The following is a 54,073-nucleotide window of genomic DNA, read 5'->3' as shown; positions in this document are numbered from 1 at the left end:
TGCCGCGCCGATCATGCAGCAGTTCTACGCGCTGCCCGGGGTGGCCGCCTTGGTGCAGCGGTCCGGGGCGGAGCAGGACATCATGCTCGGCTACTCGGACAGCAACAAGGACGGCGGCTTCTTCACCAGCAACTGGGAGCTGTACGCAGCGGAACTCGCGCTGGTCGAGCTGTTCGACACGCTGGGCCACAGCCACGGCATCACGCTGCGCCTGTTCCACGGCCGCGGCGGCACGGTCGGCGGTGGCGGCGGCCCGAGCTACCAGGCCATCCTGGCGCAGCCCCCCGGCACCGTGAACGGCCAGATCCGCCTGACCGAGCAGGGCGAGGTCATCGCCTCCAAGTACGCACACCCGGAAATCGGCCTGCGCAACCTGGAAACGCTGGTCGCCGCCACGCTCGAAGCCACGCTGCTGCACCCGACAAAAAGCGCCCCGCGCAGCTTCCTCGACGCCGCCGCGGAACTCTCGCTGGCGAGCATGTCCGCCTACCGCGCGCTGGTCTACGAGACCCCCGGCTTCACCGACTACTTCTTCAGCGCCACGACGATCCGCGAGATCGCCGAACTGAACATCGGCTCGCGCCCCGCTTCACGCAAGGCAACACGGGCGATCGAAGACCTGCGGGCGATTCCGTGGGGCTTCTCGTGGGGCCAGTGCCGCGTCGCGCTGCCGGGCTGGTGCGGCTTTGGCTCGGCGGTGGAGGCCTACCTGGCCAACGGCAAGACCGACAAGCTGCGGGCCGAGCGGCTGGCGCTGCTGCAGCGGATGTGCAAGGACTGGCCATTCTTCCGCACCCTGCTGTCGAACCTGGACATGGTGCTGGCCAAGACCGACCTGCGCATCGCGGCGCGTTACCTCGATCTGGTCGAGGACAAGAAGCTCGGCAAGAAGATCTTCGCCGCGATCGAGGCCGAGTGGCAGCGCACCAACGACGCGCTGAACCAGATCACCGGCGACACCCAGCGCCTGGCGAACAACCCGACGCTGGCGCGCTCGATCGAACACCGCTTCCCCTACCTCGACCCGCTGAACCACCTGCAGGTCGAGCTGATGCGCCGCTACCGGCAGCGCCCGGCCGACGCGAAGACGGCGGGCGATCCGACGCTGGAGCGGCTGCAGCGCGGCATCCACATCTCGATCAACGGGGTGGCGGCGGGCCTGCGCAACACGGGCTGATCGCTGGCTCAGTCCACCAGCCGGACGGGGTAGCTGTAAGTGCGCAGCACCCCGTTCACCCGGACGTTCGCCACCGTCACGTCGTGGATCACCCCAGCAGTGATGCCCGCAGCCCGAAAGCGCAGGACATTCGGCACGCCGTAACCGGCGTAGTCGGGCGACACCGCGCTCACGGCCAGCGCCACACCGCCGCGGGGCACCACCGAGACAGTCGCCACGCCGAAATCAACCTTGCCAAGTCCATTGGCCGAGCGGCTGGTCTTGTCGGCGATGGCGGTGAAGGACAGGACGGGGTCACCCTGAAAGTAGGCTTTCCTGTAGTCGCCGACCGGGTAGGCGATGTAGTCAGGCGTGACCGGGCCGGCCTCGTCGGTGGCGTAGATGACCTTGATGGCCGCACCTGTGGTGCGCACGCCGCTGGCGGCCTGGACATCGACGCGGCCGAAGGCGATCTGCTTCAGGAAGGGGTCGAGCAGCCAGCGGCGGTGGCCGAGCGTGGACTCGCTGCCGACATCGGCGAGCCAGCCGGTCAGGATCGACGCCGAGGACACGAGCGTCAGGAAGGCGCTCGGGCCGCCGAGGTAGAGGTTGCTCGTCTTGGCGCCCGCCAGGCCCGCTGCGCTGTAACACCCCCAGCCGCTCGGTGGCTCGTGGCTGAGTGCGCCATTGACGGCCGACATCAGCGCGGTCTGCATCACCTCGTTGTCGCCCGTGACGGTGGTGTCATAGGCGACGGCGGCCAGCCCGTGCGCAGTGCGGATGGCGTTGACAGCGGCCAGGGTGCTGGCTTTTTCGGCAGCGGTCAGTGTGCCGGCGCGGCAGATGCTGGTGTCCGGCAGCGCGGCATAGAGGGTCTGGGCGGCCGTTGTGAACGAGGAGGATCCCGTCCCGCCGCCAGTGTCACCGGTCGCTCCGGCGCCGCCGCCGCAACCTGTCGTGGACAACACCAGCGCCGCCAGTGCGGTGGAAACACCCCATCGGGCCAGACAGTGGTCGGTGTGCATCTGAACTCCCTCGTCCATCGGTTGGCGTGAAAACCCCTGCAGCCTACCGCACCGCGCTGCGCACGCGCTGTTCGAACTGCTCGGGCGTGCAGGGCCGCCCGAACAGGTAACCCTGGTATTCGTCACAGCCCAGCGCCGCCAGAAACGCCACCTGCCCCTCGGTCTCGACCCCCTCTGCGACGGTGCGCAAGCCCAGTTTCTTGGCCAGCACAAGGATGGCATCGACGATGGCGGCGTCATTGGGATCGGTCTCGATGTCCTGCACGAAAGACCGGTCGATCTTGAGCTTGTGCACCGGAAAGCGCTTGAGGTGACTGAGTGATGAATAGCCGGTACCGAAGTCGTCAATCGAGAGCTGCACGCCCATGGCTTTCAGACGCTGCATGGTCACCAGTGCGTGATCGGGTTGGGCCATCACCATGCTTTCGGTGATTTCCAGCTGCAGCAACGCGGCGGGACACGCGGTGGCGGCCAGTGCCGCGGCAATCGAGGCGTCGAGCGCCGGGTGGCTGAACTGGCGCGCGGAGAGATTGACGGCCACGGGCACATCGCCCAACCCGGCGGCCTGCCAGGCCTGGGCGTGGGTGCAGGCCGTCCGCATCACCCAGTCGCCAAGCGGCACGATCAGGCCAGTCTCCTCGGCGATCGGGATGAAACGCGCCGGCGACACCAGCCCGAACTCGGGATCCTGCCAGCGCACCAGCGCCTCGGCCGAGACGATGCGGCCACTGACAGCATCGACGATGGGCTGGAAGTGCAAGCGCAGTTCGCCTTGCTCCAGCGCGCGGCGCAGTCCGGCTTCGACGCGCAGGCGCTCGACCGTTTCCTCATTCATCTCGGGCGTGAAGAAGGCCATCGCGTTGCCACCGCGGGCCTTGGCGCGGTACATGGCCGTATCGGCGTGCTGCAGCAGAACGTCGGCCGTGTCCGCGTCGCGCGGAAAGACGCTGATCCCCAGACTCGTGCTGACCGACAGATCCTGCCCGCCGACCCGCACCCGCTGGGCAAGCGTGCTCAGGATCTTCTGCGCCACCGGCACGATGTCGCTCACCTCCGCCATGTCGGACAACACCAGCACAAACTCGTCACCACCGAGCCGGGCCACGGTGTCACCCTGGCGCACACAGCCGCTCAGGCGCTCGGCCACGGTCTGCAACAGCAAGTCGCCATGGCTGTGGCCGAGGCTGTCGTTGACGGTCTTGAACCGGTCCAGGTCGAGCACCAGCACGCCCGTGACACGGTGGGACCGTCGGGCGTAGATGAGCGCCTGCGTCAGCCGGTCGGTGAGCAGGTGGCGGTTGGCCAAGCCCGTGAGTGCGTCGTGGCTGGCCTGGCGTTTCAGCGCCTCGGTGTTGTGGTGAATCACCTCGCGCTGCAGCGACAGCGAATCCGCCATGCGGTCGAGCGCGACCATCACTTCCCCCAGTTCGCCGCGGGGATAGGGCGCACCGATCGGCTCGTCGAAGCGACCGGCATCGAGCCGCGAGATACCAACCATCAGGCGTGCGGCCTGGCGCCGGACGGCGAACTCACCCAGCCCCGCCGCGCCCAGGAACACCAGCACCGACGTCAGCAGCACACCCGCCAGCGCCCGGCGGAAATGGACATCCACCTGGGCGTGGAGGTCGACTTCCGGGACGCTCAGCACCAGGCGCAGGCCCGCATCACGGGTACGGGGCAGCAGCGCGCTGGCCCAGATCCGAGCCTGCGCTGCCTCACCCAGTGTTTCGGCCAATGGCCCCATCGCTTCGGAGAGCACGAAACGTTTCGTCACGGCGTCCACCGCCAGCCTGGCCGCGCCAGACCCGGGGTAGTCCAGGACCAGGGAAGCGTCGTCGTTCCAGATCTGGAGGTTCATCTGCCGGTAGGGCAGCGAGGCGGCCACCGAGCGCCCGTAGTCGTCCAGGTTCAGCGAGGCCAGCATGACGAAGCGCAGTGCGCCCTGCGCATCCCGCACCGGGTAGGCGATCTGGAGCACCGCCTTGCCGGTCAGCCGGCCGATCACCGGTTCGACCACATGGCGCGTGGCGGTGAGTGCGCGCATGAAGTAGCTGCGGTCGTTGAGATCGAGCTGGCGGCCGCTGCGCAGCGAGTCGCAGTGCAGATGTCCATCGGGACGGATGGTGAGCAGGCCCGTGTACTGCGGGTGTTCGCGCAGCACCTCGGCCAGGAAGACCGAGCAGGCCTCGGTGTCCGGCAACCCCAGCAATGGCACCCGGGCCAGGCCGAACAGCAACTGCGCCGTGCCGCTGATCTTGTCGTCAAGGTCGCTGGCGATGACTCCGGTGCGGGCGGTGAGTTGTCCGCGGACCTGCTCCAGCGTGGCAGCCCGGTTTTCCAGCAGCACCCACACCATCGCCAGCACCGGCAGCAGCGACGCCACCAGCACCAGCCAGAGGATGCGGGCGCGCAGGCTCATGGCGCACGTTCCATGTAGCCCTGCAGCACGTTGACTACGTTGGTGCCGACTTCGGCGACGGCGTAGCCACCTTCCATGGTGAAGACCGTCGGCAGCCCGAGGCGGGCCAGGCGTTCGCCGAGCCGCAGGTAGTCCGCACTGCGCAGGTGGAAGCCGGAAATCGGATCGCCCTCGAAGGTATCCACCCCGAGCGCAACGACCAGCGCTTCCGGCCGGAAGCGCGCCACCCCCTGCGCCGCCTGGTCCAGCGTGTCGAACCAGGTCTCCGCCGAGGTGCCGCGGGGCAGCGGCAGGTTGAGGTTGAAGCCCAGGCCAGCACCCTGCCCGGTTTCGTCGGCGTGTCCGAGAAAAAACGGGTACTCGGTCATCGGGTCGCCATGGAGCGAGACGGTCAGCACGTCGTCGCGGGCGTCGAAGATGGTCTGCGTGCCGTTGCCGTGGTGGTAATCGACATCGAGCACTGCCACCCGCGCCGCACCACCGTCACGCAGCGCCTGCGCCGCCAATGCGGCGTTGTTGAGGAAGCAGTAGCCACCGAAAAAATCCGGCCCGGCATGGTGGCCCGGCGGTCGGGTCAGCGCCACCGCACTGCGCTCGCCTGCCAGCACCGCCCGCGCGGCGGTGACGGCACACGCCGCGCCAGCCCGTGCCGCCGACCAGGTGCCGGCCACCATGGGACTGCCGGCATCGAATGAATACAGGCCGAGCTGCGCCGCGAAGTTGCCCGGCACCACGTCATGCCGGAAACCGCGCACCGGCCAGACCGAGGGCAGGATATCGAGCGCCGCGTTGGCCGGATCGAGCGCCACCCAGGCATCCCAGGCACCCGCGAGGAAATCCAGATAGCGCGGCGAGTGGACGGCAGCCAGCACGGCATCGGACACTGGATCGGGCAGACACAGCAGCCCGACCGGCCGCTGCCGCAGTGCCTCCAGCACGAACGCCAGCCGGTCAGGCGTCTCGTGGCAGGGCACCAACCGGCCACGGAACATCTCGTGGCGGGCGTCGTGGCGGTGGTGCTCCGGGTTGTGGACGATGCGCATCGTGGGCCCCTCCAAGGTTCAGTAAGGCTCCGACACCGCGAAGCGGGTATTCCAGTTGTCGAGATACGCCTTGACGAGTGCCGCATCGTCGCGGATCAACACACCGTTCTCGGTGTTGCGGGTCTCGGCGGACTTGGTGAAGTTGTACGACCCGGTGAAGACCGCCCGGCCGTCGAAGATCATGACCTTGTTGTGCGCGATCGCCGGCTTGGTGTCAATGACCACCGGCACGCCCCCGTTCTTCAGGTAGGTGGCGCTGGTGTATTTGTCACCGACCTGGCTTTTGTCCACGATGACCTGCACGTCGATGCCGCGCTCCTTGGCCTGCTTGACGGCCTGGGCAATCGGCACACTGGTGAACACATAGGCCTGCACACGCAAGGAGCGGCGCGTGGCGTGGATGCTCTCGATGAGCAGCTTCTCGCAGGAGTCGCCATCGGGCGTGAAACACAGCCGGTACGACGCGCGTGGTGAAAATGTCTGGTAGCCGGCGACCGGGGCAGCGGCAGGCGGTTCGTCGGTGCGCGCCACCGTCGGCATGGCCACGGCCAGCAGCGCCCCGGTGACAGCCAGCAAGGATGGCCAAGCGTCAGCAAAACGGATCATGGGGCAGGGATCGGATGTCATTTCGGGCGTGGATCATCCCACGCCCACCCGGCCCCCTGGCCGGCAATGGGCCTTATTCGCCCAGATAGGCTGCCCGGACCTTCGGATCCGCCAGCAGCTGCCGCCCCTGACCCGTCATCGTGATCAGCCCGGACTCCATCACGTAGCCGCGGTCGGCCACGGCCAGCGCGCGGCTGGCGTTCTGCTCAACCAGGAGCATCGTCACGCCCTGCTTGTGGATGTCGGCGACGACCTCGAAGATCTTGTCCACCATGATCGGCGACAGGCCCATCGAGGGCTCGTCCAGCAGCAGCACCTTCGGCCGGGCCATCAGCGCGCGGCCCATCGCCAGCATCTGCTGCTCGCCGCCGGACATCGTGCCGGCAAGCTGGTCGCGGCGCTCCTTCAGGCGCGGGAAGATGCTGAACACCTTCTCGATGTCGACGTCGATTTCCTGGTCGTTGCGCGTGTAGGCGCCCATCTGCAGGTTCTCGGTGATCGTCATCCGGGTGAAGGTGCCGCGCCCCTCGGGAATCATCACCAGCCCCTGCTTGGCCAGATCCCAGGAGCCTTGGCCCTTCAGGCTCTTGCCAAGGTACTTCACGTCACCGTCGGCAATGGGCTGCATGCCGGTGACCGCCTTGAGCGAGGTGGTCTTGCCAGCGCCGTTGGCACCGATCAGGCTGACCAGCTCGCCTTCGCGGACTTCGAGCGTCACGCCCTTGACCGCCTGGATGCCGCCGTACGCGACCTTCAGGTTCTCGATGCTCAGCAGAACCTGGCCGCTGCCGCCGGTCTTGTGGTGAATTGCGGTTGCCATCGTGTGGGGTGTCCGTGCTGCGTTTGCGTTCAATGGGCCTTGTGACCGGTGCCCAGGTAGGCCTCGATCACCTTCTCGTTCTTCTGCACCTCGGTTGGCGTGCCCTCGGCAATCTGCTTGCCATAGTCGAGCACCGTCAGCCGGTCACACAGCCCCATCACCAGCTTCACGTCATGTTCGATGATCAGGATGGTGCGGCCATCCTTGCGGATCTGGTCGATCAGCTCGCGCAGCACCCCCTTCTCGGTGGCGTTCATGCCGGCAGCCGGCTCGTCGAGCGCGATCAGCTTGGGGTCGGTGGCGAGCGCGCGCGCGATCTCCAGGCGGCGCTGGTCGCCGTAGCTCAGCGTGCGCGCCTTGTACTCGGCGAACTTGCCGATGCCGACGTAGTCGAGCAGCTCCTGCGCACGCTGGGCGATGGCCCGCTCCTCGGCCTTGAACGCCGGGGTGCGGAAGACCGCGCCGATCAGCCCGGAGTGCGAACGCACGTGGCGCCCGACCATGACGTTCTCCAGCGCGGTCATTTCGGGAAAGAGCCGGATGTTCTGGAAGGTACGGGCAATGCCGGCGGCCGCCACCTCATGCACCGCAGTTGGCGTGTAGGGGGCGCCGCCGAGGTTGAACGTGCCACCGTCCGGCGTGTAGAGGCCGGTGATGACGTTGAAGAAGGTCGTCTTGCCGGCGCCGTTCGGACCGATCAGGCCGTAGACCTGCCCCTTGTGGATGGTGATGCCCACGTCCGAGAGGGCTTGCAGGCCGCCGAAGCGCTTGGAGACGCCCTTGACTTCCAGGACGATGTCCGCGGTGTTCTTGCTCATGGGGAGATGGCTCCTGTTCGCTTCAGCTTCACTTGGCCGCCGGAGCGGCCTTGCCGTGCTCGGGCGCGGGCCACAGGCCGCGCTGGCGCACCAGCATGATCGTGATCATCGCCAGCGCGATCAGCAACTGGCGCAGGATGGCCGCGTCCAGCCGCCCGCCCGTCATGGCCTGCACGTCACCGGCCACATAGCGCAGCACTTCCGGCAGCGCCGACAGCAGCAGCGCGCCCAGGATCACGCCGGGGATGTGCCCGATGCCGCCCAGCACCACCATCGCAACGATCATCACCGACTCGGCCAGCGTGAACGACTCGGGCGAGATGAAGCCCTGGAAAGCCGCGAACATGGCGCCCGACACCCCGCCGAAGGTGGCGCCCATGCCGAAGGCGAGCAGCTTGAGATTGCGGGTGTTCAGCCCCATCGCCTTGGCGGCGATCTCGTCCTCGCGGATGGCCATCCAGGCGCGGCCGATGCGCGAAACCTCCAGCCGGCGGCAGACAATCACCGTCAGCACCACCAGCCCCAGGAACAGGTAGTAGTACAGCACCACCGGCGGGAAGGTGTGTCCGAACAGATCCACCGGCTTGCCGAAGCTGAAGCCGAAGAAGTTCATCGGGTCGATCTGGCTGATGCCGCGCGGACCGTTGGTGATGTTGAGCGGGTGCTCCAGGTTGTTCATGAACACCCGGATGATCTCGCCGAAGCCCAGCGTCACGATGGCCAGGTAGTCACCGCGCAGCTTGAGCGTCGGTGCCCCCAGCGTCACGCCGAAAAACGCCGCCACCAGCGCAGCCACGGGCACCACGGCCCAGATGGGCATGTGCAACCCGTCCGGGAACATCGCCTTGATCCACTCGAAGTTGTCCGAGAGATGCGGGGAGGCCAGCAGCGCGTAGAGGTAGGCCCCCACCGCGTAGAAGGCGACGTAGCCCAGGTCGAGCAGGCCGGCGAAGCCGACGACGATGTTCAGGCCGAGGGCGAGCATCACGTACAGCAGCGCGAGCGCCATGATGCGCACCCAGCCATGTCCGAACTGCGCCGCGAACAGCGGCAACGCCAGCAGCGCGAGCGCCGCCAGTCCGAACACCACCCATTGCTTGGTCTTGTCCATGGAAGTCATGTGTGTGGTCTCCTCAGGCGCGGTCGGCCACGCGTTCGCCCATCAGGCCGGACGGTCGCATGGTGAGCACCAGGATCAGGACGAGGAAGGCGAAGATCTCGACGTACTGGCTGCCGAAGATGCCGCCGGTGAGGTCGCCGAGGTAGCCCGCGCCGATGGCTTCGATCAGGCCGAGCAGCACGCCGCCGACCATCGCCCCGGTCAGGTTGCCGATACCGCCGAACACCGCTGCGGTGAACGCCTTCAGGCCGGGCATGAAGCCCATGCTGTGCTGCAGGGTGCCGTAGTTGGCGGCCCACATGATGCCGGCGATGGCGGCCAGCGCCGCGCCGATCACGAACGTGGTGCTGATGATGTGGTCCGGGCGCACGCCCATGAGACCGGCGACACGCGGGTTCTCCGCCGTGGCCCGCATGGCGCGACCGAGCTTGGTCTTGTTGACCAGCCACAGCAGACCGGTGAGCACCGCCGCCGTGATGACGAGGATCAGGATCTGAGTCAGCGTGATGACGGGGCCGTCTTCCCAGAGGTTGTAGACCTCCACCGGCAACAGCTGCGGATAGGGCTTGGGATTCGGTTTCCAGATGATCATGGCCAGCGTCTGCAGCAGCAGGCTCATGCCCATGGCGGTGATCAGTGGCGCCAGGCGCGGCGCGTTGCGCAGCGGCCGGTAGGCGATCTTCTCGATGGCGTAGTTCAACACCGAGCAGACGATGATCGCGGCGATCGCCGAGATGAACATGATCAGCCAGCCCGGCAGGGTCGAGCCCGCTTCCTGGAATGCAATGGCGACGCTCCAGCTGACCATGGCGCCGACCATGAGCACCTCGCCGTGCGCGAAGTTGATCAGGCTGATGATGCCGTAGACCATCGTGTAGCCGAGTGCGACGAGGGCATACATGCTCCCGAGCACCAGACCGTTGATGATCTGCTGTACAAAGATATCCATTCCAAGCTCTCCTGTGACCGCTGTTGCGTCATGCTGCAAGGCCTGTGCCAGGATGGAATGTGACATCTTCCCGCTGCATTTCGCACACCAATTCTAGGCGGGCGAGGAGCCTCGCCAGATGCGCGTTTGCGCTAGGAACATCGCCGAACATCCGGGAATGACCAGCGATTCAGCGGTTTTTCTTCGCTTCTTCGTCGAGTTGGCGCAATTGGGCAAGTTTCTCGCCGATGCGGATCTCCAGCCCGCGGGCCACCGGTGCATAGAAGCGCGGTGCGGGGTCATGGGCGTCCGGGAAGTACTGCTCGCCGGACGGATATCCGTCCGCCTCGTCATGGGCGTACCGATAATTCCGACCGTAGTCGAGGTCCTTCATGAGCTTGGTGGGCGCATTGCGCAGGTGCAATGGCACCGGCCGCGAACCATCCTGCTGCACGAAGGCACGCGCCGCCTTCCACGCCGTGTAGACCGCGTTCGACTTGGGCGCCACCACCAGATAGACGACGGCCTGCGCCAGCGCCAGCTCTCCCTCGGGCGAACCGAGCCGCTCGTAGGTTTCGCTGGCATCGAGCGCCAGCCGCAGCGCCCGGGGGTCGGCCAGCCCGATGTCCTCGTTGGCCATGCGGATCAGCCGCCGCGCGATGTAGCGCGGATCGACCCCGCCATCGACCATGCGCGCGAACCAGTACAGCGCCGCATCCGGACTGCTGCCGCGCACCGATTTGTGCAGCGCCGAGATCGTGTCGTAGAACTGCTCGCCGCCCTTGTCGTAGCGCCGCAGTTGCGCGCCCAGGCTGCGCTCCAGTGCCGCTTCGTCGATCACGGTGGCCGTGCCCACCATGCGCACGACGTTTTCGTAGGTGTTGAGCAAGCGCCGCGCATCTCCATCGGCATAGGCGACCAGGCGCGCTGCGGCTTCGGGGGTTGGCTCGGCAGCCTGCAGTTCCGTTCGCGCAGTGACCAGCAGCGCCAGCAGGTCGTCTTCGGACAGCGGCTGCAGCACATGCACCGTCGCCCGCGACAGCAGCGCCGAGTTGACCTCGAACGAGGGGTTCTCGGTCGTGGCGCCGATGAAGGTGAACAGGCCCGACTCGACGTGCGGCAGGAAGGCGTCCTGCTGCGCCTTGTTGAAGCGGTGGACCTCGTCGACGAAGACGATGCAGCGCCGCCCCTGCGCCTGCGCCACCCGCGCCTGCTCGACCGCATCGCGGATGTCCTTCACGCCACCGAGCACGGCCGAAATCTGCACGAAGCGGCTGTCGAAGGCATCGGCCATCAGGCGGGCCAGCGTGGTCTTGCCCACGCCGGGCGGGCCCCACAGGATCATCGAATGCGGCCGGCCCGATTCGAATGCCACCCGCACCGGCTTGCCCGGCCCGAGCAGGTCGTGCTGGCCGATGACCTCGTCGAGGTGGCGCGGGCGCAGGCGCTCGGCGAGCGGCGCATCGGCGACCGGAACCGATGCCGCCGTGGGTGCCGAATCAGTGTCCGGCAGATCGCCGAACAGATCGCCGATCGGGGCGGTCACTGCTGCAGCACGTCAACGCCGGTGGGCGCGGTGAACTTGAAGCGGGTCGCCGCCAGCGTCACATTCGGCTCGAAGCGGCCGAAGTCCAGCCGCGAGCGCTGGCCGAGGGCATCGACCAGTTCGATCGCTGCCAGATCCTTGCCGCGAAAGCCGACCCGCAACTGGCGGATCTGGCCTTCCTTGGCCTTGGGCTGGGCCTGCACCCACTGCAGGCCGCCGGCGTCTGCCTCGGCCTGCAGCGTGAAATCCCGGTCGAGGTTGCCACCCGCCAGCAGTGCCGCCGGGGTCGAGCCGAGCACCTGGTCAAAGGCGCGCACCGTCACCTGGTTCAGATCGACGTCATAGAGCCAGACCTTCTGGCCGTCGGCGACGATCTGCTGCTCGTAGGGCTTGGTGTACTCGAAGCGGAAGCGGTTGGGCCGCTGGAACTCGAACTCGCCCGACGAGGTCTTTTTCTTCGCACCGTCCGGCGCCGTGACCACCTGCGTGAACGGCGAGCGGCCGGACTGCACCGTCTGCACGAAGCTGCGCAGCGCATCGGCCGCATCGGCACGGGCCAGCACGGGACTCAGGACGGCCAGCGCCAGCACGGCGCCACGCAGCACGGCCTTCGGGGACTTCAGGAGGTTCAGCATCATTCGTTGTTGCGGGCCGGGACGAGGAGGTCGCGGTTGCCGTTGGTGGACATGCTGGATACGAGTCCGGATTGCTCCATTTGTTCCAGCAGGCGGGCCGCGCGGTTGTAGCCGATGCGCAGGTGGCGCTGCACCAGCGAGATCGACGCCTTGCGGTTCTGCAGCACGACGGCCACGGCCTGGTCGTACATCGGGTCGGATTCGGCATCTCCGCCGCCGCCTTCGGCGTTGGTGTCGTTGCCCCCGTCGCCGTCGAGCACGCCGCCTTCGAGGATGCCTTCGATGTAGTTCGGCTCGCCCTGGGTCTTCAGGTATTCGACGACGCGGTGGACCTCGTCATCGCTGACGAAGGCACCGTGGACCCGGATCGGCACACCGGAACCGGGCGAGAGGTACAGCATGTCACCCTGCCCCAGCAAGGCCTCCGCGCCCATCTGGTCGAGGATGGTGCGGCTGTCGATCTTGCTGGAGACCTGGAAGCTCAGGCGCGTGGGGATGTTGGCCTTGATCAGGCCGGTGATGACATCGACCGACGGGCGCTGCGTCGCCAGGATCAGGTGGATGCCGGCGGCGCGGGCCTTCTGCGCCAGCCGGGCGATGAGTTCCTCGATCTTCTTGCCGACCACCATCATCAGGTCGGCCAGCTCGTCGATCACGACGACGATGTGCGGCAGGCGGTCGAGCGGCTCGGGCTCTTCCGGCGTCAGGCTGAACGGGTTGGGAATCAGCTCCTCGCGTGCGGTGGCATCGTCGATCTTCTTGTTGTAGCCGGCGAGGTTGCGCACACCCATCTTGCTGAGCAGCTTGTAGCGCCGCTCCATCTCGGCCACGCACCAGTTGAGCGCGTTCGAGGCCTGCTTCATGTCGGTGACGACGGGGGCGAGCAGGTGCGGGATGCCTTCGTAGACGCTCATTTCCAGCATCTTCGGGTCGATCAGGATCAGGCGCACATCGCGCGCATCGGCCTTGTAGAGCAACGACAGGATCATGCTGTTGATGCCCACCGACTTGCCGGAGCCGGTCGTGCCGGCCACCAGGCAGTGCGGCATCTTGCCCAGATCGGCCACGAACGGCTGGCCGACGATGTCCTTGCCGAGACCGAGCGTCAGCAGCGACGCGGCGTTGGTGTAGATCGGCGCGCCGAGCACCTCGGACAGCCGGATGATCTGGCGCTTGGCGTTGGGCAGCTCCAGTGCCATGCAGTTGCGACCGGGAATGGTCTCGACCACGCGGATCGACACGAGGCTGAGCGAGCGCGCCAGATCCTTCGCGAGGTTGACGATCTGCGAGCCTTTGACGCCGGTGGCCGGCTCGATCTCGAAGCGCGTGATCACCGGGCCCGGCGTGGCGGCGATGACCTGCACCTCGACGCCGAAATCCGCGAGCTTGCGCTCGATCTGCCGGCTGGTGGCTTCCAGGTGTTCAGGCGTAGCGGTTTCGGTGGCAGGCGTGGCGCGGTCGAGCAGGCCGACCTGCGGCAAATGGGCCGGACCGTCGATCGGGGCCGGCACGGGCACCGGCAGCGGCAAGGGCATCTGAATCGCGGCCGGGGGGCGGGCAGGCGCCGCGGCCATCGCCACCATGGCCGCCGGCCGCACGCTGGGCAGAGGCATCGGCAGGCCCTCGTCCCAGGGCGGCGCTACCAGCGGCGGCAGGCTATCGGGCACGGTATCCACAAAATCTGGCTCATGGCTCGCCGCGCGCGATCCACCGGCCGCAACCTGCAGTACACCGGGCATCGTTTCCGAGTCGAACACAGGCTCGACGCTCACCGCGACCACCGGTTTGTCCTTGTCCTTCTTCTTGCGGAGGCCGACGGGTGCAGGCGTGATCGCCACGGCGTCGATCGGGGCAAGCGGTGCTGGCTCGGTCATCGAGCCACGCTCACGCGCCATCTGCGCCTCCGCACCGATGCGCTTGTCCTCGGCCTCCTTGCGGCGCAGCTGGCGACGCTCGCGCCAGCCATCGAGCCAGCCGCCGATGCGCTCGGCCAGTCCCAGCCACGAAAACCGGAATGCCCAGGCCAGCGCCAGCAGCAACACGACGATCCAGAGCACCCCGCTGCCGACAAAACCAAGCAGCCGCATGCTCGACGGACCGAGCACCGCCCCCAGCACGCCGCCGGCATGGGCGCCAGCCACCAGACCCTCGAACTGGTACAGGCGGGTCCATTCCAGCGCGGTGCTGGCCATCAGCAGCAGCACCAGGCCCACCCAGGTCAGCCATTGCGGGCGCCAGTGCACAGGCCCCACCGGATCGACCGGCGCCAGATCCGTCCGCAGCAGGTGCGCCACCATCGACAGCCACCCCCGCACGCCAAACAGCAGCCCCCACCAGGCGGACAAACCGAGCAGCACGAATGACAGATCGGACGCCCAGGCGCCGATCACACCGACATGGTTGCGCAGGCGCTGGCCATCGCCGGAGGTGGAGAACGCCGCATCGCCAGGGTGGTGACTGAGCATGGCGATGACCCACAGCAACAGCAGGGTGCCGCCGAGCGTGATCCCCACCTGGAGGCGCCAGCGGGGGACGGGAGGAGAGGAGGTGGCCTGGGCCTGCGGGGCAGGCGTCTGGGCAGTAGCTGAACTGCGCAGCGAACCGAGCGGATAAGTCATGCCGGCATTGTCCGCGATCCGCAGAAACGGCAAAGCCGCCATGAACCAGGGCGGCTTTGCGTTCACTGAGGCACCCGGGGGATGCCTTGTCTGCAAGGATTACTGGGTAGCCAGACGCTCGGTCAGCACGACCCAGCCGTTTTCCTGCGTCTCGATCAGGCCGCGTTCTTCCAGGTCCTTCATCACGCGGCTGACCATCTCGCGGGAAGCGCCGACGACCTTGGCCAGATCCTGGCGCGAGACCTTGCTGCGGATGACGCGGCGACCTTCGTCGTCCTCGGCCATGTCCAGCAGTGCACGGGCCACGCGGCCGTAGACGTCCAGCAGCGCAAGCGATTCGATCTGGCGGTCGGCATTGCGCAGGCGCGCGACGAGGCCGCGCAGAATCGCGTAGGACAGGCTGGAGTTGTCCGGCAGGCAAGTCGCGAACTCGTTGCGGCCCAGCACCAGCACATCCGTCTGCACCTCGGCGCGCACGGTGGCCGAATGCGGCTCGTTGTCGATCAGGCTCATCTCGCCGAGGTAGTCACCGGCTTCCAGCACCGCCAGGATGACCTCGCGGCCCCGGGTGTCGGAGGTGATGACGCGGGCACGGCCGCTCAGCAGGATGAACAGGGCATCCGACTTGCGGCCTTGCTCGACGATGATCTCGCCGCGGCGGTAGCGGCGCTTGACCACGCCATCCGCGATGGTCTGCGCCTGCTCCACGGTCAGCATCGAAAAAAGAGGAACCCGTCGAATCAGATCCAGGTTTGAGAGCATGGCCATGGGGCTACTCCTGCTTGTTGGTGTCTATCGTTGTCATTGAAAGCGGGACATGGCGCGAGGCAGACAAGAACCGCTAAGCTTCGCACTGCAACATTTCACGACATGCCCATTGCGTCGCGACTCTAACCGAAGCGTCCCCCCGTTGAACAGCGCGGTGACCCGGAAATGAAACCGCGCGCTCCCACGGAAACCGACACCGAACCCATGAGCAGCACCTCCACGCACGCCCAAGTCCTCATCCTCGGCTCCGGCCCTGCCGGCTACACGGCCGCCATTTACGCGGCACGGGCCAACCTGCAGCCCATGCTGGTGACCGGCATGGCGCAGGGCGGCCAGCTGATGACCACCACCGAAGTCGACAACTGGCCGGCCGACGTCATGGGGGTGCAGGGGCCCGAGTTGATGCAGCGCTTCCAGGCGCATGCCGAACGCTTCAACACCACCATGGTGTACGACCACATCCACACGGTGGATTTCTCGCAGCGGCCCTTTCTGCTGACAGGCGATTCCGGCACCTACACCTGTGACGCACTGATCATTGCCACCGGCGCCAGCGCCAAGTACATCGGCCTGCCCTCGGAAGAGGCGTTCATGGGCCGCGGCGTCAGCGGCTGCGCCACCTGCGACGGATTCTTCTACCGCGGTCAGGAAGTCTGCGTGGTCGGCGGCGGCAACACAGCCGTCGAGGAGGCGCTGTACCTGTCGAACATCGCCAGCAAGGTCCACCTGATCCACCGCCGCGACAAGTTCCGCGCCGAGGCCATCCTGATCGCCAAGCTCCACGCAAAGGTCGTCGCCGGAAACATGGAGTTACACCTGTTTCAAACTTTGGATGAAGTTCTCGGTGACACCACGGGCGTCACCGGTGTGCGCCTGAAGAGCACGACCGACGACAGCACCCGCGACCTGGCCGTGCAAGGCTGCTTCATCGCCATCGGCCACCAGCCGAATACAGACATCTTCAAGGGGCAACTGGAGATGAAGGATGGCTACATCGTCACCCGCTCCGGGCTGAACGGGCTGGCCACGATGACCAGCGTGCCCGGTGTGTTCGCTGCTGGCGATGTGCAGGACCACGTCTACCGCCAGGCCATCACCAGCGCCGGCACGGGCTGCATGGCCGCGCTTGATGCCCAGCGCTACCTGGAACAGAACCCCCCGGTCAGTGCCTGACAGGCAGCGATTGGCGGCGGCGTCGTTTTCCGTTCTATAATCGACGTTTTGCCGCCAATAGACCCGTCAAGCCCTTCGGTTTGACGGAGGGGTGATCATCAGGCCGGGCACCACAAGTGCCGAAAGTTATCAGGCGGGCCTGCTCTGGTTGCTGTAACCATCGTTCGGAGTAGCGTCATGGCACGCGTCTGTCAAGTCACGGGTAAAGGCCCGATGGTGGGGAACAATGTCTCCCACGCCAACAACAAAACCAAGCGCCGCTGGCTGCCTAATCTGCAGTACCGCCGCTTCTGGGTAGAAACTGAAAACCGCTGGATTCGCCTGCGCATCTCCAACGCTGCGCTGCGACTGATCGACAAGAAGGGCATCGACGTGGTCCTCGCCGACCTGCGTGCCCGCGGCGAACTGTAATCGGAGACTGACACCATGGCAGCCAAAGGCGGACGCGAAAAGATCAAGCTGGAATCCACTGCGGGTACCGGCCACTTCTACACCACGGACAAGAACAAGAAGACGACGCCCGGAAAGCTCGAATTCATGAAGTTCGATCCGAAGGTGCGCAAGCACGTGCTCTACAAGGAAATCAAGCTCCGCTGATCAGCCCACGCTGAACGGGACTTGTTCCAGAAAACCCGCCCGGGCCCGACCCGCGGCGGGTTTTTTCATGCCTTTCGCGATCCCCAATCCCCCACCATCCCCCAAAAGGTGGCCCCCTACAGCGTGATGGACTGCACGCGCCAACCCGCCTAGATTGAACACCGAGAACACAACTGCGCGGGGAGCAGCATGAAGCAGCCGGGATGGCAGACAGGCGTCGGCGTTGCGGCCTTGCTCGCCTGGGCAAGCAGTGCCTGCAGCCAGTCGGTGGACACCTCAATGGCACGCGCAGTGGTCGACCAGCCATTGTCGATGTCGGTCCAGGTGCGCGGTTTCGACTGGCCGGCGAGCCGACTGACCCCAGACTGCCTGCAAATCCAGATCCAGCAGGGTGAGTCCGGTGAAACGATTGCGCCGGTGCACGTGCGCACCATCCCGAGCGGCGACGATGGGCGCGTGGTGGTGCAGATCAGCAGCCCGCAGACCGTCACCGATACCGTACTCACCGGCCGGCTGAGTCTGATGTGCGGGGCAGACTACACCCGCGAATTCATCGTGCTGGTCGATCCACCTGCCACCATCGCCACGCCGAAACGACCAGTACTGCCGGCCACTCTGCCGCTGGCAAAGCAGGTGGCGGTGGCAGTGGCGATGCTGCCGGTGCCACCGCCGGCCTATCCAGCGGAACCGGTCAATGCCACGCGCCACATCACGCGGTCCGACGATCCAGCGCTGCCCGCTGGGGCATCCGGCAATCGGACGCTGGAGGGCGCCGAGATGCAGCGACTGGTCGCTGCCGTCGTGTCAGCGCTGGCCCTGACGCCCATGTCCGGCAGCTCAATCACCCCCCTGCCCGCCCAGCCAGCCACCCCCACTGCGGAGTTGCCCTGGCAAGACCTGCGTGAGGAACAACGCCAGACACGGTCCGCCGTGGCGGCACTGCTGACACGCATCGAGCGCAACGAGCACGACACCTGGCGCGACGCATTGCTGGTGGTGGGCGGCATCCTGGGTCTGTCGGCCAGCCTGCTGGTGCTTCGTCTGGTGCGCGAGGGAATGATGCCGAGGATGGGCGCAACCGAGGCGATGGCCGCGCTGCACTTGCGTCGCAAACGTGCCAGATCCCGGCCAGACGCTGACTCGCGGGCGGTACCGGCCACGCCCGACACACCGCCAGGGCCGGCATCCACCAGCACAGACCCCGGAACGGTCAACTGGACGCATCCACCAGCACCAGCACCAGCACCAGCACCCGCCACGCGGTGGCCGGACGCGGATTTCGGCCACCCGAGCCTCGACACCACGGCCGCCAGCACCGAATTGCTGCAGGAACTGGACCCCCTGGTCGCCGAGTCCCCGATCGGGGTCGCGGTGGTTCTGGAGCGGCGCCTGCAGGAACTGCCGGGCAAGTGCCCCTGGATCCTGCTGCGCCTGCTGGAGCTGTACCGCCAGATGGCGCAGCCCTGGAACCACGAGCGGGTTGCTGCCCAGCTGGAGGCGCTCTACAACGTCCGCATCCCGGACATGGCGTCTCCCGAGGCGTCCGCCAGCGCCGATCTGGAGGCCTATCCCGACACGCTCGACAGGATCCTTCAGGCCTGGCCGCTGGACGACCCCGCTGCCGCACTGACCGACCTGCTGCTGCGGCCAACGGTCATCGAAGTCCTCGACCAGCCAGCGTTCGAGGATGCCCTGCTGCTGCACGGCATCGTGCGGCAACGACAGTCCGCATGGCTCGCCGCAGTTGACTCTGGCTCAGGCAAGCCCTCGACCAACTCGACCCAGTTGCCGTCGGGCAGCAGCCGGTTGATGGAATTGCTGGCGGCTTGAAACAACAAGGGCCACCCATTGCCTCGGGTGGCCCTTCTTCATCCAGTTTTCTGCTGCACGGCAGCCGTGCGGCGCACTCAGGCGTGGGCGGAGCGCAGGGTACGCGCAAAATCCTGCAGTGCGGCAATGCCGCTGCTCTCGGCGCGCTGGCACCAGCCCTGAAGATCCACCACCAGCTGCTCGCCCGACACATTGGTGCGGGTCCACAGCTGGCGCAATTCCTCGCGCATGGTGACCAGCTTCGTCAGCGACGGGCTCTGGTCACAGGCCTTGGCGACCAGTGCCTTCACGTCAGCGGGGATCTTCTGGTCGTCGCGGTGCAACCAGCGCTGCGCCAGGCGCATTTCGGTCCAGCGCTCGGTGTTCTGCGCGCCCTGCTGCTTCAGGCGCTCCAGTTCATCGGCACAGGCCTTGCGCAGGTTGGTGGCGTACTGGGCCATGACCTCGTAGCGGTTGGCGATCAGCGCTTCGAGCGTCTGGCTGTCGGCCACGGGACGCACGGCGCCGAGCTTGAGCTGCGGCGCGGTCTTGCGCACCTTGGCCAGACCCAGCATCTCCAGCACACGGATGTAGCCCCAGCCGATGTCGAACTCGAAGGGCTTGACCGACAGCTTGGCCGAAGTCGGGAACGTGTGGTGGTTGTTGTGGAGCTCCTCGCCGCCGATCCAGATGCCCCAGGGCACGATGTTGGTGGAGGCGTCTGGTGCCTCGAAGTTGCGGTAGCCCCACCAGTGACCCAGGCCATTGATGATGCCGGCCGCGTGCACCGGGCTCCACAGCATCTGCACCGCCCAGACCGTCAGGCCAAGCGCACCGAACAACAGCACGTTGATGACCAGCATCAGCGACACGCCCAGCTTCGAATGGCCGGTGTACACATTCCGCTCCAGCCAGTCGTCCGGGGTGTTGTGGCCGAACTTCTTCAGCGTTTCCTGAACCTTGGCCTCGGCGCGGTACAGCTCGCTGCCGCGCAGCAGCACGGTCTTGATGCCATGGGCGACCGGGCTGTGCGGGTCGTCCTTGGTCTCGCACTTGGCGTGGTGCTTGCGGTGGATCGCGACCCATTCCTTGGTGACCATGCCCGAGGACATCCACAGCCAGAAGCGGAAAAAGTGCGCCGGAATCGGGTGCAGATCGAGCGAGCGGTGGGCCTGGCTGCGGTGCAGGAAGACAGTGATGGCGACGATCGTGATGTGCGTCATCACCAGCGTGGTGACCAGCACCTGCCAGGAACTGGCGCGCAGCAGACCATGGGCCAGCCAGTCCACCAGGACCGACCAGATCGTCGAGAGTTCGGGCATCGAGATTCTTTCTAGAAGCGCAGGGGTCCTGCTGACCGGGTGGACGCCTGCGCTACGGAATCATGTCGTGTCCGAACCACGGGCGGGGTGAAGCATTCTAGACGTTCCGCTGTTTCTCACGAAACAGGGATATTGCCTGATATGCGCACCCAAACCGTCCGATCGCCGACGATTGCGCCCGATCAGGGGGAGAAAGCGTCAACGGATACCGTCTTCAGGCGACGCGACGGCGCCAGACTGCGGCAAAGAACCCGTCCGTACCGTGCCGGTGCGGCCACAGGCGCAGGTAGTTGTTGCGGCAGAGCGACTCGGCGTCCTCGATCTTCTGGCGCGCCAGCACCTCGGCTGCATTCAGCAACTCGAACTCGGGGTGTGCGTCGCTGAAGGCCTGGGCGATGGATTCGTTTTCCGCGCCCAGCAGGCTGCAGGTCGCATAGACCAGCTGTCCACCGGCCTTCACCAGCCGTGCGGCGCTGTCGAGGATGGCGCGCTGCTTGATGGTCAGCTCGGCCACACCCTCCGGCGTCTGGCGCCACTTCAGATCCGGATTGCGACGCAGGGTGCCCAGACCCGAGCACGGCGAGTCGACCAGCACACGGTCGATCTTGCCCGACAGGCGCTTGATGCGCTCGTCGCGCTCATGGGCGATACCAGCCGGGTAGACGTTGGACAGGCCACTGCGGGCCAGGCGCGGCTTGAGCGCGGCCAGGCGGTGGGCCGAAACATCAAACGCATAGAGGCGACCGGTGTTGCGCATCATCGCGCCCAGCGCCAGTGTCTTGCCACCGGCACCGGCGCAGAAGTCCACCACCATCTCGCCGCGCTTGGCCTCGGTGAGCAGCGCCAGCAGCTGGCTGCCTTCGTCCTGCACCTCGACCTCGCCGCGCTTGAAGCACTCGGTCAGGTTGAGCGTAGGCTTGCCTCGGGCGCGCAGGCCCGTCGGGGAATACGGCGTCGGCTCGGTCAGGATGCCTTCCTCGGCCAGCGTGGCCTGGGCGGCTTCCCGCTTGACGAGCAGGGTGTTGACGCGCAGATCCAGCCCTGCCGACTTGGACAGGCTCTCGATCAGAGGCCAGAAGTCGTTGCCCATTTCCTTCTTCAGCGCCTCGGCCAGCCAGTCAGGCAAGTTGTGGCGCAGGTTCTCGGACTGACTCTTCAGGCTCAGCAGCTTGGCGGTGGCGGCCCACTTCTGCTCGGCTTCGGTCGTCGCGGCGCGCAGATAGGCTTCGGTTCCCTGCCAGGCCAGGATGCTCAGACGGCGTTCCAGCGCACCGGTGCCGGACTTGGCCAGGTACTGCAGGCGCAGCCGCTCGCGCAGCACCGCGTAGACCGTCTCGGCCAGCGCATGGCGCTCGCGCATGCCCAGCATCCGGTTGCGGCGGAAGAAGGCCGACACCACGGCGTCGGTCGGGCTGGAGAAGCGCAGGACTTCATGCAACAGCTCGTCGCACAGCGTGAAGAGGGCTTTGGGGGTCATCGGGGAAGTCCTCGGAGGCTCAGAGAGTGTGGAACAGCCATTGCGGCGCGTTCGAAGTGTGGCGCACGACGCTGTCGTCGCCCAGCACCAGCTGGTCCTCGACGAACCAGCGCACCGCACGCGGATAGATCTGGTGCTCGCAGACCAGCACCCGGGCCGACAGGGCCTCGGGCGTGTCCCCCACCAGCACCGGCACAACCGCCTGGAGCACGATCGGACCGTGGTCGAGTTCGGCGGTCACGAAATGCACCGTCGCGCCGGCCACCTTGCAGCCGGCCTGCAGCGCACGTTCGTGCGTGTGCAATCCGCCGAACGAAGGCAGCAGCGACGGATGAATATTGAGCAGGCGGCCGGCGTAGCGTGCGACGAATCCCGGCGTCAGGATGCGCATGAAGCCCGCCAGCACCACCAGGTCCGGCTGGTGGGTGTCGATTTCCGCCGCCAGTGCAGCGTCAAAAGCGGCGCGGTCAGCGTGGGCACGGTGGTCGATCGACGCGGTGGCGATGCCACGTTCAGCCGCCCAGGCGAGCCCCCCCGCCGCTGGCCGGTTGCTGATGACGGCCACGACAGCGGCTGGCCAGCCTTCTTCGGCACAGGCGCGGTGGATGGCTTCCATGTTGGAGCCACGGCCGGAAATCAGGATCACGATGCGTTTCATGGGTGCGGGAGTGTAGCGGCTGGCCGCAGCGCATGACAGGTTGGCTAAAAACGGTCACAGTACGCCCGCCGGAGAATGCCGACCGTGATGGAACGCACGCTTGCCGGCACCTCGACTCACAGACATTTTCAGGAGAACACGATGGGATTGCTCGATTCAATGCTGGGTTCGGTCGTCAGCCAGGCACTTGGCGGCAGCCAGGGCGGTGGCGGTCAAGCGGCACTGATCCAGGCCGTCATCGGCATGCTGATGGGCGGCAACAACCAGGGCGGTGGCGCATCCGCTGGCGGCCTCGGCGGTCTGCTGGAACAGTTCCAGCGCGGCGGGCTCGGTGACGTGGCCTCTTCCTGGGTTTCGTCGGGCCAGAACATGCCGATCTCCGCGGACCAGCTCACGAATGTGCTGGGCTCCGACGTCATCGGCCAACTGGCCCGCAGTGCCGGCATGGACCACGGAGCCGCCGCAGGCCAGCTCTCGCAACTCCTGCCGCAACTGATCGACGGCCTCACGCCGCACGGCCAACTGCCGCAGCAGGGCACCGACCTGGGCGGCATGCTGCCGCAGATCCTGGGCGGCCTGCTCAACCGCTGAGCCCGCCGCAACCGACCACCGAGCTGCTCAAGCCCGGTGGCTGGCGGTCGATACACCGGTGAGCCGATCCTGGCTGTACGGATGTGTCGACCGCATGGAATTCGCTACTTTTGTGTACCAGCCGGACACCGGCTGGGAAACACCCATTGACCCGAACCTCGATAGCCCGAACACGCTGGTGCTGGTGTTCGGACCGTCCGAGCCACTGACCACCCTGGCCATCGGCAGCCCGTTGGCGGTTCTCGCCCAGACCCTGCCCCGCAGCGTTTTCGCCAGTGCCGTCTCCCACACCATCGCCCACGCGCGGCAGTCGATCGACGAGGCGCTGGTGGTCTGCGTGGCCCGCTTCGCCCACACCCGCCTGCGTCGTTTCCACGTTGCGCTCGGCCCGGCACTGAACGCCCAGACCGCCGGGCAGCAGCTCGCGCTGGCGCTGTGCGAAACGCCGGGCCTGTCGGGTGTGCTCGTGTTAGCCGACGGGCTGGAGGTCAACGGGCCGGCTCTCGTGCGCGGGCTGACCTCGGTGCTGCCAGACGGCCTGCCGATCGCTGGCGGCATGGGCGCGGACGGCACCGGTCAGGCCCGCACCTGGTCAATGGCTTCCGATGGTCCCGCCCAGGCCAGTGCCTGCGTCATCGGTCTGTACGGGCCCCGCTTGCGCATGGCGCGCAGCTGCCGCGGCGGCAGCATCGGTTTCGGCCAGCGCCGGTTGGTCACCCGCGCGCAGGGTCACACGGTCGAGGCGATCGACAACCAGCCCGCGCTCCAGCTCTACCGCCAGTACCTCGGCCGCTACGCCGACGGTCTGCCTGAAGCGGCCTCGCATTTCCCGCTGACCGTGTTCAGGCAGGCGGGCGATACGCACGGCGTGATCCGCTATGTGCTGGGCATCGACGCGCAGCGCCAGACGATCGACGTTGCGGGCGACATCCCTGCAGGCAGCCTCGTGCAGCTCTCGCGGGCTGGCCGCAGCGAGCTGCTGGAAGGCGCCTGCCAGGCGGCAGACGCTCTGCGCGAGGCCTTGCCTGGCGACCAGCCCGTGCTGGCGCTCATGGTCAGCTGTGTCGGCCGCCGGCATGTGCTGGGCGAGCAGACCGCCGAGGAGCTGGAGCCGGTGGCCGCCGCGCTGCCCGCAGGCTCGGCCCTGGCGGGCTTCTATTCCTTCGGTGAAATCTCGTCAAACCCGGGGCAGCGCTGCGACATGCACAACATGACCCTCACGCTGGCCGCATTCTGGGAAACCGAAACACCGGGCGAAACGCAGGCACCATGACCATGAAATGCAGCCCCGCCCCGCTCGTCCATGCGATGCTGGCCCGCCAGTTGGGTCGGCTGGGCATCAATCCACACTCCGGGCCGCCCAGCCCCGAGCGCTGGCAAGCGCTGCTGGCCCTGATCGGCAACACCTATGAGGAATACGAACAGCTCGTTTACCTCGTGACCCGCGCCGAGCGCATGTCCACCGACGAGCTGCAGCGCAGCCAGTCCGCACTCGCCGAGGCTGAACGCATCGCCGGACTGGGTAGCTGGACCTGGCGCCCCGGCGACGAGATGCTGCTGATCTCGCCGACACTGGCCAGCCTGATGCAGCTACCCGCCAGCACGCGGGAGCTGCCGCTGGTGCTGTGGCTGGCGGGCATGGATGGCGCTGACCGCGTCCTGCTGCACGACAGCCTGCGCCGCGCGACCCGGCAAGCGGTGAGCCTGTGCGGCGAGCTGCGCCTGCAGGTGTGCGAAGGCCAGCAGCGCTGGATGCAGTACCACATCGTCTCGCGCCCGGACCCGGAACAGCCGGGCGCCCTGGCGGTCAGCGGCACCCTGCTCGACATCACCGAGCGCATGCGAGCCGAGGAACAGGTGCGCACCCTGGCGTTCCAGGATCCACTGACGGGCCTGTGCAACCGCGCCCGCTTCTTCGATCTGCTCGGCTCTGCACGCAACCAGGTAAACGACTCCGGAGAGCAGTTCGCCCTGCTCTTCCTGGACCTCGACGGGTTCAAGGAAATCAATGATCGCCACGGCCACGATGCCGGTGACCAGCTGCTGCGCCAAGTGGCCGAACGCCTGCGTCACACCGTGCCGCCGCACGATCCGCTGTGCCGTTTCGGTGGCGACGAATTCCTGGTCTTGATCCATGCCAATAGCGCTCAGGACACGCTTGAAGCACTGGCGCAGCAGATCCTGGTCACGATTTCCGAGCCATTCGACGTGGATGGACGGCGCCTGAGTGTCGGCGTGAGCATCGGCATCGCGCTGTATCCGCGCGATGCGATGAGTACGCTGGACCTGGTCCGCGCCGCCGACACAGCGATGTACCAAGCCAAGCAGCAGGGCAAGGGCCGCGTCGAATTCCACCGCCCTGCTCGCACTATCTGACGGATGCAGCGCTATGCTCGCGCCTCCATGGCAGGCATCCACATCACCGACATCGAAGCGGCCATCAACTGGTGGCGCCACCGACAGCCCTCCCCCGACGGGGTGACGCTGAGCGCGCCGCTGCGTGCGCTGGCGGAGGTCTACGCGCTGCTGGTGTATTACCGCGAAACGCTCTGCGACGAACACGGCCTGCCCGAGACCGCCCGGCAAGCGTGGCTGAACTGGTACGACAGCATGCCTGACGCCCCCTGCATCGCCATCTGCTCGACCACCCAGGGCGACGCGGTCTGCAAGGGCTGTGGCCGCACCTTCGACGAAGTGCAGCACTGGCCGGTGATGGGCCCCGCGGCCAAGCGTCATGTCTGGCGCCGCATCACCCAGGAAGGCACCGCCTGGCGCTTCAACCGTTACGCCGACCGGGTCCGGCCGGGCACGCTCAGCCCCGCGCCTGCGCCACTCCACAGGGCAGCGTGACCACGAAGCTGCTGCCGCCGCCTTCGCGGGCGAGGCAGCGCACGCTGCCGCCGTGGCGCTGGGCGATCTGACGCACCAGCGACAGACCCAGCCCGACCCCACCGACCCGCTCGGCATGTCCGGGCAGGCGGAAGAAGGGCTCGAACACCTGCTCGCGGTAGGTCTCGGGCACACCAGGGCCACGGTCACAGACCTGTACCTCGACTTGCCCGGCCTGCACCACACGGACCGTGGCCTCCACTTCATCGCCACCGTAGCGGCGGGCGTTTTCCAGCAGGTTGCGCAAGGCTCGGCGCAGCAAGCGCTCCTCGGCCTCGACCATCACCGGTTCGCCCTCGGCAGAGGCCCCCACGCGGGCGGCTTCCTCGACCAGCAGGCCCAGCAGATCGACGGGTTCAATCCGCAACTCCACCTGTGCGTCCAACCGACTGGCCAGCAGCACCTCCTCGACCAGCCCGTCGAGTTCGCGGATGTCCTGGTCAATCTCGCTGCGCAGGGCCGCACGCTGGTCGGCGGAGGCATCCTCCATCATCGCCATCGCCATCTTCAGCCGTGCCAGCGGCGAGCGCAGTTCGTGGCTGGCATTGGCCAGCAGCGCGCGGTTGGCGCGCACCAGATCCTCGATGCGCTGCGCCGCCCGGTTGAAGCTCACGGCCACGGCCGCCACCTCGTCCCGACCATCCGTGTCAACGCGGTGCCCGAGGTCTCCGGAACCGAACTGCTCGACCCCACGCTCCAGCGCCTCCAGCCGGCGTGTGAGCCGCCGCACCACCGGGTACGCACCGACCGTCACCGCCACGAACAGGGTGCCCAGCAGCATGAAGAGCGCCGAGACATCGTCCACCCAACCGGACTTCAGCCGCGCGGACAGGAGACCCGACACCGGCCCCTTGGGCGGCAGACCGCGCGGCGGCCCTTGCTCCTTGCCTGGGTCTTCGCCCTCCCGCGGGCCGTGGCCGTGGTCCGGCCCACGGCGCCCGCCGCGGTCGAAGTCCCGGTCCATGCGCGCCCCATCCATGAACGTATGCATGCCGCCAGGACGCAGGACCCACAACACGCGGCCGTCCGCCAGCGGGATCCGGGACGCGGCGACGTCCTCGTCGGTCCGGTCCGGGCTCACCTTGCGTTCGTAGAAGGGGGCGACGCCGATGCGTTGCCCGCCCGGGGCGTCCAGCGCGATCGGGATGCGCAGGCGGCGCGACCAGTCGAGAACGGCCTGGCGCTGCACCTCGACGGGGGCCGCGCCCGGCGGCAGGCTGTTCTCCAGCAGCGACGCCAGCGCAAGCGTGCGCTCCGACACGGCGACATCGATCCGGCCACGTTCGGCCTCGGTGTGTCGGCTCACGAGCAGCACCACCAGCAACGCGAAGACCAGCAAGGCGGCCACCACGGTGAGGTAGATGCGCAGGTAGAGGCTGCGCATGCCGCCCAGCCCCCCCAGACCACGCCAGCGCATCACGGGGGTCAGGCCGCGTCTGCGTCCTGCTTGCGTGCAAAGACGTAGCCTGATCCGCGCACTGTCAGGATGCGGCGCGGGTTCTTCGGATCGTCCTCGATCGCAGCCCGGATGCGCGACATGTGAACATCGATGCTGCGGTCAAAGGCGTCGATCGGATGGCCGCGCAGCGCGTCCATGATCTGGTCGCGTGACAACACCCGGCCGGGACTCTGGGCCATGACATGCAGGATGTCGAACTGGTAGCTCGTCAGGTCGCAGGCACGGCCGTCGATGCGCACCTGACGGGCGTTGACATCGACCTCCAGCCGGCCGAAGCGCAGCACGGTGTCATCGCTCTGCGGCGCAGCGCGGCGCAGCAGCGCCTTGATGCGTGCCAGCAACTCGCGTGGCTCGAAAGGCTTGGGCAGATAGTCATCCGCACCGAGTTCAAGGCCGATGATGCGGTCCATCGGTTCGCCCCGCGCCGTGAGCATCAGCAGTGGCAGGCCGCGCAGACGCGGGTCGGCGCGCAACTCGCGCGTGAGATCAAGGCCGTCGCCATCAGGCAGCATCAGGTCGAGCACCAGCGCGTCGCAAGGTTCGCGCTGCAACTTGAGTCGCCCCTGAGCCAGGTCGCCTGCCACGCTGACGACCAGCCCCGCGGCCTGCAGGTAATCACGCACCATGCCGGTCAGGCGGGTGTCGTCGTCGATGAGCAGGATTCGGGCATTCATGGCGGCAGTGGAGACAGGCGGTCGGCGGGGGAGTCCCAGTATCTTCGACCACCCGCGTCAGGCCCGCATGGCGCGCCTGTAAAGAAGCTTGTCAGGGCAGGTCAGACCTCGTCGAGCATGGATTCGACCCGCTCGATCAGCTCGAACGGACTGAAGGGCTTGACCAGATAACCATCGGCGCCGGCCTGCTGGCCCGCGCCGATGTCGCCCGCCTGGCCACGGGCAGTGAGCATGACGACCAGCGTGCCGGCCAGGGCCGGATCACACTTGAGGCGCTCACACACTTGGTAGCCGTTCAGATCACCCGGCATCATCACATCCAGCAGCACCAGATCGGGGCGCAGTGCGGCCGCCTGCTGCAGCGCGCCAGCACCGTCCACCGCCTCGTGGACGTCAAACTCACCCAGCTCCAGCGTCATTCGGATCAGCTTGCGCAGGTCCGGTTGGTCGTCGACGATGAGAATACGGCGGGGCATGGACATGCCGTCAGACTACACCATCGACATGGATGCTGCGACCCAGGCGGGTCATCTCGGACTCGACCCACGCACGCACCGCAATGGCCGGCGCAGGCTGATGCACGACACGCACCCGCTCCGGCAGACCACCGCGCTCGGCGATCTGGTGCGGCGTCTGCGTGGTGATCGCCAGCACGCGAAGCTGGCTGTAGTCGCTCAGCGAAGACAGGGTCAGCAGCATCGCGTAACCGTCGATGTCGGGCATCGCAAGGTCGGTGACCAGCAGCTCCGGCACCTTGCGGCCCAGTTGCAGCAGGCCGGTGTAGCCGTTGTTGGCACCCCGGATGGCGATGGCCGATCCCAGCGGTTGCAGCACCTCCTGCCACAGGTGGAGCTGGTCCACGCTGGACGCGATCAGCAGCAGATCGAGCGGCGCATTGCCGGCTGCCGCCATCGACAGCGAGGTCGGCGCCGCCGGACGCAGTCCGCTGCGGTGCGCGAGTGCCTCGACAGCAGACAAGCGGATGCGCCGGTGGCCACCGGGTGTGCGCCCGGCGGGCAGGGTTCCCGCTTCGACCCAGAGCTGAACCGTGCGCAACGACACCCCCAATCGCTGGGCGGCCTCGCGGGTGGTCAACAATGGGTCCATCGGATCTTGAGCAAAATGGGGACGGGACATGGCAGGGGGTCCTCAAAAACACCTATCGGGCAAACCCACCAACGGTCAGTTGAGCAGATTCACAGGTCTCCAGCACTTATTTCTTCTGTGACGTGCCAAGGTCATCGGCACACCACTTCCCCTGCTGTAGGACCGGACGTTTCAAAGTGTGACGTATTTCGCTACCCAATTACGAATTCCGCACATCCAGTGTGATGGCGATCCACCACAAACCCCGCAACCGCGGGACCAAACAGTACCAATGATCCCGCAATTCTGATCATGCGCAAAGTATTTCCGCCTGAAGCGTCAGCAGACGACGACGATGCGCCCGCGAACGGCTTGCCGCCGCTGCCGGCCAGTACACGAAACTACATGACCCCGCAAGGCTGGCACACGCTGCGGGCCGAGTTCATGCAACTGCTGGACGAGGAGCGGCCGAGGGTGGTGGAGATCGTGTCCTGGGCAGCCAAAAATGGGGACCGTTCGGAGAACGGTGACTACCTCTACGGCAAGAAGCGCCTGCGCGAAATCGACCGACGCATCCGCTACCTGACCCACCGGCTCGATATCGCCGAGGTAGCCGATCCATCCGTACACCACGGCAAGGACCAGATCTTCTTCGGCGCCACGGTCACCTATGCCGAGGGTGACGGCGTGGAGCACACCATCACCATCAAGGGTGTCGATGAATCCGACAGCCTGAACGGCGAGGTCAGCTGGGTGGCGCCGATCGCCCGCGCGCTGCTGAAAGCCCGTGAAGGCGACGAGGTGCAGCTGAGGACACCGGGGGGCTTGCAGCAGCTGGAGGTGATTGCCGTGCGCTACCCGGCACCTGCGCGCCCCTGATCAGGGCTTGACACGCGACACGCGCACCACCGACGGACAGCGCCGCACCACGCGCAGCACGTCCGCCAGGTGCTGCCGGTCGCGCACGGCCAGCGTGAGCTTCAGCTCGGAGGTCTCGCCGTCGCGGGTCTGATCCATGTTGATGTGGGCGATGTCGGCCTCGGCCTGGCTGACCGCCTGCGCCACCTCGGCCAGCACGCCCTTGCCGTTGTGGACCAGCACGGCCACCGCGGTCCGGAAGGCCCGCGCCGGCTGTTCTGCCCACTCGACACCCAGCCAGCGCTCAGGATCGCGCTCGAAGTGGCGCTTGCCCACCGAGCAGTCGCTGGTATGCACGGTCAGCCCTTCCCCACGCCCGAGATAGCCGACGATCTCGTCACCCGGGATCGGCTGGCAGCAGGTGGCGAGCTGGATCGTGGCGTTTTCGCTGCCGTCGATGACGACGGTGCCCTGGGTGGGCGCTTCCTGGTCGGTGGCGTAGCGGCCCATGCTGAGCGTGAGCGCATCCGGTCGGCGACCCTGTTCGACCATCTTGCGCGCCATGCGCTTGGCCACGATGACGGCAATCTTGCGGCCGAGGCCGATGTCGGTGAGCAGCTCGCGCCGGTTGCGGTTGCCGCTCCAGCGCACCAGCGATTGCCACAGCGCCGCGTCCAGCTCGTCCAGGCTGCTGTCGTCGACACTGGGCAACTGCAGTCCTTCGGTGCGCAGCGCCTGTGCCAACAGCTTCAGGCCCAGGTCATACGACTCCTCGGCCTCCATGTTCTTCAGGTAGTGGCGGATCTTGGAACGCGCCTTGCCGGTGCGCACGAAGTTGAGCCAGGCCGGATTGGGGCGGGCCGACGGCGCCGTGATGATCTCGACCACGTCGCCCGAGTTCAGCTCGGTGCGCAGTGCCACCGGCTCGCCATTGACCCGTGCCGCGACGCAATGGTCGCCCACGCGCGAGTGGATCGCGTAGGCGAAGTCCACCGGCGTGGCGCCCCGCGGCAGCGCCAGGATCCGGCTCTTGGGCGTGAAGAGGTAGATCGATTCCGGGAACAGGTCGATCTTGACGTGTTCGAGGAACTCGGCCGAATCGCGGGTCTCGCTCTGGATGTCGACCAGCGACTGCAGCCACATCGTGCCGAGGTGCTTGGTGTCCGGGGGTTCGCTGCCGCCGCCGGTCTTGTACATCCAGTGCGCGGCGATACCGGCTTCCGCGACTGCGTGCATCGCGGCGGTGCGGATCTGGAACTCCACCGCCGTGCCGACCGGGCTCACCACCGTGGTATGGAGCGACTGGTAGCCGTTGGCCTTCGGGATGGCGATGTAGTCCTTGAAGCGACCTGGCACCGGCTTGTAGATCTGGTGCAGCACACCGAGCGCCAAATAGCACTCCGGCAGTGTGCCCACCACCAGCCGGAAACCAAACACGTCGCTCACCTGCGCAAAACTCAGGTGCTTGTCGCGCATCTTGGTGTAGATCGAGTGGACGGTCTTCTCGCGGCCATAGACCTGAGCCGGCACCTCGGCCTGCGTCAGCGAGATTTCGACCTCCTCGCGCACCCGCTCGACCATGTCGCGGCGGTGGCCGCGTGCCTTGTCCACCGCCCGCGACAGCGCGCCATGGCGCCACGGCTGCAGGTAGCTGAACGACAGCTCCTGCAGCTCGCGGTAACACTGGTTCAGGCCAAGCCGGTGCGCGATCGGCGCGTAGATCTCCAGCGTCTCGCGGGCGATGCGGGCGCGCTTGTTCTGCGCCATGGCCCCCATCGTGCGCATGTTGTGCATGCGGTCGGCGAGCTTGATCAGGATGACGCGCACATCGCGCGCCATCGCCAGCAGCATCTTGCGGAAGGACTCGGCCTGTGATTCCTCGCGGGTCGAGAACTGCAGCTTGTCGAGCTTGGTCAGGCCGTCGACGATGTCGGCGGTGGGCGTACCGAAGCGCTCGACCAGCTCGGCCTTGGTCACGCCGCAGTCTTCCATCGCGTCGTGCATCAGGGCGGCCATGATGGCCTGCGCATCCAGCTTCCAGTCGGCGCAGAGGCCAGCGACCGCGATCGGGTGCGTGATGTAGGGCTCGCCGCTGGCGCGGAATTGGCCGAGGTGGGCCTGGTCAGCAAAGCGGTACGCCTCGCGTACCCGGCGGATGTCGGCTTCGTCGAGGTAGTCGAGCTTGGCAGTGAGCACCGCGAAGGATGCCGCACTCGCGCCGTGCGCACCGGGCACCTGGTCAATCACTGGACGGGGTGGCTTGCCGGGTTTGGTGCGGGACTTATGTTTGACGACCGTTTCTGCGGCAGCGGACCTGCGGGTCAGGTCAACGGGATCGCTGGGTTGCGTGTCCGGAAACGGCTCGGACTCGGCGGACTCGGACTTGCTTTCTCGTCGCCAGGACGAAAAAAACATGCGACGCAAAACATCGGCTGTGCGGGACACCATGGATCGACTCTAGCGTGTCCCGCGGCGGTCCGGGCACCGTGTGGCCGATGCCCGACAGCCAGAGGGTCAGTTGCGGCTCAGGTCGGAACCTTGCGCAGCATCTCGATGCCAACCACGCCGGCAGCGATTTCGCGCAGCGCGGTCACGCCGGGCTTGTTCTTTGTCTCGACCTTGGGCGCGTGGCCCTGGCTCAGCATGCGGGCACGGTAGGTGGCGGCGAGCACCAGTTGGAAGCGGTTGGGGATCTTCAGCAGACAGTCTTCGACAGTGATACGGGCCATGGTGGGATCGTGCTTCCGCAGGTGAGGAGTCGGTCAAGACAGTTGAAGGGCGTCGAACACAGCCGGGCGGCTGAGACGCTGGGTCGAATATTTTAACCGCTGCGCGTGGACGATGGTTTTCAGGTCGAACAGCGCCGTCTCGAACAGGGCATTGACGACGATGTAGTCGAAATGCCGCGCCTGTGCGACCTCGTGGCGGGCGTTGACCATGCGCTGCGCGATGACCTCGGGCGTGTCCTCGCCGCGGCGGCACAGGCGGCGGTTCAGCTCTTCCCACGACGGCGGCAGGATGAAGATCAGCACGGCGCTAGGGAAGATGCGCTTGATCTGCAGCGCACCCTGGAAGTCGATCTCCAGCACGACATCGTGCCCGTCACGCAGGCGCTGCTCCATCGCGGCGCGCGAGGTGCCGTAGCGGTTGCCGTGGACCTCGGCCCACTCGAAGAAATCGCCGTGGTCGATCATGGCGCCGAAGGCATCGGGCGTCACGAACCAGTACTCGCGGCCGTGTTCCTCCTGGCCGCGGGGCGCACGGGTGGTGTGCGAGATCGACACCATCAGGCGGGTGTCGATCTCCAGCAGCGCCTTGACAAGGCTGGACTTGCCGGCGCCGGACGGAGCGGCAACGACGTAAAGATTGCCGGGGTAGTCGGCGGGCAAAGGTGTGACGGAATGGGGCACGGCGGACTCGCTGGGCTGGCGCGTTGAGAGCGTCTGGCGCTCAATTGTCCCCGAAGTCGCGTGGTCAAACGACAATAGCGGGTGCGACACCGCTCGAACGGCCAGTCAGCACCTGCACAGAATCGGGTGGCAAAGTGTTCCGTCTGGGCACAGCTGCCGCGCGGTACTCCGCAGCAGGAACAACACTTTCAAGCAGAACCCCATCAGAACTCCCGGAGATCCGTGAATGACGACCAAGCAGCCGACCATCATCTACACCCTCACCGATGAAGCGCCCTTGCTGGCGACTTGCGCTTTCCTGCCCATCGTGCGCACCTTCACGGCGCCGGTCGGCATCCACATCCAGAAGGCCGACATCTCCGTGTCCGCCCGGGTGCTGGCCGAGTTTCCGGAATACCTGACCGACCGCCAGAAGGTGCCCAACACGCTGGCCGAGCTGGGCAAGAAGACGCTGGAGCCGGATGCCAACATCATCAAGCTGCCGAACATCAGCGCGTCGGTCGCCCAGCTGGTGGCCTGCGTCAAGGAACTGCAGGCCAAGGGCTACGGCATCCCCGACGTCCCGGAGAACCCGACCACCGAAGAGGAAAAGGCCATCAAGGCCCGCTACGGCAAGTGCCTGGGCTCGGCCGTGAACCCGGTGCTGCGTGAAGGCAACTCCGACCGCCGCGCACCGCTGGCGGTCAAGAACTTCGTCCGCAAGCACCCGCATTCCATGGGCGAATGGAAGCAGTGGTCGCAGACCCACGTCTCCCACATGGAGCACGGCGACTTCTACCACGGCGAAAAGTCGATGACGCTCGACCGCGCCCGCAACGTCAAGATGGAGTTGCTCACCGCCAGCGGCCAGACCATCGTGCTGAAGCCAAAGCTGGCCCTGCTCGACGGCGAGATCATCGACTCGATGTTCATGAGCAAGCAGGCACTGTGCGACTTCTATGAAGCACAGCTGGAGGACTGCCGCAATTCGGGCATCCTGTTCTCGCTGCACGTCAAAGCCACGATGATGAAGGTCTCGCACCCCATCGTCTTCGGTCACTGCGTCCGGATCTACTACAAGGACGCCTTCGAGAAACACGGCGCGCTGTTCGACGAACTGGGCATCAATGTCAACAACGGCATGGTGAACCTGTACGACAAGATCAAGACGCTGCCGGAATCCAAGCGCGACGAGATCATCCGTGACCTGCACGCCTGCCAGGAGCACCGCCCGCGTCTGGCGATGGTCGATTCGGCCAAGGGCATCACCAACTTCCACTCGCCCAACGACATCATCGTCGACGCCTCGATGCCGGCGATGATGCGCCAGGGCGGCAAGATGTGGGGCGCCGATGGCAAGCCGTACGACAGCAAGTGCGTGATGCCGGAGTCGACCTTTGCCCGGATCTACCAGGAGATGATCAACTTCTGCAAGTGGCACGGCAACTTCGACCCGCGCACCATGGGCACGGTGCCGAACGTCGGCCTGATGGCGCAGCAGGCCGAGGAATACGGTTCGCACGACAAGACCTTCGAGATCGCCGAAGCCGGCGTGGCCAACATCACCGATCTGGACACGGGCGAAGTGCTGCTGAGCCAGAACGTGGAAGCCGGTGACATCTGGCGCATGTGCCAGGTCAAGGACGCGCCGATCCGCGACTGGGTGAAGCTGGCCGTCACGCGCGCCCGCAATTCCGGCATGCCTGCGGTGTTCTGGCTGGACCCGTACCGCCCGCACGAAAACGAGCTGATCAAGAAGGTCAACACTTACCTGCAGGACCATGACACCACGGGTCTGGAAATCCGCGTCATGAGCCAGGTCCGCGCGATGCGCTTCACGCTGGAGCGCGTGGCCCGCGGCCTGGACACGATCAGCGTCACCGGCAACATCCTGCGCGACTACCTGACCGACCTGTTCCCGATCATGGAGCTGGGCACCTCGGCCAAGATGCTGTCGATCGTGCCGCTGATGAACGGCGGCGGCATGTACGAAACCGGCGCGGGTGGCTCGGCCCCGAAGCACGTGCAGCAGCTGGTGCAGGAAAACCACCTGCGCTGGGACTCGCTCGGCGAGTTCCTGGCGCTGGCGGTTTCGCTGGAAGAGCTGGGCATCAAGGAGAACAACGCCCAGGCCAAGCTGCTGGCCAAGACGCTCGACGCCGCCACCGGCCAGCTGCTCGACAACAACAAGTCGCCCAGCCCGAAGACCGGCCAGCTCGACAACCGTGGCAGCCAGTTCTACCTGGCAATGTACTGGGCCCAGGAGCTGGCCAGCCAGACCGAGGACGCCGGACTCGCCGCCCACTTCGCGTCGCTGGCCAAGGTGCTGACCGACAACGAACAGCAGATCGTGGCCGAATTCAGCGCCGTCCAGGGCAAGCCGGCGGACATCGGCGGCTACTACCTGGCCGATGCCGAGAAGTGCAAGGCCGTGATGCGCCCGAGCGCGACGCTCAACGCCGCGCTCGCCGCTGCACAGGACTGAGGCCCGCCGCGAGCGGGTGCCGCATCACTCGATGTTCTGCACCTGCTCGCGCATCTGCTCGATCGCGACTTTCATCTCGACCGAAATCTGCGTCAGCTCCAGCGCAGCGGATTTCGAGCCGAGCGTGTTGGCCTCACGGTGCAGTTCCTGGATCAGGAAATCGAGCCGCTTGCCCAGCTCGCCGCCCTTGCGCAGCAGCCGGGTGATCTCGTCCAGGTGGGCACCCAGACGGCCCAGTTCTTCCGCCACGTCGATGCGGATCGCGAACGCTGCTGCTTCCGACATGGCGCGCTCGGCCAGCGACTGCGCGGACACGCTCTGGTTGGCGCCCGCCGTGGCGAGGGCTTCGTGCCAGCGTTCCAGAAACCGCTGCTGCTGACGCGCCACGACTTGCGGCAGCAGCGGCGCCGCCTGGGCCGCCAGCACACGCAGATGCTCGACCCGCTCCATCAGGATCGCCACCAGCCGCTCGCCTTCGCGGGCGCGGGCCTCCCCCAGCTGATCGACGCACACCCGCGCCGCGGCCAGCGCAGCCTCGTCGAGCGCCACCACCGGCGCCGTGCTGCGGCACCACTGCAGCACCTCATGCACCGACATCAGTTGCGCGTCCCGCAGTTGCGAGCGGATGGCCACCTGCAGCGTCGCCAACTGCGCCAGCTGCTCGGGATGGGGCAGCGCAGCGGCAGCGTCGGGTGCGCGGTCCGGGTTCAGGCGCAGCTCGATCTTGCCGCGCTTGAAGGCACGGGTGAGCAGCTCGCGCAGCGCCGGCTCCAGCGCCCGGAATTCGTCGGGCAGGCGCAGCGCCAGATCCAGGAATCGGCTGTTCACGGAGCGCAGTTCCACCGTGACCGATCCTGCGGATCCCGCTTGTGCGGCAGTGTTCTCGGTGTGTTCCCCGGCCTCGGGCAGCGCGCTGGAGGAGGCGCTGGCATAACCGGTCATGCTGTAAACTGACATCGCGGATTTCGCCCAATCAAAATACGATTATGTCAAAGCAAAAACCCGCCCCGTTGCCGCCTGGCACTGTGGTGGGGGGCTACCAGATCATCCGCAAGCTGGCAGCGGGCGGCTTCGGGGTCGTCTACCTCGCCGAAGACGCCGAGCGCAGGCTGGTGGCCCTCAAGGAATACCTCCCTTCCTCGCTGGCCGAACGCTCCGCGGGTGAGCTGATTCCGCGCGTCAAGCCCGAAAAGCAGCCGCTGTACCGCCTGGGTCTGAAGAGCTTCTTCGAGGAAGGCCGCTCGCTGGCGCAGATCAGTCACCAGAGCGTCGTCTCGGTGCTGAACTTCTTCCGCGAGAACGAAACCGTCTACATGGTGATGAACTACCTGCAGGGCGACACGCTGCAGGACTTCATCGTCACCGCCCGCGACCTGAAGCGCGACAAGGTGTTCCGCGAGAGCACGATCCGCAGCCTGTTCGACGAGATCCTGCGTGGCCTGCGCATCGTCCATCAGCACAAGATGCTCCACCTGGACATCAAGCCAGCCAACATCTTCGTCACCAACGAGAACAAGGCCGTGATGCTCGACTTCGGCGCCGCGCGCGAAGTGCTGTCCAAGGAAGGCAACTTCATCCGGCCGATGTACACGCCAGGGTTTGCCGCACCCGAGATGTACCGCCGCGACGGCTCGCTCGGGCCGTGGACCGACATCTACGCCATTGGCGCGTGCATCTACGCCTGCATGCAGGGCTATCCGCCCAACGACGCCCCCCAGCGCATCGAGAAAGACCGCCTGAGTCTGTCGCTGTCACGTCTGCGCAATGTGTACTCGGACAACCTCATTGAGGTGACCGAGTGGTGCATGTCGCTCGACCCGCTGGCCCGTCCGCAAAGCGTGTTCGCGCTGCAAAAAGAACTCTCCAGGGAAACCGAACGCCGCTACACCAAGCTCAGCTTCAGCGAGCGCCTCAAGCTCCAGCTTGAAAACATCAAGTCCGGCGCCAAGGCGTGAGCCACGCCGCGCCGGATCCTTCCTCGGAACCCCTGTCCATGCGTTTTTCCGTCTACCAGATCAGCCGCCGCGGCGGGCGCGAGAAAAACGAAGACCGCATGGGTTACTGCTACACCCGCGACTCGGGCCTCTTCGCACTCGCGGATGGCATGGGCGGCCACCCCGAGGGGGAGGTCGCCTCGCAAATGTCGCTGCAGACCCTGTCTGCCATGTTCCAGCGCGAGGCCAAGCCGACCATCCGCGAGCCGCGCCGCTTCCTGACCGAGTCGATCCTGGCCGGCCACCACGCGCTCATCCGCTACGCCACCGAGCGCGCCCTGCTCGACACCCCGCGCACGACCGTCGTCGCCTGCATCCTGCAAGGCCGCGACGCCTACTGGGCGCACTGCGGCGATTCGCGGCTCTACCTCGTGCGCGGCGGCCGGCTGCAGGCCCGCACCCGCGACCACTCGTATTCCGAGCTGCAGGAATCACTCAACGGCGTCGTGCCGCTGGGCGACAAGGTCAACCGCAACGTGCTGTTCACCTGCCTGGGCAGTCCGGGCAAACCGGTGATCGACCTGGTCGGCCCCGTGACGCTGCAGCCAGGCGACAAGCTGTTGCTGTGCTCGGACGGCCTGTGGGGTGCGCTGGATGACGACACGATCACCCGCATCCTGTCCGCAGGCGCGATCACCGATGCCGCACCCGATCTGGTGGAGCGCGCGCTGCGCATCGCCGGCGAGAAGAGCGACAACGTCACCGTGATCGCCGTCGAGTGGGAGTCCGCCGAGGACGAAGAGACCCTCACCGGCATCGAGACCGATGCGCTTGGCGACGACGTCTTCGCCTCCACCATCCAGGCCGGTGCCGGTGTCGGCAACCCCGACGACCTGCTCGACGAAGCCGAGATCGAACGCTCGATCCGCGAGATCAACGAAGCCATCAAGCGCAGCGCCCAGAAGCGCGGCTGAATCCCTTTCCTCCGATCCCCGACCTCTGCCCCATGACCACCACCCGCCCGAACGACCGTGCCCCCGACGCCCTGCGCCCCGTCCAACTCACCCGCGGCTACACCAAACACGCCGAAGGCTCGGTGCTGATCGCCTTCGGTGACACCAAGGTGCTGTGCACGGCGTCGGTCGAAGCGCGCGTGCCACCGCACAAGAAGGGCTCGGGCGAAGGCTGGGTCACCGCCGAATACGGCATGCTGCCCCGCGCCACCCACACCCGCAGCGCCCGCGAAGCCGCCAAGGGCAAGCAGACCGGCCGCACGCAGGAGATCCAGCGCCTGATCGGCCGCTCGCTGCGCAGCGTGTTCGACCTGAAGAAACTGGGCGAGCGCACGATCACGATCGACTGCGACGTGCTGCAGGCCGACGGCGGCACCCGCACCGCCGCCATCACCGGCGCGTTCGTCGCCGCCCAGGACGCCGTGGCCACGCTGCTGGCGCAAGGTCTGATCACCGAAACGCCGATCCGCGACCACGTCGCCGCCATTTCGGTCGGGCTGCTGGATGGCGCGGCGCTGCTGGACCTGGAGTACGTCGAGGACTCGGCGTGCGACACCGACATGAACGTCGTGATGACCGGCTCCGGCGGCTTTGTCGAAGTGCAGGGCACAGCCGAGGGCACGCCCTTCAGCCGCGCCGAGATGGACACGCTGATCGGTCTGGCGGACAAGGGCATCCGCGAACTGGTCGCCCTGCAGCGCCAGGCGCTGGCCGCGCCGATCGGGGGCTGAGGCGATGGCGAGCCTGCTGCGGCACCGTCTGGTGCTGGCGTCCAACAACGCCAAGAAGCTGAAGGAACTCGGTGCACTGCTGCAGCCGGTGTCGGTCGAGCTGGTCACGCAAGGCTCGCTCGGCATCCCGGAAGCCGAAGAGCCGCACCACACCTTCATCGAAAACGCGCTCGCCAAGGCACGCCACGCCGCGGCCGCCAGCGGCCTGCCGGCGATTTCGGACGACTCGGGGCTGTGTGTGGACGCACTGGGCGGCGCGCCGGGTGTGCAGTCGGCCCATTTCGCCACGGTCGATTTCCCCGCCGGCCTCGACCGCGAAGCGCGGCGTGCGCTGCAGGACGAATCGAACAACCGCAAGCTGCTGGCCGCGCTCGACGGCGCCGCCACCCGCCGCGCCCGCTTCGTCTGCGCGCTGGTGGCCGTGCGCTCGGCGGACGATCCCGAGCCGCTGATCGCCTTCGGGCGCTGGGAGGGCGAGATCCTGGCCGAGCGGCGCGGCGCGGGTGGCTTCGGCTACGACCCGCTGATGTTCATCGCGGCGCAGGGACTGACCGCCGCCGAGATGCCCGCCGAGGTCAAGAACGCGCAGAGCCACCGCGCGCTGGCCTGTGTGCAGATGCTGACGCTGCTGCGCGGGGTGTGGCAGCTTGGCTGAATTCATCCCGATCCAGCCGGCCCAGGCCGCCGCGGACACCTCGGTCGCCGCCAATGGCGCCGACGTGGTGGCGCGCTACCTGCGCCCCGGCATGCTGCAGCTCGGCGCACCGCCGCCGCTGGGGCTGTACATCCACCTGCCGTGGTGCCTGCGCAAGTGCCCGTACTGTGACTTCAACTCGCACGAGGCCGCCAGCGGCGGGCATCCGGAAGCGGCGTATCTGGACGCCCTGCGCGCCGACCTGGAGGCCGCACTGCCGCTGGTCTGGGGCCGCAGCGTGCAGTCGATCTTCATCGGCGGCGGCACGCCCAGCCTGTTCTCGCCCGAAGGCATCGAGCGGCTGCTGAGCGACGTGCGGGCGCTGATGCCGCTGGCACCGGGCTGCGAGGTGACGCTGGAGGCCAATCCCGGCACCTTCGAGCGCGAGCGCTTCCGCGCCTTCCGCCACGCCGGGGTGACGCGGCTGTCGATCGGCGTGCAGAGCTTCGACGACACGAAGCTGCAGGCACTCGGCCGCGTCCACAGCCGCGCGCAAGCGCTGGCCGCCGCCGAGGAAGCCGCGCAAGCCTTCGACACCTTCAACCTCGACCTGATGTACGCCCTGCCCGGCCAGACGCTCGCCGAGGCCGCCGAGGATCTGCGCACCGCACTGGCGCTGCAGCCGCCGCACCTGTCGGTCTACCACCTGACGATCGAGCCGAACACGCTGTTCGCCGTGCATCCGCCGGTCGTGCCGGACGACGATCTGGCCAGCGACATGCTCGACCAGATCGTGGACATGACGGGCGCGCAGGGGCTCTCGCGCTACGAGGTCTCGGCCTTCGCGCGGCCCGGCCACCGCTGCACGCACAACCTGAACTATTGGCAGTTCGGCGACTACCTGGGCATCGGTGCGGGTGCCCACACCAAGCTCAGCTTCCCGCACCGGGTCGTGCGGCAGGTGCGCTGGCGTGAGCCAGTGATGTACATGCAGAAGGCGCTGGCCGGGCAGGCCGTGTCGAACGACGAGGAGGTGGGCCGCAAGGCGCTGCCCTTCGAGTTCATGCTGAATGCGCTGCGGCTGAAGGACGGATTCGATCTGGGCCTGTTCCGGGACCGCACCGGGCTGCCGCTGTCGAGCATCGAGACGGCGCTGGCCCAGGCCGAGCAACGCGGCCTGCTGGCGCGCGACTGGGAACGCGCAGCCCCCACTCCGCGCGGCTTCGACTTCCTCAGCGATCTGCAGGGCTTGTTTCTGACCTGAGTCCCAGCAGCGCCATCACGCGCGGCCCGATCGCGTCGAGCGGCAGCACCTCCTGACACGCCCCGGCCCGGATCGCCTCGCGCGGCATGCCGAAGATGGCCGAGGTTGCCTCGTCCTGCGCCAGGTTGTAGGCGCCGGCCTCGCGCAGCAGGCGCATCGCGAGCGCGCCGTCGCCCCCCATGCCGGTGAGCATCACGCCGATCGCGCGCTCTCCGGCGACCTTGGCCACCGAACGGAACAGCACGTCCACACTGGGCCGGTGCCGCTGCACCAGTTCGCCGTCGGTCACCCGTGCGATGAACCCACCGCCTGCGGCCCGGTCGACCGCGAGGTGCTGCCCGCCCGGCGCGACATAAGCGTGGCCGGACTGCAACGGCTCGCCGTCGCGCGCTTCGCTGACCGCCAGCGGGCCGAGGCCATTCAGCCGCGCCGCATAGCGGGCCGAAAACCCGGCCGGCATGTGCTGCACGATCAGCACAGGCGGTGCCGCGGGCGACAGGCGAGCGAGCAGGCGCGGCGTGGCTTCCGTGCCGCCCGTCGACGCACCGATGGCGATGAGGCGCCCGCTGGTGGAGGCCAGGGACACGGGAGCTTCGGTCATCCAGCCCGTTCGGCGCCCCTGGCGGGTACGAGCGGCCTCGCGCAGACGCACCACCACGCGCTGCTCGAAGGCCTCGATGGCACCCGGTGTGCCTGGCAGCGGCTTGTCGATGAACGCCACCGCGCCCAGCGCCGCAGCGCGCAGCACGGTCGTCTGGTGCTGGCGGGTCGGCGCAGCGATCACCACCACCGGCGTCGGTCGCAACCGCATCAACCGTTCCAGAAAGTCCAGCCCGTCCATGCCTGGCATGACCATGTCGAGCGTGACCACATCCGGATCGAGCCCTCGGATCATCTCGCGCGCCTGCAGCGCATCCGCCGCCTCGCCGACGCAGACCATGTCGTGCTGTCGAGCCAGGATGGCGCAGAGCATCGCCCGCGCCGTCGCGGAATCGTCGACCACCAGCACCCGCAGCGGGGCGCCGCCGGTCGAGGCGAAGGAAGACCGCAGGCTCTGGTTTGGCATCACGGCAGATCCGCGAAGGTCGTTGCAGCAGCGCCACCGGCCTTGCGGCGTGCTTCGCGCTCCTGCGCGAGCACGAGGCCGTGCTGGGTCGGTGGCAACCGGCGCACCATCACGCGGCCAGTCTGGGGGAAGAAGCAGACCTTGCGCGGGCTGCTGCCGAGCACGTCCTTGGAGATCAGCGTGATCTCGTGCTTGCGCAGATAGTCGAGCACGAAGTGCGTGTTGCGCTCGCCCACATGCAGCGAGCCCGGCCCCTGGATCATCGCGGCGCCGCCGAAGACCTTGGCGTCCAGCGTCTTGCGGGTCGCACCGTGCTTGACCAGGGCGTTGACCAGCCGCTCCATGGCCTCGATGCCGTAGCGGCCGGCATCCGGAGCCGAGCCCGATCCACCGGGCAACATGAAGTGGTTCATGCCGCCGATCTGCGCCTGGCGGTCCCAGAGGCAGGCGGCGATGCACGAGCCCAGCGTGGTCGTGATGACGATGTCCTCGCCATGCACGAAGAATTCGCCCGGCATGATGCGGACCGCGTCAGCGTTGAACACCACCTCGCGGTAGAAGAAATTCGCCTGCCCGTCGGCTCTTGGCAACGCGCGCAGCCGCTCCAGACGACCGGGCACCACCCGGGCCAGGACGGGTTCGACACGCGGGTTGTCAGCGGATGGAGGAGGAGGACGCAGGTGGGGCAAGGACAGCTCGCAATGCAATTCAAGGCCACTGTGCGGTCCGCATCGACCACCCCTTACACGAAGAAGCCCGCCCAACACCGGTCATCTTCCACTCAAGTCCGGGGGGTCATGCCGTAGACTTCAAATAGCGTGCTTTGGAGCACCTTTTTCGGGTTTCGGCCACATCAACGCCGAAATGCCCCTGCTCCAGACCTTTGTTCCAGCCGTTGTCATCCACACCCTCCATGGCCCAGATGCCTCCTCCTGCCGGTGAAGCGACCATGGTCACGGTCGGCGGGCACACATTGCAAGTGGGCCTCGCGCTGCAATTGCTGGAGCGCGCCGGCCAGCACGACTGGATGGCCAGGCTCGATCCCGGTTCACCCGCGTGGATGCAAGCACTGATCGATGGCCTGTGCACGCTCTCCAGCCGCGATCCGCTGACAGGGCTGTTCAACCGCCGCCAGTTCGAGGCCAGCCTGGACAGCGAGATCGACCGTGTGGCCCGCATCGGGGAGTCCGCGCTGCTGCTGCTGCTCGACATCGACCACTACAAGCGCGTCAACGACACCTACGGTCACGCCGCGGGCGACCAGGTGATCCGCCACATCGGGCAGGCATTGCAAGACAGCGTGCGGCCGATGGACACCGTCGCGCGGCTGGGCGGCGAGGAATTTGGTGCCGTGCTGCCCAACTGCCCCGCCAGTTTCGGCCAGACGGTGGCTGACCGGGTACGCCAGGCGATCGAGGCAACGGTCGTCGTCACCGCGCCGGGCCAGCACATCACCGTCACCGTGAGCGTCGGCGGTGCGTTCGCCCCGCAGTGGGTGCGCTCGTCATCGCACCTGTGGATGGAGCGGGCCGACCAGCAGCTCTACCGCGCCAAGGCCGCCGGCCGCAACTGCATCTGCCTGGAGTCGCAGCCCCGCTCCGAGGTGGGCCATGCGGAGCGGGACATGCTCTTCAGCGCGGTGTCGGCCTTCGTGCCGGATGCGATGGATTCGGCGATGGACTCGCCCCCGTGAGCGGCGGCCACCGCGACGACTGGGCTACAGTCCGAACGATGAACCCCGAGACTCCCGACCAGCCCGCAACACCCTACGCATGGGTCGGCGGTGACGCCCGCGTGCGCGAACTCGTCGACCGCTTCTACGACCTGATGGACCTGGAGCCCGGCTACCGCGCGCTCCGTGCCGCCCACGGCACCACGCTCGCCGAGGCCCGCGACAAGCTCTACTGGTTCCTCAGCGGCTGGCTGGGCGGGCCGCAGCACTACACCGAGCGGTTCGGCCACCCGCGCCTGCGGATGCGGCACATGCCGTTCTCGATCGGCGTGCAGGAGCGGGACCAGTGGGTCGCCTGCATGCACCAGGCGATGACCGAGCTGGCACTGGATCCAGTGCTGGTCCAGCGGCTGACCGAGAGTTTCTTCGGCACGGCGGACTGGATGCGCAACCGCTGACCTGCGGCACCCAGCGCGTCAGCGCAGCCGCCCGTCCGGCCGGCGCGCCGACGCCAGCAGCACGATCAGCGCCCCCGCCCCGCCATCCGGTCCCCGCGCCTGCGTGAAGGCGAGCACCTCCTGGCGCTGCACCAGCCAGCTGCGCACCTTGCCCTTGAGCACCGGCTGCCGGCCTGGTGAACCCAGGCCCTTGCCATGCACGACGCGCACGCAACGCCAGCCGCGCTTGCCCGCACTGTTCAGGAACAGCGCCAGCGCATCGCGCGCGGCATCACGGTTCAGGCCGTGCAGGTCGATCTGGCCCTGCAGCGACCAGCGGCCCAGCCGCAGGTGTTTCAGCACATCGTCCCCGATGCCGGACTGGCGGTAGGAGAGCTGGTCATCGGTCTCCATCAGCGAAGCCGCATCGAAGTCGTCCGACAGCGACACGCGCAGCACCTCGGCGTCGTCGAGGGCCCGCTGGAACGGCTCGGGCAAGGGACGCGGGCGGGGGATGTCGGCACGGTCGCTTGGCCGCAGCGGCGTCACGTCGCCGACGGTCCAGGTGAACAGCTCGCGCTCGCGTCGCCGCGCCGCCTCCACCGCCGCACGGCGCGCCGCGGCCTCCTCGGCACGCTGGCGCTGCTCACGCAAGACCCGCTGGATGGCGCGCAGCTCCGACAGCGCATGCGCCTTCACAGCAAGCCCCGCTCCGCAAACGACACCACCGGCCCGCGCCCGATGACCATGTGGTCGAGCACCCGCACATCCACCATCGCCAGCGCCGACTTCAGGCTCTGCGTCAGGAACTCGTCGGCGCGCGACGGCTCCGCGACGCCGGACGGGTGGTTGTGCGCCAGGATCACGGCCGCCGCGTTCAGCGCCAGCGCCCGCTTGAGGACTTCGCGCGGGTAGACGCTGGTCTGCGTCAGCGTGCCGCGGAACATAGGCTCGTACGCGATCAGCCGATGCTGCGCGTCGAGGAAGAGCACGGCGAAGACCTCGTGTCCCAGCTCGCCGAGCTGCAGCTTCAGGTAATCGCGCACCGCCTGGGGCGAGTCGAACACCGGCCGCTGCGTCAGCTCCATCGCCAGCGCCCGCCGTGCCAGCTCCAGCACGGCCTGCAGCTCGGCCCGTTTGGCGGGGCCGATCCCCTTCACCGCCTTGAGGGCCTCCCCCTCGGCGCGCAGCAAACCCCCGAGGCCGCCGAACTTCGCCAGCACCTGCGTGGCCATCTGCAGCACGCCCGTGCCCTGGATGCCCGTGCGCAGCAGCAGCGCCAGCAGCTCGGCATCCGCCAGCGCGGCCGGGCCTTGGGCCAGCAGCTTTTCGCGGGGACGCATCGCAACGGGAAGGTCTTTCATCGGGGGCACCTAAAATCAGGGTCAGTCTACCCAGAACTGGCCGCGGCCCGCCCCCGCATCCCCCATTTCCGCCCGTCTCTCCCCCATCGCCGTCTTCAGCGCTTTCGTCCACTTTTTTCACTTTCTACCAGGATCACCGCCGTGCCACAGGTCCAACCGGGTTCATTCCTGACGCTGCATTACCGCCTCGCCGGCCCCGACGGCGGCGACATCGTCAACACCTTCAACGACAAGCCCGCCACGCTCTCGCTCGGCGCCGGGGAACTCGCGCCCGCCATCGAGTCGCGCCTGCTCGGCCTGGAAGAAGGCACGCGCACGACGATTGCGCTCGAACCCGGCGAAGCCTTCGGGCCGCGCAGTCCGGACATGGTGCAGAAGCTCAAGCTCGCCATCCTGCGCGAGATGGGCGACCCGCACGAGCAGTACAGCGTCGGTGACGTGGTGCAGTTCCCGACGCCGGACGGGCGCGGCTCGTTTGCCGGCGTGCTGCGCGAACTCGGGCCGGCCGACGCGGACTGGGCCATATTCGATTTCAACCACCCGCTGGCGGGCCAACCGCTGACCTTCGAAGTGCAACTGATCGGAGTGCTGTGATGACCGCGATTCGCCAAGAGTCCCTGCAAGGCGCTGTCCAAGGTGATGTCATGGAAGTCGTGCTGGCCCAGCCACGCGGCTTCTGCGCCGGCGTGGACCGCGCCATCGAGATCGTCGAGCGTGCGCTGGCAAAGTTCGGTGCGCCGATCTATGTGCGCCACGAGATCGTTCACAACACCTACGTCGTCAACGACCTGAAGACCAAGGGCGCGATCTTCATCGAAGAGCTGTCGGACGTGCCGCCCGGTGCGACGCTGGTGTTCAGCGCCCATGGCGTCAGCCAGGCCGTGCGCACCGAGGCCCGCGAGCGCGGCTTCGAGGTGTTCGACGCGACCTGCCCGCTGGTGACCAAGGTCCATGTGGAAGTCGCCAAGCTGCGCCGCGAAGGCTACGACTTCATCATGATCGGCCACAAGGGACACCCGGAAGTCGAGGGCACGATGGGCCAGCTCACCGAGGGCATCCACCTCGTCGAGGACGTGGCCGATGTGGCGGGCGTGCAGGTACCGGATGAAAGCCGCATCGCCGTCGTCACGCAGACGACGCTGAGCGTGGACGACGCCGCCGAGATCCTGCGCGCCGTGAAGCAGCGTTTCCCGCTGGTGCGCGAGCCGAAGAAGCAGGACATCTGCTATGCCACCCAGAACCGCCAGGATGCCGTCAAGGTGCTGTCGGGCGAGGTGGACATCGTCATCGTCGTCGGCAGCCCGACCAGCTCCAACAGCAACCGCCTGCGCGAGGTCGCCGAGCGCCTGAGCACGGCGTCCTACATGGTGGACAGCGCCGACGAGATCCAGGCCGAGTGGTTCGAGGGCCGTCCGCGCGTGGGCCTGACCGCTGGCGCCTCCGCCCCCGAGCTGCTGGTCGATGCGGTCATCGCCCGGCTGAAGGAGCTGGGCGCGCTGAGCGTGCGCAAGATGCCGGGCGTCGAGGAGCACATCGAATTCCCGCTGCCCAAAGGACTGGGCGACAAGGCGATGGCCGAAGCCGGTGTCACTGCCGCGCCGCGCCCCCACTGAACACTGCAACACGAGACTTCCCATGCTGGACATCACCCTGCTGCGCCGAGACCTCGATGGCGTCCTCGCCCGCCTGGCCACGCGCAAGAACCCGCAAGCCTTCCTCGATGCCGACGCCTTCCGCACGCTGGAAGCCGAGCGCAAGACCCTGCAGATCCGCACCGAAGAACTGCAGTCGCGCCGCAACCAGCTCAGCAAGCAGATCGGCGGTCTGAAAGCCAAGGGCCAGGACACCACCGCCGTGATGGCCGAAGTGGGCGGCATCGGCGACGAGATGAAGGCCGGCGCCGAGCGGCTCACGCAGATCCAGGCCGCGCTGGACGCGATGCTGCTGCACGTGCCGAACCTGCCCGCCGCCGATGTGCCGGTCGGGGCGGACGAACACGCCAACGTCGAGGTGCGCCGCTGGGGCACGCCGCGCAGCTTCGACTTCCCGGTGAAGGACCACGTCGATCTGGGCGCACCGCTGGGGCTGGATTTCGAGACGGGCGCCAAGTTGTCGGGTTCACGCTTCACGTTCATGCGAGGCGCTGCCGCCCGGCTGCACCGCGCCTTGGCGCAGTTCATGCTCGATGTCCAGACCACCGAACACGGCTACACCGAGTGCTACACGCCCTACCTCGTGCAGGCCAAGGCGCTGCAGGGCACCGGCCAGTTGCCCAAGTTCGAGCAGGATCTGTTTCACGTCACGTCCGGCGATGGCGACGCCGCGGGCAGCAAGTGGTACCTGATCCCGACCTCGGAGGTCACGCTGACCAACGCGGTGGCCGACACGGTGCTGCCGATCGACCAGCTCCCGATCAAGCTCACGGCGCACAGCCCATGTTTCCGCTCGGAAGCGGGTTCGGCCGGCCGTGACACGCGCGGCCTGATCCGCCAGCACCAGTTCGACAAGGTCGAGATGGTGCAGATCGTCCACCCCGAGCACAGCGAAGGCGCGCTCGGCGAGATGGTCGGCCATGCCGAGGCGATCCTGCAGAAGCTGGGGCTGCCGTACCGCGTGCTGCTGCTGTCCACGGGCGACATGGGGTTCGGCGCGGCCAAGACGTTCGACCTCGAAGTCTGGGTGCCGGCGCAGGGCACGTTCCGCGAGATCAGCTCGTGCTCGAACTGCGAAGCCTTCCAGGCGCGGCGCATGCAGACGCGCTTCAAGAACGCGCAGGGCAAGAACGAATTCGTCCACACGCTGAATGGCTCGGGGCTGGCGGTGGGCCGCACGCTGGTGGCGGTGCTGGAGAACTGCCAGAACGCCGACGGCAGCGTCACGGTGCCGGAAGTGCTGCGGCCGTACATGGGTGGCGTCGAGGTGTTGCGGCCCGCTTGCTGAACTTGCAGAAAGTTCGCTATACTTGCGGTCTTGCCTGAATTGACCCAGGCAGCCCCTTACAGGAAGGGTGGCAGAGTGGTCGATTGTACTTGACTCGAAATCAAGCGTACGGAAACGTACCGAGGGTTCGAATCCCTCCCCTTCCGCCAACAAGAAAACGCCCGCCACAAGCGGGCGTTTTTCTTTTTACACCATCAATACCCGAGGAAATCCACCTCGAACACCAGCGTCGCATTCGGCGGAATCACGCCGCCCGCGCCGCGCGCGCCATAGCCCAGGTTCGGCGGGATCAGCAGGACGCGGGTGCCGCCAACCAGCATGCCTTGCACGCCTTCGTCCCAGCCACCGATGACCATGCCCGCGCCGAGCGCGAAGCGGAAGGGCTGGCCGCGGTCCTTGCTGGAGTCGAACTTGCGGCCGCGGCCGTCCGGGGCGCTGGCGTCGTGCAGCCAGCCGGTGTAGTGAACGCTGACCTGGCGGCCGGCGACGGCGGTTTCACCGGTGCCGACGACCGTGTCTTCGTACTGCAGACCCGAGGGGGTGGAAATCATGTGAAAACCTTTTCAAGGGGGGAACAACGTGAACGGCCGCGATCATGCCACCAGTCCAGACCGCCCCAGACGCGCTTTCCATCCCGACAGCGCCGCTTGCAGCGCTGCATGGACATCTGGACACCCAGGTACCGACAGGCCCAGCACCGAGGCCGCTGCCCGCACGACTTCGACCGGCTGATCCACCGCCACCGCAGGCGCCCCGGTCTGCTTGGAGAGTTTTTCCCCATGCCCGTCCAGCAACAGCGGCGTGTGGCGGTAGCGCGGGGTTGGCAGGCCCAGGCAGCGCTGCAGCCAGATCTGACGCGGCGTGTTGTCGGCCAGATCCTCGCCGCGCACGACGTGGGTGACGCCCTGCAGCGCGTCATCGACCACCACCGCGAGCTGGTAGGCCCACAGCCCGTCCGCCCGACGCAGCACGAAATCGCCAACCTCGCGGGTGACGTTCTGGTGCTGCGGACCGCGCTGGTCGTCGGTCCAGCCGATCACCACGTCGCTGCCATCAGGCGCCACGGTCAGCAGCCGCACCGCCCTCGCCTCGGCCCACGCCACCGGCTGCGCACCACCGGGGCGGCAGGTGCCGGGGTAGACGAGTTCGCCGTGGCGCGTGCGGTCGTGGCCAGCGGCGGCCTGCGCCAGCGCGATCTCGCGGCGCGTGCAGCGGCAGCCGTAGGCAAGACCAGCGGTGTGCAGCGTATCCAGCGCCTGGGCGTACAACGCAGCACGGCGCGACTGCAGCACCGGCACCTCATCCGGCACCAGCCCGCAAGTCGCCAACTGGCGCAGGATCTCGGCCTCCACGCCGGGGACGCAGCGCGGCGTGTCCACGTCCTCGATGCGCACCAGCCAGCGCCCACCGTGCGCCCGCGCATCAAGCCACGAGGCCAGCGCGGCGACCAACGAGCCGGCGTGCAGCGGCCCGGTCGGCGACGGAGCAAAACGCCCGACGTAGCACCCCGCACCGGGCGCGGCAGGCACGGCGCTCAAAGGATCAGACCGGCGTGCTGCTCCAGCAACGCACGGCGGGTGACAGGGCTTTCCAGTTGCTGCAGCCACCAGCCCAGCGCGCGGCCGATCCCTGGTCCGCCCCGCCACGCATAGTGCAGCTCGACCTGCGCTGCCGGTTCCTCGGTGCGCTTGACCACCAGCCGCCCGGCCGCTACATGCGCCCGCAGCAGCGGCTCGGGCAGCCGGCCGCAGCCCAGACCGCGGATCTGCGCCTCCAGCTTGGCCACCAGCGAGGGCACGGTCAGCACGTCCTGCCCGGGCTGGATGCCGTAGGTGCGGCGGTCCGTGCGCTGCGCAGTGTCGGCCATCGCGACGATGCGGTACTGCGCGACGGTCTGCATCGACAGCGGCTCGGGCAGCGCCGCCAGCGGATGGTGCGGTGCGACGGCCAGCAGCATTTCCAGCGTGCCCAGCGTGGCGCTCTGCAGGCCTTGGGGCAAGCTGTTCGACCCGGCCAGTCCGATGGCCAGATCGACCTGCCCGGACGTGAGCGCCTCGACCGTTCCCGCCATCACTTCGTTGCGCAGCTTCAGCCGCGTCGGCAGCGGGCCTGCATCGGGCGACTCCGTGCAGCGCAGCGCATAGAAGGCCTCGATCAGGTCAAAGATCGCCCGAGGCGCCACGATGTTGTCCACCGCGATCGCCAGCGTCGTCTCCCAGCCGGTGGCCACGCGCTGCACGCGGTTGGCCACGGCGTCCATCTGCGCGAGCAGGCGGCGGCCCTCGTGCAGCAGCTCGGCGCCGGCGGCGGTGAGCTGCGCCTGGCGCGAGCTGCGGTCGAACAGCAGCACGTCCAGCGCCTCCTCCAGCTGCCGCACGCTGTAGGTCAGCGCCGAAGGCACCTTGCCGAGTTCACGCGCCGCCGCGGCAAAGCTGCCGGTGCGGGCGATGGTGTCCATCATCTCCAGGGCTTCAGGGGTCAGGGCGTGGCGGCGGTCGGTCATCGGCAGCGGGGCGCACAGGCGCTCGGGTTCAAGTCTTTTGAATGATGCCATCACGGCACCAGCGCCTCGGCCAAACCCCCGGCGCGCATCATGGACACCCCGACGACAAGGTTCCACCGCCATGATCACCCTGCGCCCCTCCCTCGCCCGCGGCCACGCCCAGCACGGCTGGCTCGACAGCTTCCACAGCTTCTCCTTCGCCGACTACCACGACCCGGCGCACATGGGCTGGGGCAACCTGCGGGTCATCAACGACGACCGCATCGCCGCGCACACCGGCTTCGGCATGCACGGCCACCGCGACATGGAGATCGTCACCTACCTGCTGGCGGGCGAGCTGGAGCACAAGGACAGCATGGGCAACGGCGAAACCATCCGCACGGGGGAGGTCCAGCGCATGAGCGCCGGCACGGGCGTGCGCCACAGCGAGTTCAACCACAGCGGCGCGCAGACGCACCTGCTGCAGATCTGGCTGCTGCCCGCAGCCCGCGACCTGCCGCCGAGCTACGACCAGCAGGTCATCGCCGCAGCCGACAAGCGCGGGCGGCTGCATGCCGTGGCCGCGCCGGTCGGCGCTGACGACGCAGCCCAGGCCACGCTGCAGCTCAACGCCGACGCACGCTTGTGGGCCGGCCTGTTCGATGGCGACGAATCGGCGACGCTGGCACTCGACCCGGCCCGCAAGGCCTATGTCCACCTCGCCCGCGGCCGGCTCACGGTCAACGGCCACGCGCTGGTGGCGGGTGACGCGCTGCTGCTGGCGCAGGAGTCCGTGCTGACGGTCGGCCAGGGCGACGGCGCGGAAGTGCTGGTCTTCGACCTCGAAGCCTGAGCCGACGGACGCGCCGGGCGCGCTACAGTCGCGGCCATGGACTTTCTGCTGCGCGTGATCCGGGTGCTGCCGCTGGCCGATTGGCTGGCGCTGCTGGCGTTTTTCATCGGCTGGATCGGCTACGTCCGGTTCTCGAAGGCCCGCGCCCAGCGCCGTCCTTCCGTGCTGGCGAGCACCAACAGGATCCGTCTGGACTGGATGCACGAGGCCACGTTCCGCGACAACCGCATCGTGGACGCGGCCGTGTCGCAGAGCATGGCCTCCAGCCCGAGCTTCTTCGCCTCGACCACCATCTTCATCATCGGCGGCCTGATCGCCGCGATTGGCGCGTCCGAGAAGACCGCCGAGATGGTGCATGACCTGCCCTTTGCCACGCCGACCTCGACGCTGGTGCTGGACCTGAAGCTGCTGGTGCTGACGGGCATCTTCGTCCACGCCTTCTTCCGCTTCACCTGGTCGATGCGGCAGTACAGTTTCGGCGCGCTGCTGATCGGCGCAGCGCCGTCCTCCAAGGATTTCCACAGCGCGGCCGATCCCGATTTCCGCCGCCGCTACGCCGACCGCGCCGGCCGGGTGATGGCACTGGCAGCCGAAACCTTCAACGATGGGCTGCGCGCCGTGTACCTGAGCTTCGCGGCGGTGCTGTGGTTCCTGTCCCCGCTGGCCTTCGTGGTCGGCACGGTGGGGGTGATCGGCGTGCTGTATCGGCGGGAGTTCCACTCCGATGTGGTGGCCTTGCTGAACGAACCGGTCAGCGAACGGGCGTGAGCTGCGCGCCGAGCGCCTCGCGCTCGTCGAAGACGAAGCAGCCACCCTGCCAGCCGGGCGCACCGTCGGTGTCCTCGAAATACTTCAGGATGCCGCCGTCGAGCTGGTAGACGTGGTCCAGCCCGATGTCCTGCAGGTAGATCGCCGCCTTCTCGCAGCGGATGCCACCGGTGCAGAAGCTCACGATGGTCTTGCCGTCGAGCTGGTTGCGGTGGGCCTGCACGGCGTCAGGAAACTCGCTGAACTTGCCGATGCGCCAGTCGATCGCGCCGGTGAAGGTGCCGTGGTCGATCTCGAAGGCGTTGCGTGTATCGAGCGTGACGACCGGACGGCCGGCGTCGTCATGGCCCTGCACCAGCCAGCGGGCGAGCACCGCAGGCGACACGCTCGGCGCACGGCCGGCCTGGGGGCGGATGCTGGGGTGGTTCATGCGGATGATCTCGCGCTTGACCTTGACCTTCAGACGCTGGAAGGGGGTCGTCGCGCTCCAGCTTTCCTTGGGCACCAGGTCGGCGAAGCACGGATCGGCGCGCAGGTAGTCGACAAACGCACGCACACCCTCGGCAGGGCCGGCCAGGAAGAGGTTGATGCCCTCCTCGGCCAGCAGGATGGTGCCCTTGAGCTGATTCGCCGCAGCGTTGCCCTGCAATTGGGCGCGCAAGGCCTCTGGATCGGCCAGCGTGACGAATCGGTAGGTGGAGATGTTGAGGATGGGGGTGGCGGCAGGGGTGTTCACGGCGCCGATTGTAGGAAACCCAGCTCAACGTTCCTTGTCCGAGCGCATTTGCCAAGCAGCCACCTGCACCTCCAGGGGGTGGCCGCGCTGCAGGAGCACAGCAGCAGCCAGATCACCCATCTGGCGTGCGCCCTCGTCGGTGAAGTGAACGAAGTCCGCAAAATTGCGCCGCCCGCCCGGGATCCGGGCCGCCGCATCGATCAGCGGCAA

55 protein-coding genes and 1 tRNA gene are annotated in these 54,073 nt (G+C 67.3%); 24 read left to right on the top strand and 32 right to left on the bottom strand.

The window, feature by feature from the left end; translation table 11 throughout:
* Positions 1 to 1,177, top strand: a 1,177-nt coding sequence (locus RMP06_RS19655) for a phosphoenolpyruvate carboxylase (RefSeq protein WP_310463484.1), incomplete at its 5' end; no start/stop codon positions are given.
* Positions 1,178 to 1,185: 8 nt separating this feature from the next.
* On the opposite strand, the gene RMP06_RS19650 is transcribed toward RMP06_RS19655, so the two are convergent.
* The 12 genes from RMP06_RS19650 to RMP06_RS19595 all read right to left on the bottom strand — a co-directional run bounded on the left by RMP06_RS19650 (position 1,186) and on the right by RMP06_RS19595 (position 15,502).
* A complete protein-coding gene (locus RMP06_RS19650; protein WP_310463483.1) occupies positions 1,186 to 2,181 on the bottom strand; it encodes a CAP domain-containing protein in 996 nt (331 codons plus the stop codon).
* 43 nt (positions 2,182 to 2,224) lie between these two features.
* Positions 2,225 to 4,600, bottom strand: coding sequence for a bifunctional diguanylate cyclase/phosphodiesterase (locus RMP06_RS19645; RefSeq protein WP_310463482.1), 2,376 nt, complete (start codon positions 4,598 to 4,600; stop codon positions 2,225 to 2,227).
* The gene (locus RMP06_RS19640; RefSeq protein WP_310463481.1) at positions 4,597 to 5,643 is read right to left on the bottom strand and encodes a histone deacetylase family protein; all 1,047 of its coding nucleotides are present in this window, start codon (positions 5,641 to 5,643) and stop codon (positions 4,597 to 4,599) included. Before RMP06_RS19640 ends, RMP06_RS19645 begins: the two co-directional genes overlap by 4 nt.
* 18 nt (positions 5,644 to 5,661) lie before the next feature.
* Positions 5,662 to 6,249 (bottom strand): phospholipase D family nuclease, encoded by a 588-nt coding sequence (locus tag RMP06_RS19635; protein ID WP_310463480.1) that lies wholly within the window; start codon positions 6,247 to 6,249, stop codon positions 5,662 to 5,664.
* Between the two features lie 73 nt (positions 6,250 to 6,322).
* On the bottom strand, positions 6,323 to 7,069 hold the full coding sequence (locus RMP06_RS19630; protein ID WP_310463479.1) for an ABC transporter ATP-binding protein: 747 nt from the start codon (positions 7,067 to 7,069) through the stop codon (positions 6,323 to 6,325).
* Between the two features lie 29 nt (positions 7,070 to 7,098).
* Positions 7,099 to 7,887: an ABC transporter ATP-binding protein gene (locus tag RMP06_RS19625; protein ID WP_310463478.1), complete on the bottom strand. Its 789-nt coding sequence runs from the start codon at positions 7,885 to 7,887 to the stop codon at positions 7,099 to 7,101.
* Between the two features lie 28 nt (positions 7,888 to 7,915).
* Positions 7,916 to 8,998: an ABC transporter permease subunit gene (locus tag RMP06_RS19620; RefSeq protein ID WP_310463489.1), complete on the bottom strand. Its 1,083-nt coding sequence runs from the start codon at positions 8,996 to 8,998 to the stop codon at positions 7,916 to 7,918.
* 22 nt (positions 8,999 to 9,020) lie between these two features.
* Positions 9,021 to 9,956, bottom strand: a complete 936-nt coding sequence (locus RMP06_RS19615) for a branched-chain amino acid ABC transporter permease (RefSeq protein ID WP_310463477.1) — start codon at positions 9,954 to 9,956, stop codon at positions 9,021 to 9,023.
* A gap of 169 nt (positions 9,957 to 10,125) precedes the next feature.
* Positions 10,126 to 11,448, bottom strand: coding sequence for a replication-associated recombination protein A (locus RMP06_RS19610; protein ID WP_310463488.1), 1,323 nt, complete (start codon positions 11,446 to 11,448; stop codon positions 10,126 to 10,128).
* A 29-nt stretch (positions 11,449 to 11,477) separates the two neighbouring features.
* Positions 11,478 to 12,116, bottom strand: a complete 639-nt coding sequence (gene lolA, locus RMP06_RS19605) for an outer membrane lipoprotein periplasmic chaperone LolA (protein ID WP_310463476.1) — start codon at positions 12,114 to 12,116, stop codon at positions 11,478 to 11,480.
* Positions 12,116 to 14,734 (bottom strand): DNA translocase FtsK, encoded by a 2,619-nt coding sequence (locus RMP06_RS19600; RefSeq protein ID WP_310463475.1) that lies wholly within the window; start codon positions 14,732 to 14,734, stop codon positions 12,116 to 12,118. Before RMP06_RS19600 ends, lolA begins: the two co-directional genes overlap by 1 nt.
* A gap of 99 nt (positions 14,735 to 14,833) precedes the next feature.
* Positions 14,834 to 15,502, bottom strand: a complete 669-nt coding sequence (locus RMP06_RS19595; protein ID WP_310463474.1) for a Crp/Fnr family transcriptional regulator — start codon at positions 15,500 to 15,502, stop codon at positions 14,834 to 14,836.
* A gap of 204 nt (positions 15,503 to 15,706) precedes the next feature.
* On the opposite strand from RMP06_RS19595, the gene trxB reads away from it, so the two are divergent.
* From trxB to RMP06_RS19575, 4 genes are all read left to right on the top strand, one after another.
* Positions 15,707 to 16,675 (top strand): thioredoxin-disulfide reductase, encoded by a 969-nt coding sequence (gene trxB, locus RMP06_RS19590; RefSeq protein ID WP_310463473.1) that lies wholly within the window; start codon positions 15,707 to 15,709, stop codon positions 16,673 to 16,675.
* Between the two features lie 177 nt (positions 16,676 to 16,852).
* Positions 16,853 to 17,086 carry a 50S ribosomal protein L28 gene (gene rpmB / locus RMP06_RS19585; protein ID WP_310463472.1) on the top strand — a complete coding sequence of 78 codons (234 nt, stop codon included), beginning with the start codon at positions 16,853 to 16,855 and terminating at the stop codon, positions 17,084 to 17,086.
* A gap of 15 nt (positions 17,087 to 17,101) precedes the next feature.
* The gene (gene rpmG / locus RMP06_RS19580; RefSeq protein ID WP_310463471.1) at positions 17,102 to 17,272 is read left to right on the top strand and encodes a 50S ribosomal protein L33; all 171 of its coding nucleotides are present in this window, start codon (positions 17,102 to 17,104) and stop codon (positions 17,270 to 17,272) included.
* Positions 17,273 to 17,461: 189 nt separating this feature from the next.
* Positions 17,462 to 19,102 carry a hypothetical protein gene (locus RMP06_RS19575; protein WP_310463470.1) on the top strand — a complete coding sequence of 547 codons (1,641 nt, stop codon included), beginning with the start codon at positions 17,462 to 17,464 and terminating at the stop codon, positions 19,100 to 19,102.
* Between the two features lie 77 nt (positions 19,103 to 19,179).
* Here RMP06_RS19575 and RMP06_RS19570 read toward each other — a convergent pair whose 3' ends face one another.
* The 3 genes from RMP06_RS19570 to purN form a co-directional block, all read right to left on the bottom strand.
* Positions 19,180 to 20,403 carry a DesA family fatty acid desaturase gene (locus RMP06_RS19570; RefSeq protein WP_310463469.1) on the bottom strand — a complete coding sequence of 408 codons (1,224 nt, stop codon included), beginning with the start codon at positions 20,401 to 20,403 and terminating at the stop codon, positions 19,180 to 19,182.
* A 214-nt stretch (positions 20,404 to 20,617) separates the two neighbouring features.
* Positions 20,618 to 21,880: an RsmB/NOP family class I SAM-dependent RNA methyltransferase gene (locus RMP06_RS19565; protein ID WP_310463468.1), complete on the bottom strand. Its 1,263-nt coding sequence runs from the start codon at positions 21,878 to 21,880 to the stop codon at positions 20,618 to 20,620.
* Positions 21,881 to 21,899: 19 nt separating this feature from the next.
* A complete protein-coding gene (purN, locus tag RMP06_RS19560) occupies positions 21,900 to 22,538 on the bottom strand; it encodes a phosphoribosylglycinamide formyltransferase (protein WP_310463467.1) in 639 nt (212 codons plus the stop codon).
* Between the two features lie 141 nt (positions 22,539 to 22,679).
* Here purN and RMP06_RS19555 point away from each other — a divergent pair, with 141 nt between their 5' ends.
* From RMP06_RS19555 to RMP06_RS19540, 4 genes are all read left to right on the top strand, one after another.
* On the top strand, positions 22,680 to 23,129 hold the full coding sequence (locus tag RMP06_RS19555) for a YidB family protein (RefSeq protein WP_310463466.1): 450 nt from the start codon (positions 22,680 to 22,682) through the stop codon (positions 23,127 to 23,129).
* A 94-nt stretch (positions 23,130 to 23,223) separates the two neighbouring features.
* Positions 23,224 to 24,402, top strand: coding sequence for an FIST signal transduction protein (locus RMP06_RS19550; protein WP_310463465.1), 1,179 nt, complete (start codon positions 23,224 to 23,226; stop codon positions 24,400 to 24,402).
* A 2-nt stretch (positions 24,403 to 24,404) separates the two neighbouring features.
* Positions 24,405 to 25,505 carry a diguanylate cyclase domain-containing protein gene (locus RMP06_RS19545; protein WP_310463464.1) on the top strand — a complete coding sequence of 367 codons (1,101 nt, stop codon included), beginning with the start codon at positions 24,405 to 24,407 and terminating at the stop codon, positions 25,503 to 25,505.
* Between the two features lie 27 nt (positions 25,506 to 25,532).
* On the top strand, positions 25,533 to 25,979 hold the full coding sequence (locus tag RMP06_RS19540) for a DUF3717 domain-containing protein (RefSeq protein WP_310463463.1): 447 nt from the start codon (positions 25,533 to 25,535) through the stop codon (positions 25,977 to 25,979).
* On the opposite strand, the gene RMP06_RS19535 is transcribed toward RMP06_RS19540, so the two are convergent.
* The 4 genes from RMP06_RS19535 to RMP06_RS19520 form a co-directional block, all read right to left on the bottom strand.
* Complete coding sequence (locus tag RMP06_RS19535; RefSeq protein WP_310463462.1) at positions 25,942 to 27,435, bottom strand: sensor histidine kinase; 1,494 nt, start codon at positions 27,433 to 27,435, stop codon at positions 25,942 to 25,944. The two genes, RMP06_RS19540 and RMP06_RS19535, sit on opposite strands and share 38 nt — an antisense overlap.
* An 8-nt stretch (positions 27,436 to 27,443) precedes the next feature.
* Positions 27,444 to 28,151, bottom strand: coding sequence for a response regulator (locus tag RMP06_RS19530; RefSeq protein ID WP_310463461.1), 708 nt, complete (start codon positions 28,149 to 28,151; stop codon positions 27,444 to 27,446).
* A 101-nt stretch (positions 28,152 to 28,252) separates the two neighbouring features.
* The gene (locus RMP06_RS19525) at positions 28,253 to 28,627 is read right to left on the bottom strand and encodes a response regulator transcription factor (protein ID WP_310463460.1); all 375 of its coding nucleotides are present in this window, start codon (positions 28,625 to 28,627) and stop codon (positions 28,253 to 28,255) included.
* A 10-nt stretch (positions 28,628 to 28,637) separates the two neighbouring features.
* A complete protein-coding gene (locus RMP06_RS19520) occupies positions 28,638 to 29,258 on the bottom strand; it encodes an excisionase family DNA-binding protein (protein WP_310463459.1) in 621 nt (206 codons plus the stop codon).
* Positions 29,259 to 29,549: 291 nt separating this feature from the next.
* Here RMP06_RS19520 and greB point away from each other — a divergent pair, with 291 nt between their 5' ends.
* A complete protein-coding gene (gene greB, locus RMP06_RS19515; RefSeq protein WP_310463458.1) occupies positions 29,550 to 30,116 on the top strand; it encodes a transcription elongation factor GreB in 567 nt (188 codons plus the stop codon).
* Here greB and RMP06_RS19510 read toward each other — a convergent pair whose 3' ends face one another.
* The 3 genes from RMP06_RS19510 to gmk all read right to left on the bottom strand — a co-directional run bounded on the left by RMP06_RS19510 (position 30,117) and on the right by gmk (position 33,505).
* Complete coding sequence (locus tag RMP06_RS19510) at positions 30,117 to 32,342, bottom strand: RelA/SpoT family protein (protein ID WP_409050211.1); 2,226 nt, start codon at positions 32,340 to 32,342, stop codon at positions 30,117 to 30,119.
* 278 nt (positions 32,343 to 32,620) lie between these two features.
* Positions 32,621 to 32,824, bottom strand: a complete 204-nt coding sequence (gene rpoZ / locus RMP06_RS19505; protein ID WP_293995748.1) for a DNA-directed RNA polymerase subunit omega — start codon at positions 32,822 to 32,824, stop codon at positions 32,621 to 32,623.
* 33 nt (positions 32,825 to 32,857) lie between these two features.
* Entirely contained in the window at positions 32,858 to 33,505 is a 648-nt protein-coding gene (gene gmk / locus RMP06_RS19500; RefSeq protein ID WP_310463457.1) for a guanylate kinase, read from the bottom strand.
* Positions 33,506 to 33,731: 226 nt separating this feature from the next.
* On the opposite strand from gmk, the gene RMP06_RS19495 reads away from it, so the two are divergent.
* Positions 33,732 to 35,969, top strand: coding sequence for an NADP-dependent isocitrate dehydrogenase (locus tag RMP06_RS19495; protein WP_310463456.1), 2,238 nt, complete (start codon positions 33,732 to 33,734; stop codon positions 35,967 to 35,969).
* Between the two features lie 24 nt (positions 35,970 to 35,993).
* Here the strand turns inward: RMP06_RS19495 and RMP06_RS19490 are convergent, their stop codons facing one another.
* Positions 35,994 to 36,911 (bottom strand): YicC/YloC family endoribonuclease, encoded by a 918-nt coding sequence (locus RMP06_RS19490; RefSeq protein WP_310463455.1) that lies wholly within the window; start codon positions 36,909 to 36,911, stop codon positions 35,994 to 35,996.
* Positions 36,912 to 36,955: 44 nt separating this feature from the next.
* Between RMP06_RS19490 and RMP06_RS19485 the strand changes: the two genes are divergently transcribed.
* Genes RMP06_RS19485 through hemW form a run of 5 tightly spaced genes read left to right on the top strand, consistent with a single transcriptional unit; the run spans position 36,956 to position 41,545 of the window.
* Positions 36,956 to 37,924 carry a serine/threonine protein kinase gene (locus RMP06_RS19485; RefSeq protein ID WP_310463454.1) on the top strand — a complete coding sequence of 323 codons (969 nt, stop codon included), beginning with the start codon at positions 36,956 to 36,958 and terminating at the stop codon, positions 37,922 to 37,924.
* Between the two features lie 38 nt (positions 37,925 to 37,962).
* Positions 37,963 to 38,877 carry a PP2C family protein-serine/threonine phosphatase gene (locus tag RMP06_RS19480; RefSeq protein ID WP_310463453.1) on the top strand — a complete coding sequence of 305 codons (915 nt, stop codon included), beginning with the start codon at positions 37,963 to 37,965 and terminating at the stop codon, positions 38,875 to 38,877.
* Between the two features lie 32 nt (positions 38,878 to 38,909).
* Positions 38,910 to 39,647 (top strand): ribonuclease PH, encoded by a 738-nt coding sequence (rph, locus tag RMP06_RS19475; RefSeq protein ID WP_310463452.1) that lies wholly within the window; start codon positions 38,910 to 38,912, stop codon positions 39,645 to 39,647.
* A 4-nt stretch (positions 39,648 to 39,651) separates the two neighbouring features.
* The gene (gene rdgB, locus RMP06_RS19470; RefSeq protein WP_310463451.1) at positions 39,652 to 40,302 is read left to right on the top strand and encodes an RdgB/HAM1 family non-canonical purine NTP pyrophosphatase; all 651 of its coding nucleotides are present in this window, start codon (positions 39,652 to 39,654) and stop codon (positions 40,300 to 40,302) included.
* A complete protein-coding gene (gene hemW / locus RMP06_RS19465) occupies positions 40,295 to 41,545 on the top strand; it encodes a radical SAM family heme chaperone HemW (protein WP_409050210.1) in 1,251 nt (416 codons plus the stop codon). The genes rdgB and hemW overlap by 8 nt, the downstream gene beginning before the upstream one ends.
* Here the strand turns inward: hemW and RMP06_RS19460 are convergent.
* Positions 41,514 to 42,611, bottom strand: a complete 1,098-nt coding sequence (locus tag RMP06_RS19460) for a protein-glutamate methylesterase/protein-glutamine glutaminase (RefSeq protein ID WP_310463450.1) — start codon at positions 42,609 to 42,611, stop codon at positions 41,514 to 41,516. The genes hemW and RMP06_RS19460 overlap by 32 nt on opposite strands.
* Positions 42,611 to 43,300, bottom strand: a complete 690-nt coding sequence (gene cheD, locus RMP06_RS19455) for a chemoreceptor glutamine deamidase CheD (protein ID WP_310463449.1) — start codon at positions 43,298 to 43,300, stop codon at positions 42,611 to 42,613. Before cheD ends, RMP06_RS19460 begins: the two co-directional genes overlap by 1 nt.
* A gap of 224 nt (positions 43,301 to 43,524) precedes the next feature.
* Between cheD and RMP06_RS19450 the strand changes: the two genes are divergently transcribed.
* Together RMP06_RS19450 and RMP06_RS19445 are read left to right on the top strand one after the other, a co-directional pair.
* Entirely contained in the window at positions 43,525 to 44,304 is a 780-nt protein-coding gene (locus RMP06_RS19450) for a GGDEF domain-containing protein (RefSeq protein ID WP_310463448.1), read from the top strand.
* A 38-nt stretch (positions 44,305 to 44,342) separates the two neighbouring features.
* A complete protein-coding gene (locus tag RMP06_RS19445) occupies positions 44,343 to 44,741 on the top strand; it encodes a group II truncated hemoglobin (protein ID WP_310463447.1) in 399 nt (132 codons plus the stop codon).
* An 18-nt stretch (positions 44,742 to 44,759) separates the two neighbouring features.
* Here RMP06_RS19445 and RMP06_RS19440 read toward each other — a convergent pair whose 3' ends face one another.
* Together RMP06_RS19440 and radC are read right to left on the bottom strand one after the other, a co-directional pair.
* Complete coding sequence (locus RMP06_RS19440; protein ID WP_310463446.1) at positions 44,760 to 45,419, bottom strand: Smr/MutS family protein; 660 nt, start codon at positions 45,417 to 45,419, stop codon at positions 44,760 to 44,762.
* Positions 45,416 to 46,084 (bottom strand): RadC family protein, encoded by a 669-nt coding sequence (radC, locus tag RMP06_RS19435; RefSeq protein WP_310463445.1) that lies wholly within the window; start codon positions 46,082 to 46,084, stop codon positions 45,416 to 45,418. Before radC ends, RMP06_RS19440 begins: the two co-directional genes overlap by 4 nt.
* 141 nt (positions 46,085 to 46,225) lie before the next feature.
* Here radC and RMP06_RS19430 point away from each other — a divergent pair, with 141 nt between their 5' ends.
* The 4 genes from RMP06_RS19430 (at position 46,226) to RMP06_RS19415 (ending at position 49,173) form a co-directional block, all read left to right on the top strand.
* Positions 46,226 to 46,678: an FKBP-type peptidyl-prolyl cis-trans isomerase gene (locus tag RMP06_RS19430; RefSeq protein WP_310463444.1), complete on the top strand. Its 453-nt coding sequence runs from the start codon at positions 46,226 to 46,228 to the stop codon at positions 46,676 to 46,678.
* Positions 46,678 to 47,697 carry a 4-hydroxy-3-methylbut-2-enyl diphosphate reductase gene (gene ispH, locus RMP06_RS19425; protein ID WP_310463443.1) on the top strand — a complete coding sequence of 340 codons (1,020 nt, stop codon included), beginning with the start codon at positions 46,678 to 46,680 and terminating at the stop codon, positions 47,695 to 47,697. The genes RMP06_RS19430 and ispH overlap by 1 nt, the downstream gene beginning before the upstream one ends.
* A gap of 22 nt (positions 47,698 to 47,719) precedes the next feature.
* Positions 47,720 to 49,024, top strand: a complete 1,305-nt coding sequence (serS, locus tag RMP06_RS19420) for a serine--tRNA ligase (RefSeq protein WP_310463442.1) — start codon at positions 47,720 to 47,722, stop codon at positions 49,022 to 49,024.
* A 61-nt stretch (positions 49,025 to 49,085) separates the two neighbouring features.
* Positions 49,086 to 49,173 (top strand) — tRNA-Ser (locus RMP06_RS19415).
* Between the two features lie 45 nt (positions 49,174 to 49,218).
* On the opposite strand, the gene RMP06_RS19410 is transcribed toward RMP06_RS19415, so the two are convergent.
* Genes RMP06_RS19410 through RMP06_RS19400 form a run of 3 tightly spaced genes read right to left on the bottom strand, consistent with a single transcriptional unit; the run spans position 49,219 to position 51,527 of the window.
* The gene (locus RMP06_RS19410; protein WP_310463441.1) at positions 49,219 to 49,575 is read right to left on the bottom strand and encodes an FKBP-type peptidyl-prolyl cis-trans isomerase; all 357 of its coding nucleotides are present in this window, start codon (positions 49,573 to 49,575) and stop codon (positions 49,219 to 49,221) included.
* A 42-nt stretch (positions 49,576 to 49,617) separates the two neighbouring features.
* Positions 49,618 to 50,553, bottom strand: a complete 936-nt coding sequence (gene gluQRS / locus RMP06_RS19405; RefSeq protein WP_409050209.1) for a tRNA glutamyl-Q(34) synthetase GluQRS — start codon at positions 50,551 to 50,553, stop codon at positions 49,618 to 49,620.
* A gap of 5 nt (positions 50,554 to 50,558) precedes the next feature.
* Positions 50,559 to 51,527: a LysR substrate-binding domain-containing protein gene (locus tag RMP06_RS19400; RefSeq protein ID WP_310463485.1), complete on the bottom strand. Its 969-nt coding sequence runs from the start codon at positions 51,525 to 51,527 to the stop codon at positions 50,559 to 50,561.
* A 121-nt stretch (positions 51,528 to 51,648) separates the two neighbouring features.
* Between RMP06_RS19400 and RMP06_RS19395 the strand changes: the two genes are divergently transcribed.
* Both RMP06_RS19395 and RMP06_RS19390 read left to right on the top strand, forming a co-directional pair.
* Entirely contained in the window at positions 51,649 to 52,359 is a 711-nt protein-coding gene (locus RMP06_RS19395; protein ID WP_310463439.1) for a pirin family protein, read from the top strand.
* Positions 52,360 to 52,395: 36 nt separating this feature from the next.
* Positions 52,396 to 53,127 (top strand): DUF599 domain-containing protein, encoded by a 732-nt coding sequence (locus RMP06_RS19390; protein WP_310463438.1) that lies wholly within the window; start codon positions 52,396 to 52,398, stop codon positions 53,125 to 53,127.
* On the opposite strand, the gene RMP06_RS19385 is transcribed toward RMP06_RS19390, so the two are convergent.
* Positions 53,111 to 53,863, bottom strand: a complete 753-nt coding sequence (locus RMP06_RS19385; protein WP_310463437.1) for a sulfurtransferase — start codon at positions 53,861 to 53,863, stop codon at positions 53,111 to 53,113. The genes RMP06_RS19390 and RMP06_RS19385 overlap by 17 nt on opposite strands.
* A 24-nt stretch (positions 53,864 to 53,887) precedes the next feature.
* A partial coding sequence (locus RMP06_RS19380; protein ID WP_310463436.1) for a hypothetical protein occupies positions 53,888 to 54,073 on the bottom strand: 186 nt, incomplete at its 5' end.

The organism is Sphaerotilus sp. (assembly GCF_031429695.1).
Lineage (GTDB): Bacteria > Pseudomonadota > Gammaproteobacteria > Burkholderiales > Burkholderiaceae_C > Sphaerotilus.
The sequence above is the reverse complement of the archived record's forward strand: the minus strand, read 5'-3'. Positions and strand labels throughout refer to the sequence as shown.

Bases quoted from the DNA above. Each gene is read 5' to 3' on its own strand.
- RMP06_RS19650 (WP_310463483.1), bottom strand. From the start codon at position 2,181: ATGCACACCGACCACTGTCTGGCCCGATGGGGTGTTTCCACCGCACTG.
- RMP06_RS19645 (WP_310463482.1), bottom strand. From the start codon at position 4,600: ATGAGCCTGCGCGCCCGCATCCTCTGGCTGGTGCTGGTGGCGTCGCTG.
- RMP06_RS19640 (WP_310463481.1), bottom strand. From the start codon at position 5,643: ATGCGCATCGTCCACAACCCGGAGCACCACCGCCACGACGCCCGCCAC.
- RMP06_RS19635 (WP_310463480.1), bottom strand. From the start codon at position 6,249: ATGATCCGTTTTGCTGACGCTTGGCCATCCTTGCTGGCTGTCACCGGG.
- RMP06_RS19630 (WP_310463479.1), bottom strand. From the start codon at position 7,069: ATGGCAACCGCAATTCACCACAAGACCGGCGGCAGCGGCCAGGTTCTG.
- RMP06_RS19625 (WP_310463478.1), bottom strand. From the start codon at position 7,887: ATGAGCAAGAACACCGCGGACATCGTCCTGGAAGTCAAGGGCGTCTCC.
- RMP06_RS19620 (WP_310463489.1), bottom strand. From the start codon at position 8,998: ATGGACAAGACCAAGCAATGGGTGGTGTTCGGACTGGCGGCGCTCGCG.
- RMP06_RS19615 (WP_310463477.1), bottom strand. From the start codon at position 9,956: ATGGATATCTTTGTACAGCAGATCATCAACGGTCTGGTGCTCGGGAGC.
- lolA (WP_310463476.1), bottom strand. From the start codon at position 12,116: ATGCTGAACCTCCTGAAGTCCCCGAAGGCCGTGCTGCGTGGCGCCGTG.
- RMP06_RS19600 (WP_310463475.1), bottom strand. From the start codon at position 14,734: ATGACTTATCCGCTCGGTTCGCTGCGCAGTTCAGCTACTGCCCAGACG.
- RMP06_RS19595 (WP_310463474.1), bottom strand. From the start codon at position 15,502: ATGGCCATGCTCTCAAACCTGGATCTGATTCGACGGGTTCCTCTTTTT.
- trxB (WP_310463473.1), top strand. From the start codon at position 15,707: ATGAGCAGCACCTCCACGCACGCCCAAGTCCTCATCCTCGGCTCCGGC.
- rpmB (WP_310463472.1), top strand. From the start codon at position 16,853: ATGGCACGCGTCTGTCAAGTCACGGGTAAAGGCCCGATGGTGGGGAAC.
- rpmG (WP_310463471.1), top strand. From the start codon at position 17,102: ATGGCAGCCAAAGGCGGACGCGAAAAGATCAAGCTGGAATCCACTGCG.
- RMP06_RS19575 (WP_310463470.1), top strand. From the start codon at position 17,462: ATGAAGCAGCCGGGATGGCAGACAGGCGTCGGCGTTGCGGCCTTGCTC.
- RMP06_RS19570 (WP_310463469.1), bottom strand. From the start codon at position 20,403: ATGCCCGAACTCTCGACGATCTGGTCGGTCCTGGTGGACTGGCTGGCC.
- RMP06_RS19565 (WP_310463468.1), bottom strand. From the start codon at position 21,880: ATGACCCCCAAAGCCCTCTTCACGCTGTGCGACGAGCTGTTGCATGAA.
- purN (WP_310463467.1), bottom strand. From the start codon at position 22,538: ATGAAACGCATCGTGATCCTGATTTCCGGCCGTGGCTCCAACATGGAA.
- RMP06_RS19555 (WP_310463466.1), top strand. From the start codon at position 22,680: ATGGGATTGCTCGATTCAATGCTGGGTTCGGTCGTCAGCCAGGCACTT.
- RMP06_RS19550 (WP_310463465.1), top strand. From the start codon at position 23,224: ATGGAATTCGCTACTTTTGTGTACCAGCCGGACACCGGCTGGGAAACA.
- RMP06_RS19545 (WP_310463464.1), top strand. From the start codon at position 24,405: ATGAAATGCAGCCCCGCCCCGCTCGTCCATGCGATGCTGGCCCGCCAG.
- RMP06_RS19540 (WP_310463463.1), top strand. From the start codon at position 25,533: ATGGCAGGCATCCACATCACCGACATCGAAGCGGCCATCAACTGGTGG.
- RMP06_RS19535 (WP_310463462.1), bottom strand. From the start codon at position 27,435: ATGCGCTGGCGTGGTCTGGGGGGGCTGGGCGGCATGCGCAGCCTCTAC.
- RMP06_RS19530 (WP_310463461.1), bottom strand. From the start codon at position 28,151: ATGAATGCCCGAATCCTGCTCATCGACGACGACACCCGCCTGACCGGC.
- RMP06_RS19525 (WP_310463460.1), bottom strand. From the start codon at position 28,627: ATGCCCCGCCGTATTCTCATCGTCGACGACCAACCGGACCTGCGCAAG.
- RMP06_RS19520 (WP_310463459.1), bottom strand. From the start codon at position 29,258: ATGGACCCATTGTTGACCACCCGCGAGGCCGCCCAGCGATTGGGGGTG.
- greB (WP_310463458.1), top strand. From the start codon at position 29,550: ATGCGCAAAGTATTTCCGCCTGAAGCGTCAGCAGACGACGACGATGCG.
- rpoZ (WP_293995748.1), bottom strand. From the start codon at position 32,824: ATGGCCCGTATCACTGTCGAAGACTGTCTGCTGAAGATCCCCAACCGC.
- RMP06_RS19495 (WP_310463456.1), top strand. From the start codon at position 33,732: ATGACGACCAAGCAGCCGACCATCATCTACACCCTCACCGATGAAGCG.
- RMP06_RS19490 (WP_310463455.1), bottom strand. From the start codon at position 36,911: ATGACCGGTTATGCCAGCGCCTCCTCCAGCGCGCTGCCCGAGGCCGGG.
- RMP06_RS19485 (WP_310463454.1), top strand. From the start codon at position 36,956: ATGTCAAAGCAAAAACCCGCCCCGTTGCCGCCTGGCACTGTGGTGGGG.
- RMP06_RS19480 (WP_310463453.1), top strand. From the start codon at position 37,963: ATGCGTTTTTCCGTCTACCAGATCAGCCGCCGCGGCGGGCGCGAGAAA.
- rph (WP_310463452.1), top strand. From the start codon at position 38,910: ATGACCACCACCCGCCCGAACGACCGTGCCCCCGACGCCCTGCGCCCC.
- rdgB (WP_310463451.1), top strand. From the start codon at position 39,652: ATGGCGAGCCTGCTGCGGCACCGTCTGGTGCTGGCGTCCAACAACGCC.
- RMP06_RS19460 (WP_310463450.1), bottom strand. From the start codon at position 42,611: ATGCCAAACCAGAGCCTGCGGTCTTCCTTCGCCTCGACCGGCGGCGCC.
- RMP06_RS19450 (WP_310463448.1), top strand. From the start codon at position 43,525: ATGGCCCAGATGCCTCCTCCTGCCGGTGAAGCGACCATGGTCACGGTC.
- RMP06_RS19445 (WP_310463447.1), top strand. From the start codon at position 44,343: ATGAACCCCGAGACTCCCGACCAGCCCGCAACACCCTACGCATGGGTC.
- radC (WP_310463445.1), bottom strand. From the start codon at position 46,084: ATGAAAGACCTTCCCGTTGCGATGCGTCCCCGCGAAAAGCTGCTGGCC.
- ispH (WP_310463443.1), top strand. From the start codon at position 46,678: ATGACCGCGATTCGCCAAGAGTCCCTGCAAGGCGCTGTCCAAGGTGAT.
- serS (WP_310463442.1), top strand. From the start codon at position 47,720: ATGCTGGACATCACCCTGCTGCGCCGAGACCTCGATGGCGTCCTCGCC.
- RMP06_RS19410 (WP_310463441.1), bottom strand. From the start codon at position 49,575: ATGATTTCCACCCCCTCGGGTCTGCAGTACGAAGACACGGTCGTCGGC.
- RMP06_RS19400 (WP_310463485.1), bottom strand. From the start codon at position 51,527: ATGACCGACCGCCGCCACGCCCTGACCCCTGAAGCCCTGGAGATGATG.
- RMP06_RS19395 (WP_310463439.1), top strand. From the start codon at position 51,649: ATGATCACCCTGCGCCCCTCCCTCGCCCGCGGCCACGCCCAGCACGGC.
- RMP06_RS19390 (WP_310463438.1), top strand. From the start codon at position 52,396: ATGGACTTTCTGCTGCGCGTGATCCGGGTGCTGCCGCTGGCCGATTGG.